The following is a 54599-nucleotide window of genomic DNA, read 5'->3' on the forward strand; positions in this document are numbered from 1 at the left end:
CTGCCAATGGCATGAGCGTTGAAGAAGCGACGATCAGGTTTCCGCAGAATGCCGGAATTTCAAGATTTGGTGAGCCCGAAGAGATCGCCGACCTGCTGGCGTTCCTGGTGTCGCCGCCTGCGAAGTGGATGACCGGATCGGCGTTGCGAATCGACGGGGGAGAGGTGAAATCCGTCTGAGGTTGACTGCACATCCTGCCTGACAAGCCAGGTGCCACCGAAGTGGGGTGGCACCTGGCTTTTTGCGTTCATGGCCCCTTCAAGAGGGCGAGCCCAGGTGTCTGGACCTGCGAATGTCGCCTGGGGTCATGCCCATGCGTTGGGTAAACGCACGCCGAAACGCGGCGACGGATTGATACCCGACGGCTTCGGCAATCGCCTCGGTAGGCAACGTAGTGGAGGTGAGTTCATTGGCTGCCATGGTCATGCGCACGTCAGTCAGGATGGCGTTTGCGGACTTGCCCACTTTGTCCTGGAAATGGCGAATCAGGGTCGCCCGGGACATGTTGCACAGATCCGCCAGCTCCGGCAGCGTCCAGGCGCGGGCCGGGTCGTTGAAGATCGCGGTGAGTGCCGGTGCCAGCCTTGGGTGGCCTGCCATCGCGAGCAGGCCCACCGGGGTATCCGCCGATTCGCTGGCCAGACGCAGGGTCATGGTGAATAGCGCGGTAGACAGGGCATCCAGCATGGCATTGCCGCCCAGGTTTGCGACCAGTGACTCTTGCCGCATCACGGCCAGCAGATGAGTCAGTTGCGCGTGAGTCTGCGTGTCAGCGGGTTGGCTCGCCGTGCGGACGATCAAGCGGCCCGGCAAATAATCCCTGATGAAGCGGTCGTGGGGTGGCCGGATCACGAAGCGGCCACAGAGCATTCCAAGGGCTCACCGCCGCCGGTGTTTTCACTGACCACCAGATTGAGCTCATCACGGTAGCTCGCCTTGGGCGGCGTGATGCCGCTGCCGTCATGCAATACGTGTTCAGAGCCATGGAGCATCAGCAGCACGTCACCGGCCTGTAATCGTTGCGGCGCGCCAAGACCCGGCGTTTCGAGAATGGCCGACCCGCGCATCACCACGTGGTACGGCATCTCTCCCGGTTCCGAGTCTTCATACACGACCTGCCACGGCGCCCCGTATGCGCACCGTAGTTCCAGGCGTCCTTTGACGGTAATCATCTCCAGCAGTCGGCTGAGCCAGTCCTGCTGGCGGGAAGAAGCGGTCATGAGAATGTCCGTAGTTGATACTTATGAGCACTATAGTGAGAGATTTTAGTCTCTACAAGATCATGGGTGTTGGATAAAGTGGAGCCATCTAACCCACCGAGCAGGAGTTTCACCATGAGCCGCATCGCAATCCCCGCTGTTGCAACTGCCACTGGCGCCACCGCTGACGTCTATGCCGAAGTCCGGAAAATCGCCGGCGGTACCGTGCCTAATCTGTTTGCCGCGTTAGGCCATCTGGTGCCGAATGCACTGTCCGCTGTGCTCAACGCCGAGGGCGTGCTGGCCAACGGCAGCCTGAGCAAACAGGACCTGGAAACCATCAAGTTGCTGGTCAGCGAGCAGACCGGCTGTGACTACTGCGTTGCGGCCCATGTGATGTTGGGCAAGATGACCGGCCTGCCATCTCACGTCTTGACCCAGATCCGCCACGGCGCCTCGACAGGGGACAGCAAGCGCGATGCGTTGGTCAGCTTCGTACTGAAGTTGCAGAAAACCAGCGGCACGCTTAGCGATGCCGATGTTGCCGCAATCCGCCAGGCGGGTTACAGCGATGCGCAACTGGCGGAAATCTCGCTGACGATCGCGCTGACCATCTTTACCAATACCTTCAACCGCATCAACGACACCGACATCGACATGCCGCCTGTGAAGTGAATTGCGCCGGGATACGGGCGTCACAGTGCACTAAAAAAAAGAGGCCTCCGGGCCTCTTTTGCATTTTTAGCCGTCTTGGTATTGGAAGCCTTGGCGAGGCTGCCGCGCTCTCACGTTGCCAAGATAGCCATCATCACCGGCGGGTAAGGTTGCTAAAAACGCAGGCTCGGTATCAGCCCTCGCTGCGCTTGCCTTGCGGCACGCCGAGAGCATCGACGACGTCGTCGATGAAGCGTCTGACCTTTGCTGAGGGACGACGGTCGGCGGGGTAGATCAGATTGACGGGGTAGGTAGGTCCTTCGAAGTCCTCGAAAAGTACAACCAGCTCTCCACGTTGCACATAGGGCGTGAGCACGTCTTCTACACAGAGCGTGATGCCGAAATCCGACAATGCTGCATTGACCTTGGCCAGGGTGTTATTGACCCTCAGTCGGCTGGTAATGGGGATTGTGAACGCCTGCATATTTTTGGTGAAGCGCCAGACTTTGTCCGTCATTCGATCGGAAAATAGATAGCCCAGACAGTCATGGTCCACGAGTTGCTCGGGGTGGAGCGGGGTCCCTTTGCGCGATAGATAAGCAGGCGATGCGCAGGCGAACATTCTGAAAGGTTTCAAACCGCGCTGCACCAACGCAGCGCTGTCGGCCAATTGCGGTTTGCCCAGCCGGAAAACGACTTCGTATCCTTCTTCCACGATGTTCACGAACCTGTCTGTGAGTTCAAGTTCGATTTCCGTTTCGGGGTAGCGCGTCAGGTATTGGGTGAGGAACGGGATCAACCGATGGGAGCCGTAATTGTAGGGTGCGCTGATTCTGATCTTCCCGCGCGGCGTGGAGTTTGCCGCCAGTGCCAGCGCTTCAGCATCTTCAACGTCCTTCAGGATTGCCTTGCAGCGCGAATAATATTCTTCACCCAGGGCGGTCAAGCTTTGACGGCGAGTGGTCCGGGTGATCAGCTTGAGACCTAGCTGTGATTCCAGGTTCCCGACCTGTTTGGCAATCAGCTGCGGAGTGACGCCTAGCAGTGCTGCTGCCGCGGAGAAAGAGCTTGCCTCTGCGGCTGCGACGAAGGCGGCCATGCTTTTCAGCTTATCCATATCTACAACCTTTGGTTGTCAATGTTGTTCTATGTCGGGCATTTATCTTGAAAATCTTCCTGCTTAACATCGCTCGGGTCAATCAATGCAAGCGCCTTGCGCTTCACAGAGCGGAGATATGGAAATGGTGAACATATCGCATGAAACCACTGAGGATGCGGAGCGTCGGCTATTACGCGTCATGACCCAGGCGCGCGTCCGATTCTTTACCGGCACGTATGCGTTTTTGGAGTTTCCTTTGTCATCTTTCCCAGGAGCCGTACATCCCGACGCACTGGCACTCGTTCGAGATGACAAGGTGTGGAGTCAGTTGGTCCCCTGCGAAGCCTCCGAGCAGGAGCTTTTTGGCGTCTTCCGTTTCCATTTTCCTCACGGTATCGACAACAGCGGGTTTGTAGGCTGGTTGGCCAGTCGACTGAAACAGCGCTTTGGGACTGGCGTTTTCGTGACTTGCGGCCAGCACCAGGATGAGGGGGGAATCTTTGATTATTGGGGCGTTCCGGCGAGTCTGGCTTCGGATGTCTTTACAGAGATCCAGGCATTGGTTGATGGCTGTACGGCCGAGTAGATGCAGGAGAGCAATACGGTAAACCGTATTCGCTTGCCTATGTGGCTGCCGGCCGATATCCGTCGGTTTTCAAGAATCGGCTTTAGAGCAGGATTCTTGCGCCACCTGGCGGAATTCGCGAAGCGGTCTACGTGCTACGAAACCCGCTACGCGTAATTCGCCCAGATGCGGAGCCGTTTGGGGCCCAGCAAGAGCCCCAAAAAACGCCATATCCTAGACGTGGTCGGCGCGGACACGAGTTTTAGCATCTAGCGCAGCCGCACTGCGGCTGCCCTTGAGAGCAATGGGTACCATCTGGCTGCGGTCCAGTTCTTTTTCCCAGCCCGCGATTACCAGTGCTGCTACAGCGTTGCCAATAATATTGGTGAGCGAACGGCACTCGGCCATGAAACGATCAATCCCCAGAATCAATACCATGGCAGCCACGGGCACGGTTGGCACCACAGCCAGGCTGGCGGCCAATGCCACGAAACCTGCGCCCACTACCGCACCGGCGCCCTTGGACGTGAGCATTGCCACGGCGAGCAGGGTGAGTTGCTGTTCCATCGTCAGATCGATGTTGGTTGCTTGGGCAAGAAACAGCACCGCCAGCGTCATGTAGATGTTGGTGCCGTCCAGGTTGAAGGTGTAGCCCGTGGGCACGACGATACCTACGACACCGCGAGAGGCCCCCAGACTTTCCAACTTCTGGATCAGCTGTGGTAGCGCCGATTCCGATGAGCTGGTGCCCAGCACGATCAACAGTTCGGACTTGAGATACGCCAGCAGTTTGAAGATGCTGAAACCGCTGTGACGGGCAATGCTGCCCAGCACTACGAAGATGAAGAACAGCGCCGTGACATAGAACGTGCCGACCAACTTCAACAGGGGTAGCAACGAGCCCAGGCCGTACTTGCCGATAGTGAAAGCCATGGCTCCAAATGCACCGACAGGGGCTACCCTACTGATGATGCCGACAATGCGAAAGAACACTTCGCTGGTCTGATTTATCAGGCCTGTCAGCGGTCTGGCTTTTTCACCCACCATCACCAGTGCCACGCCGAACAGCACCGAGACGAACAGTACTGGCAAAATCTCGCCTTGGGTGAACGCCTCGAAAAAGGTCGCCGGAATCACGTGCAGCAAAAAGCCGACAATGCCCTCGCCATGTTGCGCCTGGCCCACATAACCGGCGATTGTCGAGCGATCCAGCGTCGCCACATCTACATTGAATCCGCTTCCTGGTTGCAGCAAATGCGCAGCGATCAGGCCGATCACCAGCGCAATGCTCGATACCACTTCAAAATACAACAGCGCTTTGCCTCCGACTCGTCCAACCTGTTTCACGTCATGCATGCTGGCAATACCGGAGACAACAGTACAAAAGATGATCGGCCCGATGATCATCTTGATCAGCTTGATAAAACCGTCCCCCAAAGGCTTCAGGTCCACCCCGACCTGGGGCCAGAGTTTTCCCAATAACACGCCCAGCACCAGGGCTAGCACGACTTGTACGTACAGGGTTCCCAGCAGTTTTCTAATTATCATTGTTGTTATCTCGCGACGTTTTTTGGGCAACACGGTGCCGCCGCGGGCACGAGAGCGCCTGCGAGGTTAATGCCGTGATCGGTGGTGTATGAAGTTCAGGTGAGGGAGGGCGGGACTTTATCAAGCAGCCACTGCGCTACTCCCCCGGCGATTGAACATTCGAAAGACTCCGTTGAGTAAGTCGACTCATCCTGAAATCGGTCGGCGTTGCGGGCAAGAGTCAAAACGTGGAGGAGGCGTTCATGAAGTGTGTGGCAAGCTCAAAAACCACGGCCGATGCCTTCTGCCTGTACACCGGGGGTGCAGAATCAGGTGTCTGATCTGATCGGATACGTTTTAAGTTTGCTGGTCGCGCAGGAGGTTCGCCTCGGATTTGAGAGTAAATAATGGGTGCATTCAGTCAATAATCTTCCATCGCGTGCACTTGTTATATCTAGCTTCCTTCGTTCCGGCTCATAGTAAGAAGATGCATCGGTAAGGTGCTTAGTAGTTTCAATCCAGCCCGTCGAGAAACTTATTCTTTGAGCGTCCGCATATTCCCTTATCCGAAGTGCGCTCACCCAGCACTTCGCGACGACACGGCATCCTGTTCCGCAAAAATCCGCGCCATTTCCGCCGCATTTTCCGTCCCCCACGTACACAGTGGAATGATCGCCTGCGCCAAACCCCGGCCGAGTGGCGTCAAGGTGTAATCGACGCGCGGAGGCACTTCCTGATAGTCCGTTCGCGCCAGCACACGATCGGCTTCCAGGTCTTTCAGCGACTGGATCAGCACTTTGTCGCTCACGCCCGGTATCAGCCGTTTCAACTCGCCATAGCGCTTCGCGCCGTCCCGCAGGAAAAAAAGGACCAACGGTTTCCATTTGCCGGAGATGACGCGCAGCGTGGCGTTGAGCCCACATCCGGTGTCGCAGATTTCAGGTGATGTCGTCATTTTTTAGGTACTTACCAAAATGTGCATACTTGTCGTTAGGTTATCAGCGCCGCATCCTGATTTCCAAGCGAGCCGTTCCTCGGCTTGAGCAGAAACTCATTGAAGGATGCACGACATGACCCGATTGAATGGCAAAACCGCAGTGATCACTGGTGGCGCAACCGGCATTGGCCGCGCCGCCGCAAAACGCTTTATCGAGGAGGGCGCGTTCGTGTTCATCTTCGGTCGTCGGCAAGACGCGCTCGACGCGGCGGTGGCCGAGCTTGGCCCAAACGCCCGCGCGGTGAAAGGCTCGGTGTCTGATCCTGCCGACCTTGACCGGCTTTACGCCGCCGTGAAAGCCGAGCGCGGCACCCTCGATATCGTCTTCGCCAATGCGGGTGCAGGCAGCCCGCTGCCCCTCGGCAGTATCACCGCCGAGCACATTGACGACACCTTCGACACCAATGTGAAAGGGACGATTTTCACGGTCCAGCAAGCGCTGCCGCTGATGGGGGAAGGCGGTTCGATCATCCTGACCGGGTCGAGCGCGGGCACCACCGGCGCCCCGGCCATGAGCGCCTATAGCGCCAGCAAAGCGGCCGTGCGCAACCTTGCGCGGTCCTGGGCCGAAGACCTCAAAGGCACCGGCATCCGGGTCAATGTCTTGTCACCCGGTGCGACGGCCACTGAACTCGCCAAGGCTGCGCTGGGGGAAGAGGGCCAGAAGGTCTACGCGTCGATGACCCCCCTCCAGCGCATGGCTGATCCCGCAGAGATCGGCGCCGCCGCAGCGTTTCTTGCCTCGCCGGACAGCAGCTTCATGACGGCCAGCGAAGTGGCCGTCGACGGCGGCCTCGCCCAACTCTGATCCACTGCGCCCGACGGGATTTCTCATCCGATCGTCGAAGCCGTCGGGCCTTGGAGAATTGGGATATCGCTCTGTTCACGCCATGGCAGCCACAACTGGCCTCATCCCAGCTCGCTCGCCAGGTGTTGCGCTACCCAGTCCGAAAACGCCCGCGTTTTGTTGGGGGTGCCTGAGGTGGCTGGCGTGATCACATAGACGGCCCCCCGGTCATCCAGTTGCCAGTCCGGAATGACCTCCACGAGGCTGCCTTCCCTGAGGTGGGCATCGACGTACCAGCGTGTCGAGTGCAGAACACCCAGTCCCTCCAGTGCGGCCTCTATCAGCAGTTCAGGTTCCTCGGAAGCAAGAAGGCCGCGAACGGATACGACTTCGCGACGCTGTCCTGGCTGAGTGAATGCCCAACGGTAGGGATTGCTGTTGCGGGTGTTGCACAGGCAGGGAATACCGGCGAGGTCTTGAGGCGCCTGAAGGTGGGGATGTCGCATCAGAAAGGCCGGTGATGCGCAAATGACCCGGCGACGCTCTGCCACCTTGCGTGCAACCAGTCGAGAGTCGGCTAATACGCCCAGGCGGATGGCCAAGTCGTAGTGCTCGCCGATCAGGTCAACGAAGCGGTTGCTCGTATCGGCTTCGATCGTGACCAATGGATGTGCACGCAGGAACCCCACGATCAGCGGCGTCATCCAGCGCCTGGCAAAACTGCCAGGCAACGAGATCCGCAGATGCCCGCGTACTTGGCCGTCGACCTGCTCTGCCGCTTCCCGGCCCGCAGACTGGAGCCCGTCGAGCAATGGCCTGATCCGCGCAAGATAGCGTTGACCGGCTTCCGTGAGCGCCACTTTGCGGGTGCTGCGGTCGGCGAGACGCACGCCCAGGCGGGCTTCCATCGCACTCAATCTGCGGGACACCGCGGTGGCATCCCGACCTATTTGTCGACCCGCCGCTGAAAACGATCCGGTGTCGGCCAAGGCAACAAACGCCGAAAGCTCATTCAAATCGGAGAAAAAGGATTCCTGCATTTTTCACATCTATGAACGGTAGGATCTTCGTATTCTGTCTCAAAACGCAGCATTTCATAATGGCCTCCTGTCATTTCTGGAGAGCCTTATGAAAGCCATACAGTTAACTGCCCCGTCACTTGATGCGTTCTTGCCCGTCGAACTGGCCGACCCTGCTCAACCGGGGCGCGGAAGGGTGCTGGTTCGCATCAAGGCCGCGAGCTTGAATTTCGCCGACATCGCGGTCGTTCATGGTCAGTACCCCGGTGCGGTGTATCCCAATATTCCCTTGGCTGATGGCGCCGGTGAGGTGGTGGCGGTAGGCGAGGATGTTTGGCAGGTCAGGGCCGGGGATCGAGTGGCTGTCCACGTCAAACCCCACTGGATTGCAGGCCGCGCCACGGCTGAACTGGCCGGTCCGATGAGGGGCGCCACCGTCCGTGGCTCGCTGGTGGAAGTCGCGGAGCTGGATGCCGCAACCGTGGTGAAAATTCCGGATCACTTGAGTTGGGAAGAAGCGGCTTCGCTGCCCATTGCCGCCATGACAGCCTGGCGTGCGCTCGACACTGCCCACATAGGTCCGGGTTCGACGGTGGCCTTGCTGGGCACCGGCGGCGTGTCCATCTTTGCCCTGCAACTGGCCAAGGCTCGTGGCGCCCGGGTCATCATCACTTCGTCGTCCAACGAGAAGCTGGAACGCGCCCGAATGCTCAAGGCTGATGAAACATTCAATTATCGAGAAAGCCCGGACTGGGACCGTTTTGTCGTGGATCGAACGGCAGGGCAGGGCGTGGATCTGGTGATTGACCCGGTGGGAGGCCAAGGCTTCGAGCGGTCGTTGGCCGCTGTTCGCCATGGGGGGACCGTGGCGGCCATTGGTTTTCTGGACGGCGCTGCGCAGCCGGCCAACCTGATGCCTGTGATTTTCAAGGAAATCCGGGTGCAGGGCAGTAATGGGGGCTCTGTCGCCGACCTAGCCTCGGCGATTGGGGCTATCGCTGCCCACCGCATCAGGCCTGTGGTCGATCAAATCTTCGAACTGGACCAGTTGAAGGCGGCCTATGAGCGGATGGGGGCGGGTGCACACTTTGGCAAAATCGCCGTTCGCACCGGCTGGTAGACGGGGTGGACAATTCGGCGGATGCCACACACCCACCGACTGGCTTACCTTTCAGCGTGCCCACACCTGCAATCCTTAGCTGGACGACAGTCTGAGAAAATGAGGGAGGACTGCCACAAGATACCGGCCTGATCCCTTTCCGGAGAAAGGCCAGCCGTCACTCAGAACACTGACCACCCGATCCGCGCACTCAGCAACTCCAGCGCTGCCATGCCGGCGAGGGAGTTGCCCGCGGCGTTGAGTTCCGGCGACCACACGCAGACTGTAAATTGCCCCGGCACGATGGCCACAATCCCGCCGCCCACGCCACTCTTGCCGGGCAATCCCACGCGGTAGGCGAAATTTCCGGCTTCGTCATACAGCCCGCTCGTGGCCATGATCGAGTTCACTTGTTGAGTCTGGCGCCGGGTCAAAATCTGCTCGCCGCTGTGCTTGCAAAACCCGTCGTTGGCCAGGAAGCAGAACGCTCGGGCCAGATCGAGGCAATTCATTCGCAGCGCGCAGTAGCTGAAATAACTGCGCAGCACGGCCTCGACTTCGTTGTGGAAGTTGCCGAATGACTGCATCAGGTACGCCATGGCCGCGTTGCGTGCGCGGAACTGGTATTCGGAGTCGGCCACACGGGCATCCATCAGCACGTGCGGATTGCCCGATAACCGTCGTACGAAATCGCGCATCGACAACGTCGGCGCGGCGAAGCGCGACTGGTTGATATCGCAAATCACCAACGCTCCCGCATTGATGAACGGATTGCGCGGACGCCCGCGCTCGAATTCCAGCTGCACCAGCGAGTTGAACGGCTGACCCGAGGGCTCATGACCCAGCCGCTCCCAAATGGCTTCACCCGAGTGGCCGATGGCCTGAACCAGGCTGAACACCTTGGAAATGCTCTGCACCGAAAACGGCACCAGCGCGTCGCCCGCACAGTGATAGCTGCCATCGTTGCCATACACGGCAATGCCCAACTGCTGCGCTGGCACATCGGCCAGCGCAGGGATGTAGTCAGCCACTTTGCCCTTGCCGATCAAGGGGCGCACTTCGTCGAGAATCTCGTTCAACAGCGTTTGCATGGAAAGCCCTGTTATCAGTCCCCGATGACAGCACGGGGTCGAGTTCTTGACGAAGGGTGAGGGGGAGAGATCACACATTGAGTGTGAAAGGGTGGGACATTGACTCGGGCTCAGGGCTTCGGATGCCTGAGAAAGTCCGGTCAATCTGCGCTCTGAACATTGGCAACAGGGCGCTGGGAGGATATCAACGACAGCCAGCGATGAGCGCTGACGGAGGCCTGATCACGCACCCGACAAAAAGCGTGACAATTGTTGACTCAGGGCATCGAAAACCATCGTTATGCGCCTCACACGTTTGAGGTCGTAGTGCATCGCCACCCAGACATCCACGCGAAAGTCGACGTGCTCGGGCAGCACCCGAACCAGAGAGTGCTGTCGAGCCAACTGGCTTGAGCACACACCGATACCCAGCCCTGCCTTGAGCGCTGCGAACTGAGCCAAGTGGCTGTCTGTGCGGATAACGGCGTGTTCCCTCGTGCAATGGAAACCTTGCTCCGCCAGAAACGCCCATTCCTTGAGATTGCGATCCGGGCCTATCAATGGGAAGTCAACCAGGTCGGTCGGACTGCTTGGGGTACGATGGGTCAATAGCGCTGGAGTGGCATACAAGCCAATCTGCAGATCGCCGACGTGGCGCGTGATGACTGAGGATTCTGTGGGACGCCTGATCCGTACCGCTACATCGGCCTCCTGCAACGCCAAATCCTCCAGACGATTCGAAATGCTGAGCTCAAGGGCCAATTCGGGCTGGGCGTTGCGAAGGTCTTTGAGCATTAGCGGCAAGACCTCCACTCCTAATAGCTGGTTGCAGGTAATCCTCACCGTTCCGCCAGGCATGTCCGTTTTGGCCGAGGCAGTACGAGCAAACGCTTCCGCTGCCAGGGCCATAGACTCAACGTGCCCCACCAATTCTCTTGCAGTGTCGGTCGGCATGAGGCCTGCCGGCGAGCGAATGAACAGACTGGTCCCCACGCTCTTTTCGAGTGCATCGATGCGCCGCCGTGCTGTGGCCTGTGCGATCCCCAACGTACGAGCCGCCGCAGTGAGACTGCCGGTTCTGAGCACGGCCAGAAATACCCGTTGAGTCTCCCAGTGCAGTGGCGCGACGTTCATACATTTCCTATGAGTAGGCAGGCAGGTTTGATCAATTTTAATCAGAAAAGAACTCGCGCATGCTTGAGATCGATCGATTTTGATACCCAGTGCCTTGATGGCGAGAGAATGAGGTTTTCCTGAATGACGATTTCCGGTAGCTGCCGCTGCGGGCAAGTGACATTTGAAACATCCTGCGAGCCTGTGATGACGAGCGCATGCCACTGCACTGGCTGTCAGAAGATGTCCGCAAGCGCGTTTTCCTTAACGGCGCTTTTCCCATCCGAGCGTTTCGTGATCACTTTGGGTGTGCCGGTGCTTGGAGGCGTGCGGGGTCCTACACAGCATTTCTTCTGTCCGAATTGCCTGAGTTGGTTGTTCACGCGTCCTGCTGAGAGTGATGCATTTGTCGGCGTGCGAAGCAGCCTCCTTGGTCATGCTGAGCGCTATGCGCCATTCATGGAGACCTGGACGCGCAAAAAGTTGCCTTGGGCCAGTACGGGAGCTTCGGTGAGTTTCGAGGAATTTCCAGACCCGAGGGAGTATCCGGCATTGATGGCACGCTTCGTGGGGAAGGGGTGATCTGGCGGCGTGGAGCCCATACCCACTTTGAGAGCCGGCTGGGCCAAGTCAGCTCGCGACCATCAGCGTCGCCGTTCTCAATCGTACGGAAAGTGGGCCACGATGAAGTCTATGAATGCACGCATTTTGGGAGGTTGTGGCCTTGCGGATGAGAACAACAGCGCCATGTCTCTGCTGGGGGCCGCGTAGTCATCAAGAAGCGATACCAGGGTTCCGCGCTGCAGATGTTCTCGCAACACTGCCTTGGGCTGAAGAATGATCCCGCGTCCTGCAATCGCTGCCGCCGTCAGGACGCGCCCGTCATTCACCTGGAAACGGCCGTGCACTTTGATAGCGTGCTCGATGCCATTCTTGTCGAAGACCCAATTCGCATAGGGCAAGCCTGAGGCGTTCACGAAGCTCAGACAGTCATGCTGATGCAAATCGTCAGGCGTTAACGGCAGACCTTTGCGCGCAACATACGAAGGAGCCGCGCACAGGACCTGCTCGTGCCGGGCTATCTGCCGAACGGTGAGGGCGCTATCGGCGATGGGGCCGAGCCGAAGTACGGCGTCAAAGTTTTCTTTCACGAGATCGACAAAGCGATCGGTCAATGCCAATTCGATCTCGACTTCCGGGTGACGCTCCATAAAGTGCATCAGCGCGGGAGCGAGCTCGCACGCACCGAAGCCGACGGGGGCGCTGACACGTAATCGCCCTCGCGGTGAGGCATTCAATTCTTCAGCGACTGCCTCCGCAGCCTTGACCTCCGCGAGCACGACCACGCATCGATCGTAAAAGCGTTGGCCGACATCAGTGAGGTGCTGACGACGTGTTGAACGGCGAATCAATGGCGCTCCGATACGAGTCTCAAGCTCTCGTATGTGCTTACCCACCATTTGCGATGAGAGCCCGAGTGTGATGGCGGCAGCGCTAAATGTGCCAAGTTCACAGACCTTCACGAACACCGCCATGCTGGTAAAACGGTCGCTCATTCGAAACTCCAGGTTTCAGGTATTAGTGTTTTCGACATCTTAATCAAACCAGCGTTGTGACGTAGCGTGTACCCGACAGACCCAGTTAGCGGAGGTATGTATGTCACGTGAACTCAAAATCGGGATCATCGGCGTCAACATGAAAGGGGGATGGGCCCAGGAGGCACATGTTCCAGCCATTAATGCGATTGACGGCATGCGATTGGTCGCCGTGGCCACGACACACCAGCAAACCGCCGACGAGGCTGCACGTGCCTTGTCAGTTTCCAAGGGCTATGCGAATGGCTTGGCGCTGATCAATGATCCCGAGGTCGACATCGTCACGGTTGCCACTCGCGTCCCCGACCACCGCGACCTTTTGCTGGCGGCGATTGCAGCTGGCAAGCATGTCTACAGTGAGTGGCCTCTGGGCCTCAGCGTGTGTGAAGCCCGCGAGATCGCCGACGCTGCTCGCGTGGCTGGTGTCAAACATGCGATTGGCCTGCAACTTCGCGGCAGCCAGGCAGTACAGAAAGCGCAGCATTGGCTGGCGGAAGGCGCTATTGGTCGTGTGTTGAGTCTCAGAGCATTCTCATCCACCGCAGGCTTCGGACCGGACGTGCCGCCGCAATTTGCCTATCTGGAAGACCCTTCAAATTTCGCCAATATGGTGACCATTCAAGGCGCCCATACCCTTGATCTGGTACTGGCGCTGGGTGGGGCGCTGGCGTCCATGTCTGCACTGACCTCCCGCCAATATCCGTTCATTCAACTGGGCGAACCGCCTCAGCGGGTTGAGCGCCGTACATTCGATCATCTGCTGGTGCAAGGTCGATTGGCTTCTGGGGTGCCTTTTTCTGTTGAAGTGTCGGGAGGGCGCCAACATGCCACGCCTTTCTATCTAGAGGTCGTCGGGGAGGGCGGCACGCTGCGCCTTGACGGCGGGGCACCTCGGGGCCTGCAAGCTGGCCGCATCACCGTGTCGCTTGATGGCGAGCGCGAAACCATTGAGGAAGGGCCGTTAGCCGCGCTCTCGGACAGTGCCGTCAACGTGGCGGGTCTGTACAGCGCGTTGCGGGATGACATTCTGGGTGGGACATCCAAAGTTGTTGGCTTCGATCACGCGGTGCAACTCACCCGGTTGGTGGAAGATGTACTCGCCGAGCCGGTCAATCCAAAAGGGTGGTGACGTTGCAAATGTCCCGTTATGTTGATCGTGAAAGGGAGCCGCGATCAGGTTCTCGATCAGGGGCGTGCCGATGGATTGGCCCGATCCTGTCGATCACGTGCACGTCGGCTGTGGCGGCTTCGAGGATCTCAGCGCACGCTGGAGCAGTAGCCGTCCACAGCGGCCATCTGATCAAACCCCGGCAAGAGATTTATTGTGCCCAACGTTGAGGAGTTGCTATGAGTCATCAACTGCAGATCCCGATCCGAGGGCAAAGGCGCTCGGGTGCAGGCGTGTGATCAATCGCGATCATCAACTCCGCTTGTTCCTCGAAATTGCCAACTGCGCTTCGGTGTCGAAAGCAGCGGACGTGCTCGGGATCACTCAATCCGGACTGAGTCGTCAATTGGGCAGTCTCGAAGCGCACGTTGGACAGGCGCTGTTTGATCGTCACGGTAGAGGGGTCACACTGACTGATACCGGGAGGAAACTGTTAGCAGTTGTCTCTGCCGCCTATGAAAACGTGGATAGCACCCTTTCAAGCCTGCGGGAACACCAAGGGATAACCGAAGGACACTTGCGCATCGCGACCATTCACACCTTGAGCTATTACTTCGTCGCGGACGTCATGGCCGAGTTCATGCGCCAACTACCGCTCGTGAATATGAAAATGCTGGGCTGCAGCTCCCCTCATGTGATTGAGATGGTAGAAAACGGCCACTCGGATATCGGGTTCGTTTACGACACTGCCGTGGTGTCCGAAACGCTCGAGATTGCCCACTTGTTCGAAGAGCGAATGGCATTATTCGTTCATGAGTCTTCTCCGCTAGCGGCGCTTACCGAAGTCGACTTAACAGAAGCTTCGCCTCCTCTTATCGTTTTTCCTCCCCAGTATGAGCTCCGGCGCATGTTGCGAAATGAAGGCGTGAATTTCGTTGTGGCCGCAGAAGTGGACACTGTCGATGCGATGTTCAAGCTCACCTCACTGACTCAAGGGCACTGTGTGCTACATGCCAGCATGCCCGACCGATTGCTTGAGTATTACCGGTTGAAGCGAGTGACTATCACGCAACCGTTTTTAAGCAGACGCATCGTTGCAATTACCCGTCGCGGCAAGATGAAGAATAATCTGACCCATCTCATGTTGGCCCTTGCAAGATCCTCCTCACATTAGGCGTCCAGTCATATCCGGTATGTGCTGGTGTTCATAGCTCCCGTACTCGTGCTCGTCAATACTCAGCCTTCGCTTCACATCCAGCTTACAGGCGGCGGTGTGTAGAGCGGTGTCAAATGGTTAAAGGGTTGGCACCTACCGTGCCCGATGCCCTCTGTTTCTCGACACTCACAGAAGGTGAGCTCAAGTGAATAATTCGTTTCAGTTGGACAAGACAAGTTTAATGCAGCAATCCACTGCACTCATGGACAAGCATTTTGACGACAGTGTCTATACAGAAGAGCAAAAACTGGCGCTGACTTGCCGAATCTTATTCGATAACGGGCATGACTCTGGTTTGTCAGGGCAAATCACCTGCAGGGCTTCATCGCCGGGTACCTATCTCACTCAGCGACTGGGGTTAGGGTTTGATGAGGCCAGTCCCGAGAATTTGCTGCTCATTGACGAGGATTTGAATATCTTGCGCGGTCAAGGAATGGCCAATCCCGCCAACCGATTCCACTCCTGGGTGTACAGGGCGCGCCCGGATGTTCAATGCATCATTCACACCCACGCTTTGAATACGGCAACGCTGAGCATGTTGGAAGTGCCGCTGGTGGTTTCACACATGGACAATTGTATTTTGTACGATGACGTTGCTTTCGCTAAGGCTTGGCCAGGTGTTCCGGTCGGCAATGAAGAAGGCGAATTCATGGTCAGGGAGTTGGGTGACAAGCACATGTTGCTGCTTGCACACCACGGTATGCTGGTCACCGGGAAAACCATCGAGGAAGCCTGCGTGCTCGCCATTGCGCTGGAACGCGCCGCGAAGATGCAACTTATAGCTATGGCTTCGGGTGATATCCAGCCTATCGATCCAGAACTGGGGCTCGAAGCGAGGGAGTGGATTCGTCGACCCAAGCGTAACAGTGCCGCCTTTGCTTACTATGCGCGGCGATCACTTCGTCAATACCCAGACTTACTCAACTCATACGTCGTGCCGTCTACGCGTTGAACCGAGAACATAACAGCTCGATTTATGAACTGGCTGGCCTCCGCAAGTTTTTAACTGCCGCACAATAAATCCAATACTGCGCAGTGACGCTCATGTCGCTGCGCACGAAGTTGAATTCACTTTTAAGTGCAGGTGTCATGATGGGAAATATCTCACAGTCCCTTCCGCTGGATGTTGAGCAATCCACCAAGACTGAAGCGACAGAACGCCGACGTGTACTGATTGCCAGTGTCGTGGGTTCCGTATTTGAATGGTATGACTTCATTATTTATGGTATTGCTTCCGCTCTGATATTCAATACATTGTTTTTCCCTAACAGCACACCACTGGTTGGGACCATTGCTGCGTTTGGAACATACGCCGCCGGGTATGCCGCTCGGCCTTTGGGTGGCATTGTGTTTGGCCATTTCGGTGATCGGCTAGGTCGTAAGGCCATGCTCTCATTGACGTTGATGATTATGGGCGTGGGGACATTTTTAGTAGGGTGTTTACCGACGTTCACGCAAATAGGCATCTGGGCGCCAATATTGCTCATTGCGTTACGGTTCCTTCAAGGACTGGGCATTGGGGGAGAATGGGCTGGCTCCGTGCTGATGGCGGTGGAGCATGCTCCGTCCAATCGTCGTGGGCTGTACGGAAGCTTGGTGCAATTGGGATATCCGATAGGTGTCATCGCCGCAACGGCAGCTTTCTCGCTTGTAGGGATGCTTCCTAAAGAAGACTTTCTGAGCTGGGGATGGCGCTTACCTTTCCTGATCAGCATATTTTTTACCGGTGCCGGTTTGTACATTCGTAATCGAGTGTCGGAAAGCGCTATTTTTCAACGTGCCTCACAAGAGCCTCACCCTGAAAAAATCCCGCTTGTCGAAATCTTGACTCAACATCGCCGGTCTTTTCTGATCGCTATTGGGCTCAAAGTTTCCGAGATTTCCTGGGTCAGTGTGCTCACGATCTTCGGGCTCAGTTACGTCACCGTTAACCTCGGGCTTCCTCGAAGCGTTATCCTGAACGGCATGCTATGCGCCGCAGCATTGGAGCTGGTTACCATTCCCCTCTTCGGATTGTTGTCGGATATTTATGGCCGCAAAAAGCTATTTATTGCCGGCTGCGTGTTTACGATCCTGTTTGCATTTCCGCTTTTTCAGCTCCTGGATACCCGAGATCCGATGATCATCGCGGGAACTATCGCGATCGCTGTGAGCTTTGGGCAGGGTATTATGTTTGGCCCCGAAGCTGCGTGGATGTCGGAGTTATTCCAAACTCGCCTACGATACAGCGGGGCATCGCTAGGATTTCAACTGGGCGGCGCGATATCAGGTGGTCTCACACCCATCATCACAGCGCTGCTAATCAGCTGGGCAGGAGGATTGACTTGGTCAGTGTCGGTTTATCTGATCTGTACAGCGTGTATTACTCTCGTAGCGGCTTCCATGGCCCCCGAAACCGCTGGCAAATCATTGAAGGAATGATCTTGTGGATCTGACGCGTCGCGATTTGATGGGGCCTATCGCTGATAAGTCTTTCGGTAGCTCGTCGGACTAACACCCACGACAGCCGAGAAGTGTTGCCGCAGCGAGAGGCTGGTACCAAATCCGCAAGCAGTGGCAATTTTCTCGACACTGTCTTGGGTGGTTTCGAGATGCTGCTGGGCAGCTTTGATTCGCTCGTTGGTAATCCACTTCCCGAACGTCGAGCCGGTCACTCGCTTGAAGTGGCGGGTGAAGCTGCGTCTGCTCATCGCTAGTCTCTGCGCCACGTGATCAATCGACAATGGCTCGCCAAGGTTCGCCCGCAGCCAATCCAGAAGTTGGCTGAGGCGCCGATCGCTTGCCCCTTGCGGCACCGGCTGCGTGATGAATTGCGCCTGGCCACCCTCGCGGTGTGGAGACACGACGAGACGACGCGCGAGGGTATTGGCGGTCTCCCGACCATAAACCCGTCTGACAATATGAATGCAGCAGTCGAGCCCCGCTGCCACGCCTGCCGAGGTCAGGACCTGTTCCTCTTCGACGTAGAGCACTTTGGCATCCACATCGATGTGAGGGAAGTCTTGCGCCAGTTGTGCCGCCCAGGCCCAGTGAGTAGTGGCCCGTTTACCGTTCAACAAACCTGCATGGGCGAGGACGAACGCACCCAGACAAAGCCCGACCACCAACGCGCCTCGGGCATGAGCAGCCTTGAGGGCTTCGAGAATTTGCTCGGGTGGAGCAGCGCTTGCGTCTCTCCAGCTCGGAACAACGACGATGTCCGCTCCGTCCACCTGATCCAGCGCATGATCGCACTGAATGGCAAAGCCAGCATTAGTCATCAACACCCCGGATTCACCCGCGCACACGGTCAGTTCGAACCAAGGCGAGTCTCCCACTCGACGATCTTTGCCAAACACCAGGCAGGGGACTGAAAGGTGGAAGGGGCTGATTCCGTTGAAGGCAATGACTGAGACGTGCAGTGGTTTTGTCACGGATGATGGCCTTATCGAGATTGGCCCGATCTTAATGAAAAAGGGTAATCGGGCCAATGGCTTCGAGACGGCGATACATCCACTCTGAGCGCATGTGCATTTCGCTGGGAAATGCGAACAGTCGAGATCAACCCAAGTGAAACTACCCACTCTGATCATGCTAGGAGCCCTCATGACGACGTTTACGCTTACCGAATCAGCGCAAGCGGCAGAGCCCGTGGCCTCCATCCCTTACACCAGCCAGTCCACGTCCTATCACTGGGAGAGAGTGGGCGGCGTAAAGGTTTTTTATCGCGAGGCGGGCCCGGCGGATGCGCCGGTACTGGTTCTCCTTCACGGATACCCATCCTCCTCGCGGATGTGGGAGTCGCTCATACCGCTGCTCGCTGATCGGTATCACGTGATTGCCCCCGATTACCCAGGATTTGGCAGAAGCGACGCGCCTTCCCCCGCGACCTACGCTTACACATTTGACCACCTGGCCGAAACGATGGGCACCTTACTGAGCCAGTTGCACATCGACAAGTACACGCTGTTCATGCAGGACTACGGCGGCCCGGTGGGCTTTCGGATGATCCTTAATGCTCCTCAGAAACTTCACGGCATCATCATCCAGAATGCCAATGCCTATAACGAAGGGCTGGGCGCCAAATGGGCGAACATTGCCAAATATTGGAAATCACCTTCGGAGCATCCTGAGCAGGTCGACGCGTTCACCGGATACGAGGGCACCAAACAACGCCATCTGGGCACAAGCCCTCATCCAGAGCGTTACAACCCTGACACGTGGGAAGATGAGTTCGCGGCGTTGTCTCGTCCCGGCCAGCGGGAGATCCAGTCAGCCCTGTTGCTGGATTACCAAAACAACGTCGCCTCGTACCCTGAATGGCAGCGCTGGTTGAAAGATAATCAGCCGCCCATGTTGGTCATGTGGGGCAAGTTCGACCCGTCTTTCATCGTCCCTGGCGCCATGCGCTACAAGGATGATGTGCCAGGTGCTGAGGTGCACATTCTGGACGCGGGGCATTTCGCGCTCGATGAACAAACCGAACAAATGGCGAGTTTGACTCGCGCGTTCATGGCGCGCATCGGCTCCAGCCAATGAACAATCAGCGCCGTTCCAACGCCTTGCTTAGACGCTGTACGGCGACTTCTGCTTCTTCGTCACCAAGGCCGGAAAAGCCAAGCAGTAGACGGGGACATTCGACGCGCTCTATGTGCATCGGGGACATGGGGGTGACGACCACACCTTCGTCCAGCGCGATACGCGTCAAGTGACGATCATCCGTCCATGTCCCGGTACTCGTGACGGTCATGTGAACGCCCTGCTTAGGCAACTGCACGATCAAATGCTCGCCCAATTCTTCCTGTATCAGGCGAGCGAGAAGATCCCGGGAGTGCCGGTAGTTTTCGCGTAGCCGCCTCAGGTGCGCCGGGAAATAGCCTTCGTTGAGAAAATCAGCGACCACCCGTTGAGGCAGTGAGGCAGGGAATCGATCCAGGATCGGTCGGACAGCCCGAAAAGCAGGCACGAGATCGAGCGGTACGACCATGAACCCCACCCGCAGACCGGGCATCAATGCTTTGCTGAATGAGCCAACGTGGATCACCCGGTCGTGTCTGTCGAGGCCTTGAAGCGCCGCGATCGGGCGGCCCTCGTAACGGAATTCGCTATCGTAATCATCCTCAATGATCCACGCACCTTTCTCCTGGGCGAACGCCAACAGTTGCATACGGCGCGTCAGCGATAGGGCCGATCCACACGGGTATTGATTGGACGGTGTGACATAGACCAAAGCTGGGGCCGGGCCTTCGTAAGTTTCAAGGGTGCGGGTGATCATCCCGTCCTCGTCCACGGGAATGCCGACAATTCTGGCGCCGTTGAGGACGAGTGCCTGCCGTGCGGGGGGGTAACAGGGATCCTCGATCAGTGCGGTATCCCCAGGCGAGAGCAACGTACGAATGGACAAATCGAGGGCCTGTTGGGTACCTGACAAAATGAACACTTGAGCCGCTGTGCAGCGCACGCCCCGCGACGCAGTGAGGTAGGCCGTCACTGCTTCGCGCAGGCCTTGTTCCCCCTGAGGATCTCGGTAGCCGTCGCGGGCTTGCTCGACGTGTCGGTGCGCCAGTTTTTTCAACAACACCGCTGTGCGCTCATCGTGAGCGACTCGGCCTGTCGTGAACGCCGCCTGAAGAGGGAAGTCGGTAGACAACTGGGTTGCCTGCTCGACGGCCCGCGAAATCTTGCGCGGCCCTACGACCGAGGCGCGCCCCAAGTGACTGGAAACTCCACGCAACCCATCCCGGATGTTTCGAGTGACGTACGTTCCCGAGCCCGAACGACCTACGAGGTAGCCCTCCGCGATGAGCGTCTCGTACACCTCGCTCACTGCGCCTCGTGACAATTGCCATTCGACAGAGGCAGACCGAGTGGAGGGAAGCCGATCACCTTGACGTAACGCGCCCGTGAGAATGCCCTCGCGCAATTGCAGATAGAGCTGCCGAAGTCGAGGTACGGAAGAAGACGTGTCGATGGCCGGCGCCCAACCGGCCGCGGCGCTTTCTCTGCGCATTCTTGTTTTCACAAGGTTTGAAGTGGCTCGCATTGCGGTATCCAAGTGGCTCTGTGTTCGTTCGAAAGTGCTCAATATTATCAGGCCACTTCTTTCATGACAGATCGTTGGCTCACTATGCGGATTACGGCTATCGCTTCACTTTTCGCAGGCACCCTTTTCGCGGCAAGCGGGTACGGCGCAACCTTTTTGCTGTCGGCGTTTTTCAAAAGCATCGGCGGAAACGACCTCCACACAGGCATTGTTTTGGGCGCCGCGATGGCCGGTACGTTTATCGGTGTTCCGTTGGTGGGCTGGTTTTCGACGCGATACGACCCGGCCAGAATGAGTGCGCTGGCTTGCTGTTCGCTCGCGACAGGGTTTGCCATCCTGACGCACGCCGAGACCTTGGACTTCAGCATGTTGCTGGGTGCTGGCGGGCTCATAGGGCTGGGCTGGGGCATGTTCTATGCGGGTACTCCGATGGGGTTGTCTGAGCGCGTCAATGACGACGAGCGTATCCGCTGGTTTTCTCAGTTCGGCGCCTTCCAGATGGCCGGCATCGGCGGTGGTCCTGTCGTGCTGAACCTGATCATCAGTCACTCAGAGTTGTCGGTCAGAGCGGTCCTGACGTTCGTCGGCATTTCGTGTCTCCTCGCCGCGGTGTTGCTCTGGACATTTACACTTTTGTCGCCGGTCGCCCGAGGACCGGCGGCGCTGCGCGCATGGGTTCGTCCCATTGTTGCTATCCGGCGAACAGCCGCCATTCGCCCGATCCTGATGGTCGGTTGCGGTGCTTGCGTGTTTTCCGGGTTGCTGACATTCCAGACGACGTTGGTCACAGGAACCGAAGCCAATGCGGCAACGTTTTATGCGATCAATGCCATCACCGTGGTGGTCGGACGCTTGGTCTTCGGGCCGCTGACGGCCTCGATGGCCCCCATCCCGCTGGCCGCTGGGCTGCTGATTTCGATGACACTCGGGATTGTTGCCATGTTCGGCGTAGCGCTGCATCCTGGTTTTCAATGGGCGAGCGCTGTGCTGATTGGCGTAGGCTACGGCCTGATCTATTCACTGATACAGACGTGGGTGGTAAACGACTCACCCGTTGCTCATCGCCAAGCGGCGCTGACTTGGTTTGTTTTGTCATATTTCGTGGGGATCTTCGGCTTCCCGGTATTTGGCGCGTGGGTTATCACGCATTTCGGACGCGGTGGATTCCTGTGCACGTTGCTTGGGGCGGCGTTGATCGAATTGGCTCTTCTGCTGGTGAGTCGAAAGCGATCCGCTGACGCTTCATCCCAAAGCATTATCAAAATAGAGGAAGGCCGCGCACTATGAGAGCGAGTCCGAAGAGGCGCCCTTATGGCGCGTAACAAAGATGGCGTGCCGCTGTCGATCAAGCCGCGCGAAGCCGAGACCAAGCTGAACTGGACGATCCGTCACTTGCGCGAAGCGGTCGCTGACGGAAGGTTGCAACCGGGGGACAGGCTGCCAAGCCATCGTGATCTGGCGTTGCAATGGCAGGTGAGTAGGGGGCTCGTCACGACCGCCTATGAACAGTTACAGACGGAAGGAGTGTTGATCACTCGCAAGGGCAGTGGAACGTTTGTTGCTGAACTTGGTGAGTCATCCGCCAAAGAGTTGCCCTCGGACGAGGCGCTGGATTTTGAGCGATCTCCTATCGATATGCGTCTGCCGTTCCTGGCCAGGGAAGCCGACGTCAGCCTTTTCCCGATCAGTATTTGGCAGCGCCACGTCGGCACCGCGTTAAAGCAGGATGCGGAGGTCCTATTACTGGATAAAAGCCTCATGGGAATCCCCTCCCTGCGCCTTGAGGTCAGCACTTACCTGGCGTTTTCACGCGGCATCAAGTGTTCGCCTGAAGACATCATGATCACCACTGGCGCTCGGCACGCCATGGACTTGATCGCACGTGCGATGCTTCGACTCACTCGCGAGGTTTGGGTGGAAGATCCCGGCTACGCGCAAGCGAGTTTCATCTTCACCAAGGCCGGGTTGACCTGCATTCCTGTTCCCGTAGACGAACAGGGTTTGATGGTGGATGAGGGGCGGCGCAAAAGCTCAACTGCAAGACTGGTATTTGTCACACCCGCCCATCAGGCCCCTACGGGGGTGTTGATGTCGCAGGAACGGCGAGCTCAGTTGCTGGCCTGGGCCAACCAACAGGATGGCTACATCATCGAGGACGACTATGACGGTTGCTTCACGTTTACGAGCGCCCGTGTCCCTTCCTTGAAGTCCATCGATGCCGATCAACGGGTGTTTCACATGGGCAGTTTCAACAAGCTGCTTTTTCCGTCATTGCGGCTCGGCTACCTCGTCATTCCTCCGGCGTTGCGTCGGGATCTGCAGGAGATCAAGGCGGCAAGCGGCTGGAGCACCGGCGCTCTGGAGCAGTTGGCGCTGGCTACGTTCATCCGGGAAGGATGCCTGTCCCGACACCTTAGACACGCTGAACGTGTTTACGCGCGCCGCTGCAGGTTAGCGATTGAGTCAATAGAGGCAGCCTTTGGTGAACGTATTGAGGTCACCGGAGCCCATGGGGGGGTTCATTTCTGCCTCTGGTTTGCCGAGACGGCCTTGGCCGAGATACGCACTTTGGCTCCCGCGTTAAAGGTTCAGCCCGTGCGACGCCTTGATTCGACGGGGGCGCTTGAGAGTGGTGTTGTCATCGGGTTCGCCTCGTTGAGCGAAGAGGTTATCCGGCGCTCGGGGGCGGTCCTCGGACTCGCGCTCCGCTCGGCAAAAACGCTCTAGTTCAGGGTTAAACCGCTCGGCCCTTCTGCTTGAGCGGATCGGATTCTGTCGTGTCGAGTTCGTTTTCCCATTTGGCGACGACAGCGGTGGCAATGCCATTACTGAGTACGTTGGTCAGTGCCCGCCCCATGTCCAGAAATTGGTCGATGCCAAGAATCAGCAACATCCCGCTGGCTGGCAATCCAAAAAGCGGCAGCGTCGCGGCGACCACTACGAGGGAGGCACGTGGCACGCCCGCAACACCCTTGCTGGTGACCATCATCAACAGCAACAGTGAGAGCTGGCTCGGAAGACTCAGTTGGATGTCATAAGCCTGCGCAACGAATAAGGTCGCAACCGCTTGGTAGATCATCGAACCTGCGAGGTTGAATGAATACCCAAGCGGAAGTACGAAGGCCGAGATTCGCTCGCTCACCCCGAACCTGCGTAGCCGCTCGAACATCGCTGGAAACGCAGCCTCGCTGCTGGCGGTGGAAAACGCAATTGCCATTGGCTCCTGAAGTGACTTCGTCAGCCTGAACACTGACGACCCGAGAATGAGCCTTCCGATCAGAATCAACACCACCCACAAGGCTGCCGAGGCCAAGTAAAACGTGCCAACGAATTTGCTGTAGGTGATCAGGATGCCAACGCCCTGAACAGTCACTACGGAGGCAATGGCCGCAAAGACCCCAAGGGGGGCGAAACGCATCACATAACCCGTCACTTTGAGCATGACCGGAACGAGTTCGCCAATCACCGCGGTCAGCGATTGCGCACCTGTGTGACCGAGCGCTCCCAATGCGGAACCCAGAAAGGTCGAAAACACAACGATCTGCAGGATCTCGTTAGACGCAAGCGCCTGGACGATACTGGTCGGCACGATGTGGCCAATGAAGTCCTTGAGATTGAAGGCGCCTGTGGCCAGGTTCGTCGTTTCTGAAATGCTCGGAAGTGGAAGACCCAGGCCACTACCGGGGGTCAGCAGATTCGAGAAAATCATGCCGATGCCCAGCGACATCAGGGAGGCGAGTACAAACCACCCCATCGCTCGGCACGCGACCCGGCGAACGGCGCCGCCAGAATGCCCCATGGCCGCAATACCTGTGACGATTGTTGCAAACACCAATGGCGCAATGATCATCTTGATCATGTGCAGGAACACATCTGAAATGATCGCAAAATAACTGGCGATGTTCTTCGCCTGATCCATTCCGGGTACGACATAGTTGCAAGCCGTTCCCGTTAGAATGCCAAGCACCAAGGCCAGCATGATGTTGCGAGTGCGCGCTTTGGCACTCGCCGAAGCGGTGCCGTCGTTATTATTTTTCATGGCAAGATTCCGTGACTGACGTTGTGCCGACAGTGAGTACGGCAGAAGTTCTGGAACAACGCGTTCAGCTGAACGCAATTGTGTTCCGACGGTGATAAAGGGAGCATGCGGATGGTTGGCTAAACGAGCGACGCTCTGATTTTGCCGGCGACATAGGCCGCAGTTAGCGTAGGGTCATCGAGTGCCGCTTGCAGTTCGATTTCAGGGATGTCATCGATGCCGCTTAAAATGTTCGAAACTTCACCAGCCACGCGATACGCGTATTTGGCCAGGCACTCCATAGGGTCAATGAATGTGCAGTTAGGAAATGCTTCCCGAAGTTGGTCAACAATGATCGATACTTCGGTGCACCCTGTGATAAAGGTATCGACGCCTTCTTCTTCGATCATGCGATTAATCGCCACTTCCAGCCGAGCGATAGCTAGAGTAATTTGCCCGGATTTAAGCCCGTCCGATTGGCGTCTGTCATGCCGACCTGATGCATCCAGGCTTCCGTAAATGGCCGACTGGACGTAGGCTTCCTGGATGTCTGCTTGAGGGGCAATGTACACAGGGCCATTCCCAGCAGCGAGGACGTCTTTGCCATGAACAGTCGTCGCGAACAAGCCGGTATTGATGGTCGGCGTTGTTGCCAAGAGCCCCACTTTGGTCGCGCCTGACGCGTTAATGTGGGCAACGGTGAGTGCAATGATATCGATGATATAAACAGGCGTTCCCGCTTGATATTCGTGTTTGAAATAATGCGATGTATTTGAAGGAAGGGCGGCGAGGTAGATACCGCAGGACTGCAAAATCTTGCAGGAATCGATGATGCCGACTGCGGGAGATATGCCACCTTCGAAAATAGCCAATGTCCGATCTGTGATTTCGGGATTCTTGACCACAATCATCGGCAAGAAGTCCTGATCTTTACTAGCGCCATGAGCCATGGCTTCCAACCGGATAAGTCGTTGGAGCACTTCGTCGGCCTCAGGGCCTACGTTACCGATTATTCCCAATATAGGTTTGTTTTGCATGAGCCAGTCTCCGTCAGTTCCGCTATCGTCGTCAGTTAAAAAGTACGAGGCTGAAAGCTTTACTCTGGCTCCCAGTTGGTCGTCAGATTAATAAGTGCAGCGGGGACGAGGTAGGGCTGCTATTCGGAAGGCGGAGTGGGCCACTCATTCTTTGAGCGTTATCTGGCGCTGAATGCTGAGTGAATGCTTGCATCCACCCATAAGTCGCACTATTGACTGTTCGACGCGGCAGCCGAAGCGGACAGCGATGGGACTCGCATACGATGCTGGCCTCGGAGCGTTATCCATTTCAGGGGCGGTCTCATTTTACTGATAGCAACGCATCCTGCTCCGCAAAAAAAACCGCGCCATTTCTTCCGCGTTTTCAGTCCCCCACGGACACAGCGGCATGATCGTCAGCGCTGCGCCACCGCGATCAATGCCGTGGAGGGAATGAGCAGGACAGGATCAACGCCAGCCATTTCCCTGACGTGCGCAATCACTGCGGCCTTCTCTGTATCGGTCAGGCTCGTCCAGTCGGGCGACATTCCAAACAGCGTGTCGGGGTTGTCGAGCGATTTCACGTCCAGCTGATAGGGATGGGTCACGCTTTCGATGACAGGGTCCCGAAACCCGGCGGCGATCAATTCGCGGGCGAAATCCAGTGGATCGCTCAGCGCTTTTACGGCCTCGGGCATCGCCATGCCTTGGCGATCCGGGAACAGTGTTCGCCTGACATTTCCCAACAACAGAAACGTCGCAGCCCCTCTTTCTTGCCACGTGGCGACGATGCCATATCCGCCGATGGCGGTGACGCGTTGCATTTCGGCCAGGCCTTTGCGCCAGTCAGGGAACATGATCACACCAAAGATCGAGAACGTCGCGTCGAAGCTGGCATCCGGCAAATCGATGGACTGACCGTCCATGACTCGGGCCTCCACGTTGGCCAGCCCGGCGCTTTTCACACACGCCACCATGGCGGGGGAAAAGTCCGTGGCCAGTACCTGTGCGCCGGTTCGTGCGGCTGCCAAGGCGAGTGCTCCGGTGCCCGTGGCGACATCCAGCACGCGGCTCTCAGGCGTCAGCGAAATTCGTGCGAGCGCCGCCTCTGCGAAATGCGCGGTAAAGGGGTGCGCCGTTTTCTGATAATGCTTTGCAGCAACGTCCCAGTGATCGGGATTCTCAAATTCACGCATCGCGCGGTCCTCGAAATTCATGTAACTTTACAAGTATCATGAGTTGAGGCCTTCTGCCAAGTATCGGAAACGAAGGAGCAAACGATGCGCAACGACAGCCGTCTTTCGCGAATGCTACATATCCTGGTGCACATGGCGCGGCACGACGGGCCCGTCACGTCGGACCGGATTGCCGAGATGCTTGGAACGAACCCGGTGGTGGTTCGCAGAACGATGTCTGGCTTGCGGGACGCGGGTTACGTTCATTCGGAGAAGGGGCATGGGGGAGGGTGGGTGATCACCTGTGATATTGAGCAGGTCACGCTACTGGATATCTATAAGGCAGTCGGAGAGCCCTCGCTGTTCGCCATCGGCAATGAGCGTTCCAACCCCGATTGCATGATCGAACAGGTGGTCAACCTGGCAGTCGACGACGCATTGCGGGAAGCGGAGTCGGTGCTGGTGGAACGGTTTCGCAGCGTTAGCCTGGGTGAACTCAATCGTTTGTTCGATGCGCGTCGTGCTGCTGAAAACGTGTCAAACCCTGGCATCGAATCGACGCCACAGTCCGGAGCAAGACGGGTTTGAAGGTGCTTTTTATCTGCGGCAAAAATCGCCTGCGCATCGCGCCCGCCGAACAATTGTTTGCAGAGTGGTCGGGGCGCGGGACAGCGCCGTGGTTTTCTGTCATTGCCTGGCTCACATCACAGTGTAATTGGCGATTTCAAGACGAGGCTGGTCAGGGATGATCGAACGGTTTCCGATCCAACAGGCAATCAATGAATGCACCGAGGGCGGCTGGGCGGTGTCGCCTGTTCAAGTAGTAGAGGAACAGCCCCGGGCGCGTGATCGACCAGTCCGCAAGGATTTGTACCAACTTTCCCTGGGCCAATAGCTCAGCCACGCCATCCTGCTCAAAATGGTAGGCAATGCCCAGACCCTGTAGCGCAGCACTTACGCCGATATCAGGGTGATTGGTCACGACGGGGCCTTTTACGGCGACTTCGAATTGCTGGTCCCGTTTCTTGAATTCCCAGCGGTAATATCTGCCGTCCGCCTGAAGCCGCCAGTTGATGCACGCGTGTTCGTGTAAATCAGCGGGGGAGTGGGGGATACCTCGACGCGCGAGGTAGTCGGGCGACGCCACCGCAACCATCTTCAAGTCGGGGGTGAGCCGAACAGCGATCATGTCTTTTTCAAGCTGCCCACCCACGCGGATGCCCGCGTCGAATCGGCCCGTCACGATATCGGCCAGCGCATCGTCAACCACGACGTCGAGTACCACACCCGGGTGCGCTTGCTGGAAGCGTGAAAGCCGGGGAGCAATGATGGTCCTCGCTGCGATTCCCAACGTATTGATGCGCAACGTGCCACTCATCTGCCCGGTTGCCTCGCTGACTTCTGCAACGGCCACTGCGATCTCTTGAAACAGGGGGGCTATGCGCCTGTAGAGCTGCTCGCCACTTGCCGATGGCGCGACGCTTCGAGTCGTGCGATTGAGCAGACGTGCGCCGATGCGGTCTTCGAGTTGTCGGATGGTCTGGCTGAGTGCGGAGGGTGACAGACCAAGATGTTCTGCCGCCCTGGCGAAGCTTTGACGCTCCACGATGGCGACAAACGCTTTTAGCTCAGCAAATTCTGATCCGCGCATTATGCATCACCCGCTACATAGACAATGCGGATTGTAGTGGATTCTTGAAAGGGTCGTCAGGATGCATTCTGTGAGCCATCCCAATCAAGGCGTTCACCATGTCAGCACTTTCTCTCCCTGATCCCATCGCCGCGTATTTCGCGGCGGATACGCAAGGCCCCAAGGCTGTTGCCAGCTGTTTCACACCGCAAGGCGTAGTGAAAGATAAAGGCCAGACCCACAGTGGCCGCGACGCCATCAAGGCCTGGAAGGCCGAGGTATCAACTCTTTACACCTGTACCACGGAGCCGTTCTTGATTGAGAGGGAGGACGATATTCATGCTGTCCACAGCCACGTGGCCGGTAACTTTCCAGGCAGCCCGATCGACCTCAAGTTCTCGTTTCGTCTTGAGCGCGGCCTCATCGCAAACCTGGAGATCACACTATGAGCTTCGATCTTCAACTTGATGGCCTGAGGGCGGTGGTCACCGGCGGGACGATGGGCCTTGGCGCAGCAGTCGTGCAGAACCTGGTTGAGGCGGGTGCGCGGGTGATTACAGCAGCCCGCGACGTGGCAACACGACCAGAAGAAGGCGTCACCTACATCCGTGCAGACCTGACGACATCTGTAGGCGTGGCTCACCTCGCAGAGTGCGTACTTCAGGATTGGGGCGGTGTCGATATCGTGATCAATGTGCTCGGCGGTTCGAATACCCCGGCAGGTGGCTTTGCCGCCATCAGTGACGAGCATTGGCTAAATGAACTGAACTTGAATTTGATGTCCGCAGTGCGTCTGGACCGCGCTTTGTTGCCTGACATGCTGGCCCAGGGGTCGGGTGTCATCATCCACGTCAGTTCGATCCAACGGATCATGCCTCTGCCGGAATCCACCACGGCTTACGCCGCTGCCAAGGCAGCACTCACCACGTACAGCAAGTCCCTGGCGAAAGAAGTGATGCCCAAAGGGGTTCGGGTGCTGAGTGTCGCGCCGGGATGGATTGAAACCGAGGCATCCGTGAGGCTGGCGGAACGGCTGGCTGCTCAGGCTGGAACCGACTACGAAGGGGGCAGGCGAATCGTTATGCAATCCATAGGCGGGATTCCGCTCGGGAGGCCAGCCAAGCCTAAAGAGGTTGCCGATCTCATCGCCTTCTTGGCATCCCCGCGGGCCATCTCAATCTCCGGGTCCGAGCACCGTATCGATGGCGGTACCGTACCGACGTTGTGACCGACCATCAAAGCGGAGCACGGCCTGCGCATCAACAACTCTGCAGCAGTGCTCCAGGCGGCCATCGACGGCCAAGGGCTGGCGCTGGGGCGCAGTGTGATGTTGCGCGATGATCTTGAAGCCGGGCGCCTGATCCGGCCTTTTGGCGAAACCAGCCGGCCGTTGGCGTTCGCCTACTACATCGTGCATCGCCCCGAAGTGGCGGAACTGGCAAAAATCAAGGCGTTTCGCGACTGGCTGCTGGCTCAGGCGTCAGGTGCGGGCAATCCGGGTGTCGGTGTCGCTGACTGCTTCTGACGCGCAAGCTCCACGGCGATCGCCTCACGAATCTCCGTCAACACGTACAGCGATGCGCCCAACACCGTCAACGCCAGAACGCCTGAAACAATGAGGCTGCGCAAGGCTGTTTTCGAGCGGGCAGGTTCGTTGAGGGATCTCGCCAGCGTGAATCCGATCAGCATGCCACCGGCCAATCCACCGAGGTGCGCGCCGTTGTCGATGCCATGATGGGTGAAGCCGGAGAACAGGTTGTAGCCGATCAGCACCAGGATAGAGGTACGTTGTTGCACGGCAATCGAGGTGGGCAGTTCGCGGCGATATTTGAGCAGAAACACCAATAGCGCGCCGAACACCCCAAAGATCGCGCCCGAGGCGCCCGCGCTGTTGTTGATGGGGTGCCACAACACGCTGACCAGACTCCCCGTCAGCCCGGCGAACAGATAAAGCGCCAGAAAGCGTGCGCTGCCATACAGACGCTCAGCCAATCGACCCATCAGGTACAGCGACACCATGTTGAACGCGAAGTGAAACAGGCCGAAGTGGACGAAAACCGACGAGAGCAGGCGCCACCATTCGCCGGACAGCGTCTGAGGACCATAATTGGTGCCCCACCCCACCGTCAGGGCGACATTTTCCGCCATCACGCCCACGCCGCCGGCACACATCGCCAGGTACACCAGCAGGTTGATCGCGATCAATGCGTAAGTGACCCAAGTGATTGGAGTCAGTGTTTTGATTCGCTCGGCGTGTTGGTCCAGTGCGGCCTGTTCCTCGGCTCGGGCAGGCGTCATCCGGGTCGGCAAATGCTCGTAGATCGTGCGCGCCAAACCACGCTTGGCGGGAATGACGATCACCTGCTGAATGCCTTCCGGGGTGTGTACATCGAAGAACACTTCAAGGCCTGTGATCCTGGCATCGAAGATCTGGCTGCGGGCGAAGGTCCATTTCGTCTCGACCGGACGCCGGAACAGCCTGCGCTTCGTTTTGCTCAGTTCAACCGCATCAGAGGTGAAGTCGAGTCGACCATTGGCTTGTGTCGATAGCCGGGTGACATCGCGCTTTCCGTGCTTGGGCTGGACAGCAAACCGGACCTTGGTGGTGCTGGTGGAGAAACTGTGTCCACTGTGTGCAGCGTTTGCGGCCTGATCGAGAGGGGCCGTGATTGGCTCTGTTCGTTCCATCGAGAGTGTCCTTGAGTTCACGGGATGGAAGAAGCGTTCCGGTAACGGACGTTTGTCGTTACGGGTGCCTAGGGCTCCTTCCTGGGCGTATCAATGGATCGACCAGCCACACAATTTCTTGATGGTGCCGTGGTGGCCTTTCTCTCGACAAAGGAAGGCTTCATGCTTTGGATCGCCTTGTGAGCTAAGCTCCCAGACGGATTGTCCGGACCCCCGCCATGACAGGCGAAGGTCTTCCCGAAACGTCCGTCGCTGGAAAGCGGCGGCACGTGAGTTGCAAGTGCGATGGGGGCACATTTTTCAAGCGCGTCACATGGCAGCGGCACTCCGCGTGCCTTCGGGTTTTCCCTCTAGAGGTTCAGGATGATAGGGCGTCGTATCTGCGGGTTCATGTCTGTCACAGCCGCCTGGCTGCTGATTCCCTGCGTGGCGTTCAGCGAGGATGCCTGTGATCATCTGACCGCCACCGGCAATGCCGAATACCCGCCTTACCTGTGGCGCGATCCAGCCAACCCCCATCGACTCATTGGCGCCAACGCCGACCTGATCCAGCATTTGGGCACGCAACTGGGCATGCGCATCGACGTCCTGTACGGAGGCCCCTGGTCACGGGCGCAGGAAGAGGTAAGGTCGGGCCGCATTGACATGTTGGCCGGGTATTTCCTCACCACCGAACGGGCTCGGACGTTGAATTTCGTCGACCCACCGTTTCTGTATACGTCCAGCATGATTTGGGTCCGGCGCAACGACGGGTTCCCCTACCGCGAATGGGCGGATCTGATCGGGCGCAACGGTGGAACCCTGGTCAACAACAGTTACGGACAGGCGTTCGACGATTACGCGAAGGCCCACCTGTCCCTTGAAGCAGTGCCGACGGCAAATCAGGCGTTCCAGAAGCTCATCCTCAAACGCAACGACTTCGTGATTTTCGAACAGTTTCCCGGCTGGGCCTTGGCTAAAAAACTGGGGGTCAAGGATGCCGTAGAAGCCCTTGAGCCGCCGATCAGCCGGGAAGGGCTGTACTTGGCGCTGTCACCCAACTCCCAGTGCCTGCCCCAACCCTTACGAAACAGGATCAAGGAGGAAATGCAGAAAATGGTCGCCAGTTCCCTCCCGCAAGACCTCGTCACATCGAATCTGGAACTGTGGAATGCGCAGCAACGTGAAAGCGTGAAGCCGTGAGCGATGGCCTCGACCGGGAGGGTCGAGGCGATCGGTTGTCGGGCGTGTCTCACGCGCTCCAGGCGAAGGGTTCGAGGAACTCGTCCAGCGCCAGTTGAGCGACGCTGGCGGTGTAGTTGGTCATCGTCGAGGCCGCTACCACCAGAATGACTTCGAGCAACAGCGATGCATTGAAGCCTGCCGACATGAAGGCCGTTTTCGCTGCGTCATCGAGATGCCCACGGTTTTCGATCAGCGCCCGCGCGAGGCGCGAGAGTGCGGCGTGTCGGGCGTCCTGTGGCAACCGGCGCTGACGAATGGCTTGCACATCGGTCTCCGACAAACCTTCCTTGAGCGCCAGAAACGAGTGAAATGCTACCGCCCATGCGGACGCGTTGGTCACGGCATTGGTCAGGAGCAGCACCTGGATTTCCGCTTCGGTGAAACTGCCCCCGTGCACTTGCCCGAAGACGCCCACCAATCCATTGATCAATTGGCTGGAGCCGGACATGGCGCCTGCAATGTTGGGCACCCGGCCAAAGGCCTGAGCCAGCCCGTTCAAAGCGGGGCGGGAAAGTTCGGGTGCTGTGTCGAGGGTGTAAACGGGAAAGTGCGTCATGAGCGTGTCCTGTGAGATCGAGCCAGTGGTTTGGAAAACAACATGGCCAGCTTAGGGACGGGGCTCAGGGCCAACAATTACCTGTCAGGTCATGACAACGCGTCTTCATTGGTCATGGTTTTCATGAGCTGCAGATGCAGGGCTTCAGTGGCGTCGTCGGCCGGAAACAGGCATTCGATGCGCAGCTCCTGAGAGGCCACTGTCAACGGGGTTCCAACTGTGCTCACCATCGAAAAGTAGTTGAGCACCGCGTCTCCATGAATGAACCCCAGTGGCACCACGGGCAAGCCGGATTCGCTTCCCGAGAAGCCTTGGGATAGCCACTCGGCACGTACGTCGGGATAGCCGAACAGAGCGTCCAGCAACTGCCGGGTCTGAGGGTCGATCACTTGACCCAGCGACTCGCGGCGGACCGGCTGAATCAGGCTGCGCGCCACATTGTCCCAGTCGGCAATGTGCGGGCGCAGGCCCTGCGGGTCGAAGATCAAGTGCAGCATGTTGCGCGGTCCGGTGCGGGCCTGCATGTCGATGAAGCGGTTGAAAAAGTGCAGCGTCGAAGGGCTGACCTGCAACACGTTCCAGTAGCGGTCCATGATCAGCGCCGGGAAAGGTTCGTGTTGCAGCAGCACGCGACTCGCCGCCGCGCTGACCCGCGCCATCTCCTGAGCACTCCAGCCCGCTTCCGAATACATCGGCGCGTAACCTGACGACAGCAACAGCAGATTGCGTTCACGCAAAGGCACTTCAAGGGATTGCGCCAGGTCCAGCAGCGTCTGCCGACCGGGCACGCTACGCCCGCTTTCGATGAAGCTGATCTGCCGTTGCGAAATACCGGCGTCCAGCGACAGGTCCAACTGGCTCACGCCACGCACCCCCCGCCAATAGCGCAACAGACTGCCCAATTCTTTCGACACGTTTTGAGCGAGGCGGGTGGTGGGCATGGCGTGACCTGTGGCGCAGGTGATGGGGAGCGGACTGTAGCGAAGCGGGGCGGGTGGCCACAATGACATGAGGTGTAATTGTCCGAGCCCAATCTCCCGCGATTCAGGTCGCTGACTTTGAAGCGTATTGACATATTGGTAAATCTCGATATCCTCGCGGCATGGAACTGATCGAAATATTCAAAGCCCTCTCGAACACGACGCGTCTTCAAATCCTGAAAGGTTTGAAGGACCCCGAGAAGAACTTCCCTCCGCAGGATGAAGGGGACGTTCACACGGTGGGCGTTTGTGTCAGCAGCATTCAAGAGGGTATCGGGCTCTCGCAATCGACCGTGTCCGGTTATCTCGCCACGCTGCAACGGGTGGGCCTGGTCGAAGTCCGGCGCATCGGTCAGTGGACGTATTACAAACGGAATGAAGCAACCATCAGCGCGCTGGCCGAGATCATAGGGAAAGACTTGTAGGTTTTTTTTACCCCAATATATCGAGATATCTCGATATCCCTTTTTGTAGAATGAGGAATTACCATGAAAGCGATGGTCCTTAACGCCTTTGGCGGACCCGATTCATTCGAACTCTGCGACGTGCCCACGCCTGTGCCGAACGCGGGACAGGTCCTGGTTCGGGTACACGCGACGTCCATTAATCCGCTGGATTACCAGGTCCGTCGTGGCGACTATGCCGACCTGGTGCCACGGCCCGCCATCACCGGACACGATGTCTCGGGCGTCGTCGAAGCTGTCGGGCCGGGTGTGACCGCCTTCGCGCCAGGAGACGAGGTCTGGTACACCCCACAAATCTTCGACGGGCCGGGGAGCTACGCCGAATACCACGTCGCTGCCGAAAGCATCATCGGCAAGAAACCTGCCTCGCTCAGTCACCTCGAAGCGGCCAGTCTGAGCCTGGTGGGCGGCACGGCGTGGGAAGCGCTGGTCGTGCGTGCCGCGCTCAGAGTGGGAGAAAGCATCCTGATCCATGGCGGTGCGGGAGGCGTCGGCCATGTGGCAATCCAACTGGCCAAAGCGGTGGGGGCGAAGGTGTTCACGACCGTGCGCGAGACCAACGCTGAGTTCGCCCGCAGTGTCGGCGCCGATGTGGTCATCGACTACGAACGGGAAGATTACGTCGACGTCATCCTGCGCGAAACGGAAGGTCGCGGCGTGGATGTCGTGTTCGATACCATCGGCGGCAACACTTTGTCGCGCAGCCCCGATGTGCTGGCGCAGCTCGGCCGCGTGGTCTCGATTGTGGACATCTCTCAACCCCAAAACGTCATTCAGGCCTGGGGCAAAAACGCCAGTTATCACTTCGTGTTCACACGACAGAATCGCGGCAAGCTCGATGAACTGAGCGCGTTGGTCGAGCGGGGGCAATTGCGGCCGCATGTCGGTGCCGTCTATTCGCTCGCCGACATTTCCCTCGCCCATGCCCGGCTGGAGACGCCCAACCACGGCGTTCTCGGAAAAATCGCGATCGCCGTCGAGCCATCGCTTATCCCGTAACCCGCTTGTAAACGTTCACGTCATTGTCGAGGCCCATCATGATTTACGAGATCGCGTTGCTACCTGTTCATAAAGAGCGCACGGAGCTGTTCAAACGTGCATTTGCCGAGGTCGCTCCGTTGCTGACCCGCGCACAGGGTTATGAAGGCCACCTGCTCGCGCCAGGCATCGAAACCCCTGAGCGATTCAACCTGATCGTGCGTTGGCGATCACTTCAGGACCACACACCGGGTTTCGAGGAAAGTGAAGATCACCGGCTGTTCATGCAGGGGCTGGAGGCATATTTCTCGGAAGAGCCGACGGTCTACCACATCGAGGGTGCTCCCTTTTTTACTGACGGATTCGAGGGTTCAAACAGTGCTGCTCGACCGGGAAGCTAGCGCTCCCGAAAGGATATGGCGCCAGCGCTAATGGCTGTGGCCGGAAACAGGGGCGATGAGTGTTCGTAACGATTCTCCTGTCTGCGGCGCAGATCAGCCTGCACACCCAGCCTGTGCATTTGCCGGTGCAGCGCTTGTGCAGCTATCGCCGACTCATAAGCTTAGAGCAAATGAGTATTTCATCGCGGCTGCTTAGACTCGTTATATTCCAGCGATAACATGTCATGACGAGTTGTTGCGATGCTCACCTTCTTCTGTACAGGCTCACGCGTCGGGCGCCTCACCGGGAATCTGGACGTGGCGTCATGAGGGCCGATCTGTCGGTCGATCTGCCGCGTTCCCCGGCATTGATCAAGCCCGAATCATCATCAACCGACAGTCGTACGTCCGGTCAGATCGTCCTGCGCGATCTGGAGATCGCCTTTCCAGTCGGCGGGCAGAGCGTGGTGGCGGTCCAGCAGATAGACCTCACGATAGAGCCCGGCCAGTTTGTCTCCATCGTCGGCCCTTCAGGGTGCGGAAAGTCCACGTTGCTGAATGCCATCGCGGGGTTTGTCACGCCCACTCGCGGCGCTATCACGCTGGACGGTCGGGCAGTGTCAGGGCCCGGACCTGAGCGCGGGGTGGTCTTCCAGCAATATTCGTTGTTCCCCTGGCTCACCGTGCGCGGCAACGTCGAATACGGCCTGCGCATGCGCGGGATGGCGAGTGAAGAGCGCCACCAACGCTCCACTGAGTTGCTTCAACGCTGCGGACTGGCTGACTTCGCGAGCCATTTTCCGGAGCAACTTTCGGGCGGTATGCGTCAGCGCGTCAGCATCGTCCGCGCGTTGGCCAATGAGCCGCAGGTGCTGCTCCTCGACGAGCCATTCGGCGCGCTGGATGCGCAGACCCGCGTGATCATGCAGGAAGTGCTGCTGGAAATGTGGCAGCGCTCGCGCATTTCGGTGCTGTTCATTACCCACGACATCGAGGAATCGGTGTTTCTTTCTGACCGGGTCTACGCCATGAGCGCGCGACCGGGTGCGATCAAGGCTGCACTGGACATCAAGCTCCCGCGCCCTCGTGTCCATGACATGTTGCTGGAGAGCGATGGCCTGGAGCACGTGCGTCAGTTGCGTCGCCTGATCCGCGAGGAAGGCCTCAAATCCATGGGTCTGGACTAATCCGAGCGCACCCTGAAAAAGGGGCATTGCAATGCGATAACCAAGTCGAGCCTCACGAGCGGCAGCCTTGCAGACTTTTATTTTTCTGGAGGGATGGGTGTGATCACTGTGAAAAAAGCGGCACTGGCCTTGATGGTCATGGGTTACGCCTTGGGCAGCCAGTCGGCGTGGGCGTTGGAAAAGGTGCGTCTGGCGCAGAATCTCGCGCCGATTTCGGCGTTGAGCATCATCGCCAAGCAGCAAGGGTTGTTCGAAAAGTACGGCCTGGACGTTGACGTGATCAACACCACCAGTGGGCGACAGGCGCTCGAAGCCGTGCTGGGCGGCAGCGCAGACATCGCCACCACGGCGGAAGCCCCGACCACGGCTGCCGCATTCGCCGGGCAGAAAATCGCCTTTCTGGCGCGGACCGAATACTCCGATCTCAAAACCCTGACCCTGAGCGGATCGGGTATCAACACGCTCGCGGACCTGAAAGGCAAGCGCCTGGGTTACGCCGCTGGCACCGGCAGCGAGGTGTACACCTGGACGCTGCTGCGCAAGGCAGGGCTGAGTAATAAAGACGTGACGCTGGTCAACCTGCGTCCACAGGACATGGTCGCGGCCGCCGCGTCGGGAAGCATCGACGCCTACGATATTTTCGAGCCCTATGTTTCCAACGGCAAACGCGTGCTGGGCGACAAGGTGCGGCAGCTCGACACCCGAGGCGTCTATTCTGAAACGTTCAACATCGTGACTCAACAGAGCTATCTGGCCGCGCACCCTGCGGTGGCGCAGAACTTCCTTCACGCCTTGCTCGACGCGGAAACCTGGATCGCCGCCAACCGCGAAGAGGCCGTCAAGCGCCTGGCCAAAACCGTGGGCATGACCGAGCCTGAACTGAACGACGTCTGGGATGATTTCGTGTTCCACCTGGTGCTCGACCAGCGCGTTATCGACACCCTGACTGCGCACGCTCAATGGCGTCTGGAAACCGGTAACGCAGCGGGCGATGCGAAGCAGATTCCGGACCTGCGCGCGCTGATTTTTGCCGCACCCCTCAAAGCCATCGCCCCGGACCGGGTCACCTTGAGCGCCACGCAATGACGCGCTCGCCCAGCGGGCCTTTGTGGGCCCGCCTGCTTTCCCTGCCGCTGCTGCTGATTGCGTGGCAGTTGATCTGTGAAGCCGAGTGGGTCAACCCGCTGTTGTTTCCCGGTCCGCTAGCCGTGTCCAAGGCATTGCTCGATTACCTCTACAGCGGCAGCGGCTGGGAAGACCTTGGCTGGAGCCTGTTGCGGGTCGTCGTCGGCTACTGCTTTGGGGCAGTGGTCGGGGTGTCGGTGGGTTTACTGACCGGCACCCGCCCGGTGATCAACGGCCTGCTCACGCCGATCTTTCAGGTGCTCAGGCCCATCCCGCCGATCGCGTTCGTGCCGCTCGTGGTGCTGTGGTTCGGACTGGGGGAGGGCGGCAAGTTTTTCCTGGTGTTCTGGGGTGTGTTTTTCACGGTCTGGCTCGCCACGCACATCGGCGTGCAGCGGGTTAATGTGCATCTGCTACAGGCCGCGCAGAGCCTCGGCGCTCCGCGTCGGGCCATGCTGTGGACCGTCCAGTTGCCCGCCACTTTGCCGTCGATTTTCCTGGGGTTGCGCACGGCCATTGGCATCGCGTTTTACACCCTCGTCGCCGCTGAACTGGCGGGCGCTTACGCGGGCCTGGCCTATCGGCTGGAAGTCACCCAGCAAAACATGCAGGTGGCGTACACCATGGCCGGGCTTGTGCTTTTGGGCGTGATCTCTGCCTGCGCCGACCGCTTATTTCAATGGGCCTCAGCCCGCATCGTGCACTGGAACTGATGTCATGCTCGAACACTTGAGTCTGGATTTCACCCGCTTGCGTCACGCTTACGATCATCAGGACGCGTCGCCGGTCGCCGTGGTCCGGGAGATTTATCGCCGCATCGCCGCCCATGGCGACCGGCACATCTGGTTGCAGTTGGCCCCGCTCGACGCCGTGCTGCAGCAAGCCGCGCAGGTGGAACGGCGGCGTGATGCGGGCGAGCGTCTGCCGCTTTATGGCTTGCCCTATGGCGTGAAGGACAACATCCATGTGGCAGGCATGCCCACGACGTCAGGTTGTGCCGACTTCAGCTACACCGCCTCGGAAGACGCGGCAGTCGTCGAACGGCTCAATGCAGCGGGCGCGCTGTTCATCGGCAAGCAGAACATGGACCAGTTCGCCACCGGTCTGGTGGGCGTCCGTAACCTCGACGGCAGTTGCCTCAACGCCTTCGACGCCGATTACATTCCGGGCGGCTCCAGTTCCGGGTCGGCGGTCGCTGTAGCGGTGGGGCATGTCGCGTTCTCCATCGGCTCCGACACCGGTGGCTCGGGCCGGATTCCAGCGGCCTGTAATAACGTCGTCGGACTCAAGCCGACGCCTGGCGTTGTGAGCACCTATGGGTTCGTCTACTGCAACCGCAGCTTCGACGTTGCGCCGGTCTTCGCACTGACCGTGGACGACGCGTATCAGGTGCTTGACGTGCTCGCCGGAGAAGACCGTCGGGACCTGTATTCGCGTCCTGATCCACTGCTGAGCGTGAACGCATTTGGGGCGGGTTTCGAGTTTCTGGTACCCCACGCCGAGCAACTGGAGTTCTTCGGCGATGAGCAATCGGCGCGTCAGTATCAGCGCAGTCTGCAAGTGCTGGCTGAGCTTGGCGGCACCCCACGCGCCATTGATCTTTCGCCGTTTCTGGAAGCCGGTCGCCTGCTGTTCGACAGTCCGTTGGTCGCTGAGCGGCTGGTGAGCTACGGCGAGACGCTCGCACGGGCCCCCGAGTCCATTCACCCGGCCGTGCGCGCTTCCTTGCAGAAGGCCAAGTCCTACGACGCAGAGCAGACGTACAAGACGCTGTACCGCCTGCGCGAATTGCAGCGGGAAACCCATCACACTCTGCAAGGCGCAACAGCACTGGTGTTGCCAACTTACGGTCGATTGCCCACGTGCGCCGAAGTGAGGGACGATCCGCTTGAGGTCAATGCTCGCATGGGTCGTTACACCTATTTTGCCAACCCATTGCGATTGTCCGGGATCAGCGTGCCCGTGGGGCTGCGCGACGATGGCTTGCCGTTTGGGCTGAGCCTGCTGGGTCTGCCGTTGCACGATCTGCGGCTGCGCGATCTGGCGTCGCGTTTGCAGCGTCACGCGGCGGGGCGACTCGGTGCGACGAACTGGAGCCTCCCCGATGCCGTTTAAGCGCACTGACCGGCCTCTTTCACGTGTTGCCACGCCGTCATGAGCCGTGCGTTCGATGCGCTGTCGGCACTTGAATTGCGCGCGCTCATCGTGGCTCGACACATTTCTCCTGTAGAGCTGGTCCAGCGCGCGCTGCAACGCATCGAGGAAACGGAACCCCACATCAACGCCTTCGCCCACGTCGATGCAACCTCGGCGCTCATCGCTGCGCGAGAGGCGGAACGCAAGGTGTTGGCCGGCGAGCCGCTCGGTCTGTTGCACGGGTTGCCGGTGTCGGTGAAAGACCTGCTGGCCGTCGCGCACATGCCTTGGAGGTTCGGCTCGTGGACAGAGGGCGACCGCGTTGCAACCTTTGATTGCCCGGCCGTCGAGCGCATCCGGGCGCAGGGCGGCTGCATTCTTGGTAAAACCACCACCAGCGAGTTCGGCTGCAAAGCGGTGGGCGACTCCCCACGGCACGGGGCGACGCGCAATCCTTGGGACCTTTCGCGCACGGCGGGCGGCTCCAGCGCGGGGGCGGCCGCCAGCGTTGCCTGTGGTGTCAGCGCGCTGGCGTTGGGCACCGATGGCGGCGGCTCGGTGCGGATTCCCGCCGCGATGAATCGGTTGGTCGGTTTCAAACCCAGCCTCGGCAGGGTGCCCTTCTTTCCCGCCGCTGCCACCCCCTCACTGGCGCACATCGGCCCCCTGACGCGCACCGTTCGCGACGCCGCGCTCTTGTTGCAGGCCGTCTCGGGTTTTGATCCCCGTGATCCCCACTCACTGTCCGATCCCGTGCCGGACTTTCTTAAGGCTTGCGAACGCCCATTGGGACGCCTGCGCATCGCCTGGTCGCCCACCTTGGGCTACGCAAAGGTCGATCCCCGCGTGCTGGCCGTGGCAGAGCGTGCAGCCAAGGTCTTTAACGCTCTAGGCTGTGAGGTGGAGGAGGTGTCGTGGACGCTCCCCGATCCCCATCCGCTCTGGGCCGAGGCCTTCTACGGCGGAGTCGCTCAGCGTCTTCGCGACGCCATGACCACTTGTCCCGACCGGCTGGACCCCGCCGTGCTGCCTTTTCTGCAAGCCGCTTCGAGACAGTCGCCCGTTGGAGGAGAGGTCTTGGCGCAACGCCGTGCGGGCGTGGATCAAGCACTGACGAGCCTGTTTGCTCAGTACGATCTGTTGCTGACTCCGACGCTGCCCATCAGCGCTCCGCCGGTGGGACCAAGCATTCCCGAAGGCCATGAAGATCGGGACCCCATCGGTTGGTCCTACTACACGTATCCGTTCAATCTCACTGGCCAACCCGCTGTTTCAATTCCCGCCGGCCAGACCGTCGAGGGGCTGGCGGTGGGGTTGCAACTGATCGCGCCAATGCACCACGAAGCGCTTCTGTTCAGCGCCGCCGCGGCTTTCGAGCAGGCTCAGCCATGGGCGCGGGAACTTCCACTGGCCCATCTGTAGAGGATGAAAGCCCTGTCCAGCTGAGTTAGGCTAGCGCAGCCGTTTTTACCGACACTCACGCGTCTGGCGCCCTGCCCGACGAACATGACCGCTGAGCGTTATCGCCTCTAAGCCAGACCTCTATGACCCTCGACTCGACCGCAAAACTGACCCACGACTCGCCCGTGCCGCTCTACACGCAGCTGAAGGAATACCTTCGCTCGCGCATTCTGGACGGCACTTTTCAGCCGGGCAGTCGCATGGGATCGGAAAGCGAACTGGGTGCCACGTTTGGCGTCAGTCGCATCACGGTGCGGCAGGCGTTGGGCGATCTGCAAATGGAAGGGCTGATCTTCAAAATCCACGGCAAGGGCACCTTCGTCTCCAAGCCCAAGGCGTTTCAGAACGTCACGTCCCTCAAAGGGCTGGCCGAGGCGCTGGCGGATTCGGGCTACGAAGTCGTGAACCGGTTGTGCGGCTTCGACTACGTGCCCGCCGACGCGACAGTGGCCCAGCGACTGCAGTTGAGCGAAGGCGACACGGTGCTGGAGATCCAACGGGTGCGATTGGTCAATCGTGAGCCCGTCTCGCTGGAAATCACTTACCTGCCCGAGACCGTCGGGCGCCGACTGGGATCGGCCGACCTTGCGACTCGGGACATCTTCCTCATTCTGGAAAACGACCTCGACATCTCCCTCGGCCATGCGGACCTGGCCATCGACGCCATTGAAGCCACTGCGCACATGGCCGCTGCGCTGGGTCTCAAGACTAAAGCGCCGATCATGCGCATCGAACGGCTGACCCATACCGCTGAAGGACAGCCGCTGGATTTCGAATACCTTTATTACCGGGGTGACGCGTTCCAGTACCGGTTGCGGATCGATCGGTAACCGTCGCCTGTCGACGATCATCAGATAACGTACGAAACAGACACCTGCCCCGTTTCTCCCAGCTATGCTAGCCAAGCAGTGATTTGGCCAGCACACGTTGGGTGACAGGGAGGTGGTGAGCAGATGCAGGACGAGGCGCTGGAAATCCTGGTGGTCGACGACCAGGAGGAAAATCTGGAAGAAATGCAGGAGCTGCTTGAAGAGCTCGACAGAACCGTTCGGTGCGTCGATTCCGGGGCCAAGGCGCTGACGTGCATGGCATCCGGCAAGATCGGCCTGGTGCTGATGGACGTGCAAATGCCGGGGATGAGTGGCTTCGAAGTCGCCCGCCGAATGCGTGAAGATCCCAGCACCCGCTTCACCCCCATCATTTTCATCTCCGGGATGCGCCAGACCGACGAGGTGCTCGATCAGGGCTATTCGGCCGGGGCGGTCGATTTCATGACCAAACCGGTGCAGCCGACGATGCTGATCCACAAGGCGCGGGTGCTGCTGGAGCACGACCGTTACCGTCGAGGATTGCTGCAAACCGGTCGGCAACTGGAGCGGGAGCGGGCGTTCAATGCCTCGATTCTCGACAACACCGCCGAGGGCATCATGGTGGTGGGCAGCGACGGCCTCATCCAGTTCGCCAATCCGGCGATCACCCACATGCTGGGGTGTCAGGATGACGAACTGCGAGGCACGCCCTTGCTCGACTGGATCGAGACACCCCACGACGAAGACTGGCAGACCTCGGTGTGGCTCGACCATTTCCAGCGCGGCGAAAGGCTTCGGCTGCACGACGCGAATCTGCGCAATCGCGAAGGGCAAAGCATCCCGGTCGCACTCTCCTGTTCGCCTCTGTCTCAAGGGCAGGACGCAATGACCCTGCTGGCGCTGGACATGTCGGCAGTGCGCGAGCTTCACCACCAACTCGAAGTCATGACCATCACCGATGCACTCACGGGATTGCTCAATCGCCGTGGGTTCGTGCAAGCGTTGCAGGCGGCCATTTCCCGCAATCAACGGACCGGCAAGATGAGCGCGTTGCTGTACCTGGACCTCGATGGCTTCAAGCAGATCAACGATCAATTTGGCCACGACCGGGGCGATGACGCGCTGCGTTGGGTCAGCCAGCAACTGCAAGGCTGTCTGCGGCCCTACGACCGGCTGGCGAGAATCGGCGGCGACGAGTTCACGGTCATCATCGAAGGTGTGAATGGCCCCGAGGACGCGGCAGCGGTGGCCGAAAAACTCATCACCCAAGTGTCTGCCGAACAGACCCGCTTCCGCCTGGGGGCCAGTATCGGCATCGCCTGCCTGCCGGAGAGCGGAAGCACCATTGAAGACCTGATGCGCGCGGCGGACTCGGCGATGTACGACGCCAAGCGGCGCGGCAAGGGGCAATTCCGATTCGCCCCCGACGCGTAGATAGCGTCAGCCCGACCGTTCCAGATACGCGCAAAACATGTCGGACATGGCCGTCGCGTACGCCTCGATTTCCACCTCGGTTCTCGGCGTTTGTGAAAACGCCTTGCCCACTTTGCTCATCGTGGCCGTGATCAGTTCCCCGACGCGTTGCCGATGGGCGTCATCCGCGTCTGGCAACACCTCTTGCATGAATCGGACAATCGCCTGCTCACCTTTTTGCCGGGTCTCGCGGGCTTCCGGAGCGTGACGATAGAGCGGGGCGGCGTCATCGAGGGCCACACGCATGTCGGCCTCTTCGCATTCCGAGCGGAGGAATGCGTGGACAAGGTTTCGCAATCGCTGCAAAGGCGGCGTGGCGCTGTCCTCCAGCAGGCGGCTGAGCATGTCGGTGGTTTGCTTCCACTCGTCACTTTGCAAGCGGAACAGAATCGCGGCTTTATTCGGAAAGTACTGATAGAGCGATCCGATGCTCACCCCGGCCTTCTCGGCCACCCGGGCGGTGGTGAAGCGGGTCGCGCCTTCTTTGGCCAAAACCTGAACAGCGGCCTGAAGAATGATCGATACCGACGCTTCGGAGCGGGCCTGTTTGGGCTGTTTGCGCAGGGAAATCGCGGGTTTGCGGGAATCGGTCACGGCGGCTCCGGAATGCGATTATCAAATGTGAGTGATTGATCGCATTCTATTCCGGCGATGTGATTTGCGCATCGTTCACACCGGAGAATCCCATGAATACATTGACCACTCGCCCTGTTGCCCCACTCTTGGAACGTCTGTTCGCGGCGGCTGACGAGCAATCCCCGAGGAACAGCCCGGAGCTGTCCACCCTGTCCCAGGAAGATCTTTCGCGCCTGATGCGCAGCAAAACCGATTATCTGGAGTTCTATGGTCGTCTCAAGGATTTTCCACTGGCCGTGTCCCGCGAAACCGGCGCCTTGCTGTACATGCTGGCGCGCAGTTGCAAAGCCCGCATGGTGGTCGAATTCGGCACCTCGTTCGGCATTTCGACCCTGCACCTGGCGGCAGCCCTGCGTGATAACGGCGGCGGTCTGTTGATCACCAGCGAGTTTGAATCGTCCAAGGTCGCCCAGGCGCGGGACAATCTGGTTGCAGGCGGTTTGCTCGATCTGGTGGAAATCCGCGAAGGCGACGCCCTGAAAACGTTGGGCCAGGACCTGCCGGACTCCATCGACCTGGTGCTGCTCGACGGCGCCAAGGCGCTCTACCCGGAAATCCTGAGCTTGGTGGAAAGCCGCCTGCGTCCCGGCGCGCTGATCATCGCTGACAACGCCGATTACGCCCCGGATTACCTGGCACGGGTGCGCTCGGTGGAGCAGGGGTATCTGTCGATCCCGTTTGCCGATGAGGTCGAGCTGTCAATGCGCCTGGGCTGAGGCGCGGCCGTCGGTAAGTGAACGCTCAACAGGTTACGTGATACATTCGCCGCCGCTTTGCGCCACCTCCTGCCGGGGCCTTCCAGACGAGGGTGTCGAGCCTGAGAAAGTGCGCGGCGAGATCTCACCGATGCATGCGCCATGACGCGTGCACGGGGCTGGAAACTTCATGACCGTGAGGGTTTTCCGCTCCCTTTGTTGCCTGTTGTTCAGGTGTAAACTCGACGTTCGCGCTTACGCGCATTCAGGTCCTGCGAACATGACACAGATTTCCGAACGCCTTCTGGTGCAGGCGCATCTAGACGCCAAACAGCCCAAACCCCTGACCCCGGAAGAGGAAGCCGAGTACCGACGCCTGATCGCCGCCGAGCTCAAGGCCCAGGACGCGGTGCTGGTCGCCCACTATTACTGCGACCCGGTGATTCAGGCGCTGGCCGAAGAGACGGGCGGTTGTGTGTCCGACTCGCTGGAAATGGCCCGCTTCGGCAAGAATCACTCGGCCAAGACCGTGCTGGTGGCCGGTGTGCGATTCATGGGCGAAACGGCGAAAATCCTGACCCCTGAAAAACGCATTCTGATGCCGACCCTCGAAGCGACCTGCTCGCTGGACCTGGGCTGTGGCGTCGATGAGTTCACCGCGTTCTGCGACAAGCACCCCGAGCGCACAGTCGTGGTGTACGCCAACACTTCGGCGGCGGTCAAAGCCCGTGCAGACTGGGTCGTGACCTCAAGCTGCGCGCTGGAAATCGTCGAAAGCCTGATGGACAACGGCGAGACGATCATCTGGGGACCGGACAAGCACCTGGGGCGCTACATCCAGCGAGAAACCGGCGCCGACATGCTGCTGTGGGACGGCGCGTGCATTGTCCATGAAGAATTCAAATCGCGTCAGCTGGAAGACATGAAGGCGCTGTACCCGGATGCGGCCATTCTGGTGCACCCGGAATCGCCGGAATCGGTGATCGACCTGGCCGACGCAGTGGGCTCCACCAGCCAATTGATCAAGGCTGCACAGACCCTGCCGAACAAGACCTTCATCGTGGCCACTGACCGCGGCATTTTCTACAAGATGCAGCAGCTGTGCCCGGACAAAATCTTCATCGAAGCCCCCACCGCCGGTAACGGCGCGGCCTGCCGCAGCTGCGCGCACTGCCCGTGGATGGCCATGAACACCCTGGCGCGCACCCTGCAATGCCTGCGCGAAGGCACCAACGAAATCTTCGTCGACCCGGCGATCATCCCCCAGGCCGTCCGGCCGTTGCAGCGGATGCTGGATTTCACCCAAGCGGCGCGGCTCAAACTCTCAGGCAACGCGTAAGAAGCAGCTACGAGCTGTAAGCTACAAGCTACAAGCTGCAAGAGAAAGCAGCGCAAGATTCGAGTCCCTCGCCGGAAGCAAGACCGCAGCGAATCTGCTTTTTCTTGCGGCTTGAAGCTCGGAACTCGCCGCTGCTCCCCCCTAGTTCATGAGTTCTTTGACGGCCTTTTCTTGGGCGATGATTTCCTGCTGCCGCGCGTCGATCCTTGAGGCCAGCTGGAAGTTGTTGTTCGCCCGACGTTTGGCGAATTCCAGCTGCTGAACGGCTTGTTTGAAGTCACCCATCAACGCGAAATACTCGGCGCGGGCCTGGTGCGAACCGATGGTATTGCCCGAGAGACCACGGGCGTCGGCTACCTGACTCCAGATGTCCGGGTCGTCGGAGCGACTTTTGAGCAGCGTTTCAAGAGCTTTCAGCGCTTCCGGCGCTTTGGACTGTTTGAGCAGCACATCGACCTTGGCCTGATTCAGCGGGTAATCGTCCGGGTACAGGTCCAGCATCCGGTTCACCCGCTGCTGCGCGTCGGGGAACCGGTTGTTGGTGATGTCCAGGTTGATCAAGGCCAGGTTGTAGGTGATGTTGTCCGGCGCCTTCTCGATCAGCGGCTTGAGGCTGTCTCTCGCTTCGTTCAACTGACCGGCTTTGGTTTGCGCCAGCGCGAGGCCGTAGCGGGCGGCGTCGTTTTTCGGGTTTTCGGCCATTTGCGCACGGAAGCGCTTGGCGGCCATGCCCGGTGTTTCTTCATAAACCAGCACGACCCGCGCGCGCATCAACTGGTAAGTGAGGCTGTCCTCCTTGCCCCCCGGTTTGGCCTGTTCGGCACGGTTGCGGGTGTCGGCGATACGGGATTCGGTCACCGGGTGACTCATCAGGAACTCCGGCGGCTTGGCATCGTAGCGGTATTGACGGGCCAGACGCTCGAACATGGTCGGCATGTTGCGCGGGTCGTAACCGGCTTTCTCCAAATTCATGATGCCGATGCGATCAGCCTCGGCCTCATTCTGCCGGGAAAAACGCGCTTGTTCCTGAATCGCCGCAGCCTGTGTCCCGGCAATGGCAGCGATACCCGCGTCACCCGCGCCTGCCACGGCCATGACGATACCGGCGAGCATGGCGGCCATTACCGGCACCTGCATGCGTTGTTGCGCCTGAACACCACGGGCGAAGTGGCGTTGCGACAAGTGAGCCAGCTCGTGCGCGAGCACCGCCGCGTATTCGCCCTCGGTTTCGGCGTGCAGGAACAGACCGCCGTTGACGCCGACGATCCCGCCGGGGGCGGCGAAGGCATTGATTTCGGGAGTGTTGATCAGGATGAATTCAAGCCGGCGATCCTGCACCTGACTGGTTTCAGCGAGGCGGTAGACCGACGTCTCGACGAAATCCTTCAACTGCGGATCGGACAATTGAGGCACTTGCGCGCGAAGCAGCCCCAGCCATGCGCGGCCCAGGTCGTGCTCCTGTTGCGGCGAAACAATGGATGAGCTGGCGTCGCCGAGTGAGGGCAGGTCGTCCGCGAACGCAGGGGTCGCCAGCAGGCATGCGAGCGTCAGCAGTGTGGGGCGCAGAAAATTCATGCACGAAACTCTGAGACAGAAAGGCGTTACTGTAGCTGGCTCAATGGCTTGCTGACCAGAGTGGGGTATTCTTGCAAACTTGTAAGAAGATTCTTCAGCCAGCGCCATTTTCTGTGCGATTTGATGTGTCTACCCGGAGAGAAAAGATGTCTGACGCTGTAGGTCGCCCCGCGACGAGCGATGCCGAGCTGGACGCCAGTGGTCTGAATTGCCCGCTGCCGCTGCTCAAGGCCAAGATGGAACTCAACCGTCTGGCGAGCGGCGCGGTGCTCAAAGTGACCGCTACCGATGCGGGTTCGCAGCGTGACTTCCGCACCTTCGCCAAGCTGTCTGGCCATGCGCTATTGCATGAAGAGGCCGCTGACGGCGTTTATCGGTACTGGTTACGCAAGGCCTGACCGTTTTTACCCCATCGCTTACTCCCCTTTTGCCCCAAAGGTTCATCGATGTTCAAAGTGCTTCGCGACTGGATGCAGCGTTACTTCTCGGATGAAGAGGCCGTTGTGCTGGCGGTGCTGTTGGTTCTGGCGTTCACGGTTGTTCTGACCTTGGGGGGCATGCTGGCACCTGTACTGGCAGGGCTGGTATTGGCGTTTCTGATGCAAGGCATGGTGGTGCAACTCGAACGCCTGCGCATGCCGGAAGGCGGCGCGGTGGGGTTGGTTTTCGCATTATTCATGGGCGCGCTGGCGCTGTTTCTGCTGGTGCTGGTGCCGTTGCTCTGGCATCAGCTGATCACCCTGTTCAACGAGTTGCCGGGCATGCTCGCCAAATGGCAGTCGCTGCTGTTGCTGCTGCCGGAGCGTTATCCGCATCTGGTTTCAGATGAGCAAGTCTTGCAGGCGATCGAAGCGGCCCGTGGCGAAATCGGCAAGTTTGGTCAATGGGCGCTGACGTTCTCGTTGTCCAGCCTGCCGTTGCTGGTCAACATGATGATCTACCTGGTGCTGGTGCCGATTCTGGTGTTCTTCTTCCTAAAGGACCGTCGGATGATTGGCCGCTGGTTCCGAGGGTACCTGCCTCGCGAGCGTACGTTGATTACCCGCGTCGCCGAGGAAATGAACCGGCAGATCGCCAATTACATCCGTGGAAAAGTCATCGAGATCTTCATCTGTGGCGCGGTGACTTACATCGCCTTCGTCACGATGGGCCTCAATTACTCGGCGCTGCTGGCGATGCTGGTGGGGATTTCCGTGGTAGTGCCTTATGTCGGCGCTGTCGTGGTGACAGTGCCCGTTGCGTTCATCGCACTGTTTCAATGGGGCTGGAGCGATCAGTTCATTTACCTGATGGCGGTCTACGGGATCATTCAGACCCTGGACGGCAACGTGCTGGTGCCGCTGCTGTTTTCGCAAACCGTGAGCCTGCACCCGGTCGCGATCATCTGCGCGGTGCTGCTGTTTGGCGGGCTGTGGGGATTCTGGGGGATTTTCTTCGCGATCCCGCTGGCGACCCTGTTCAAGGCCGTTCTGGATGCATGGCCACGCAATGAACCGACGGTGGCGCCGTTGTTGTAAGGCCTTGCAGTTAGTCCTGTAGGAGCGCGCTTGCCCGCGAATGGGTTGTGTCAGCGACGAATGTGTTGCAAAGACACCGCATTCGCGGGCAAGCGCGCTCCTACAGGTTTGGCGCAATGCCTCAGCCTTTATTCAACGCCTGCGCCGCTTCCAGCACCACATCCACATGCCCCGGCACTTTCACGCCACGCCATTCCTTGCGCAGCACGCCGTTCTTGTCGATGAGGAATGTGCTGCGGTCAACGCCCAGGTATTCCTTGCCGTACAGCTTCTTCAACTTGATCACGTCGAACAGCTGGCACAGCGATTCGTCCTTGTCCGAAATCAGTTCGAAGGGGAAATCCTGCTTGGCCTTGAAGTTCTCGTGGGATTTCAGGCTGTCGCGGGACACACCGAAGACAACGGTGTTGGCGGCCTTGAATTCGGCGTATTGATCACGAAAGCCCTGGCCCTCGGTGGTGCAGCCGGGGGTGCTGTCTTTGGGGTAGAAATAAATGACCACTTGCTGACCCTTCAGCGCCGACAGGCTGACGGCCTGATCGCTGGTGGCCTGAACCTGAAAGTCGGCAACGAGGGTGTCCAGTTCTACAGCCATTGGGGTTTCCTTACATCGGTGCTTGCGGGCGCCATGGTTCGATCAGCGCATCGAGGTTGAGGGCATCGGCGAAATCCAGGAACTGATCGCGCAGCCAGCTGATTTGCGTGCCGGCCGGCAGCGTCACGGTGAACGTCGCGTTGAGCATCGTGCCCCCGGTCTGCGGCGCCTGGTAGGTGTCGCAGATCAGGTTTTCCAGCTCGACGTTGTGGTCGATGAAGAACTGGCACAGCTCATTGATGATGTCCGGACGGTACGCCGAGCTGACGTAGGCCACGTAGGGCAGGGCTTCTGGACGGCTCTCCAGGGTCGCGCTGCGTACCACATTGACGGTGAAGTCGTGTTTCTTCGACAGGTTGGGCAGGCCGGTCTCAAGGCGGGCCAGTGCGTCCCAGCTGCCGGAGACCTGCAGGATCAGGGCACTGCATTCGCCGTGGCGAGTGAGGCGCGAGCTGACCACCGAGCAACGGTTTTCATGACTGGCGCGGCACAGGACGTTGGTCAGCTCCATTGGGTTGGCGCCAAGGGCACTGATGACAAGGAATTGTTCGCGAACTGTGGGGATGGACGACATGCAGCATTCCTAAGCGATGAGCGGTCGGTACATTCTTGGCTTGTGCGGCGGGTCCGGCGAACGAAACACTCGCAACATCGACCCGGGCCGTTGCCGTTCGCGGCCGACGTGAGCCAGTCACATCGAGCGGGAGCGGGGCTGGAGCGGGTTTTGTAACGACGAAAGCGATCAGTCGAACGAGCTGCGCAGATGACCAGTACCGATCAAAGACAGAAGGGTAGCGAAAACCGTCGCTCAGGGGAATGCTCGCCTTGTGCAAGGATCATGGCGCCAGTACCATTACCGCTCTCTTTTTCCGGCAGGAGCGGTTTGCATGATTGCGGGCAGTATGGTGGCACTGGTCACACCTATGGATGCACAGGGGCGTCTTGACTGGGACAGCCTGAGCAAACTGGTGGACTTTCACCTGAAAGAGGGCACCAATGCCATTGTGGCCGTCGGCACGACAGGTGAATCCGCGACGCTCGACGTCAACGAGCACATTGAAGTGATCCGTCACGTCGTCAAACAGGTCGCGGGCCGTATCCCGGTCATCGCTGGCACGGGCGCCAATTCCACCCGTGAAGCGGTCGAGCTGACCCAGAACGCCAAGGACGCTGGCGCCGACGCCTGCCTGCTGGTGACGCCGTACTACAACAAGCCGACCCAGGAAGGCCTGTACCAGCACTTCAAGCACATCGCCGAAGCCGTGGACATTCCGCAGATCCTCTATAACGTGCCGGGTCGCACTTCCTGCGACATGAAGGCCGAGACCGTGATCCGTCTGTCCAAGGTCAAGAACATCATCGCCATCAAGGAAGCCACGGGCGACATGCAGCGCGCCAAGGATATCCTGGCCGGTGTCGACAGCGATTTCCTGGTCTACTCGGGCGACGACGCCACCGCAGTCGAGCTGATCCTGCTCGGCGGCAAGGGCAACATCTCCGTGACCGCCAACGTCGCCCCGCGCGACATGGCTGACCTGTGCAAGGCCGCTATCGCCGGTGACGCCACCACCGCCCGCGCGCTCCACGAAAAACTGATGCCGCTGAACAAGACCCTGTTCATCGAATCGAACCCTATCCCTGTGAAATGGGCTCTGCATGAAATGGGTTTGATGCCGGACGGTATCCGTCTGCCGCTCACCTGGCTCAGCGAGTCCTGCCACGAGCCGGTACGTCAGGCCCTGCGCCAGTCCGGCGTATTGGTTTAATGAGGAAGCACTACGCAATGAAGCGACTGGCCGGACTTTCCGCACTAGCCCTGATTATCTCCAGCACCAGCGGTTGCAGCTGGCTGTTTGGCCAGGACGGGTACTTCCGTGATCGCAGCAGCGATTACCTGGAAGCGACCCAGAAACCCCCGATGCAATTGCCGGAAGGCGTCCAGGAAGCCAAACGCCTGGACCCTCTGCTGCCGATCCCGCGTAACGTGGCCGACGACACGCAGAAGGGCGAGTTCAACGTACCGCGTCCGCAGCCGCTGTCCACTGTCCAGGATTCCGGTGATTACACCCTGCAAAAGAGCGGCGACAACCGCTGGATTCTGGCCCAGCGCGCCCCGGCCGAAGTCTGGCCAGTGGCTCACCAGTACTTCGAAGACAACGGTTTCCGCATCGCCGAAGATCGTCCGCAAACCGGTGAATTCAACACCACCTGGCAGCGCATGGACGAACTGTCCGCTGCCGTGGCCAAGCGCATGGGCGGCACGGGCGACAGCGCCAGCACCGAAACCCGCGTGCGCGTTCGCATCGAACCGGGCGTGCAGCGCAACACCAGCGAAGTCTACATCGTCAGCGTTCAGCGCCCGGCCGGCAGCAGTGAAGACCCTGCGTTCCCGTCGCGCAGCACCAACGTGGGCCTGGATTCGGTCCTGACCGACGACATGCTCGCCAGCCTGACCCGCACCGCCGAAAAGGGCGGTTCGGTCTCGTTGCTGGCTGCACGTGACTACGACACCCCAAGCCGTGTCGCCCTGAGCGAAGACGGCAGCGGCAACCCGGTCCTGAACCTGGGCGCCGACCTCGATCGTGCATGGTCCAGCGTGGGCCGTGCCTTGAATCAGGGTGACTGGCGCGTTGAAGACATCAACCGCAGCCTGGGCCTGTACTACATCAACCTGGCAGAAAAGGCCGACAAGCCTGAGAACAAGCCAGGCTTCTTCGGCCGCATGTTCGGCAGCGAAGAGACCAAGGAACAGAAAGAAGCCCGCGCGGACCGTTATCAAGTTCGCCTGAGCAAGGTCGGTGACAACGTCCAAGTGACCGTTGAGAAGAACATCAACACCGTCGCGCCGGTCGAAGTCGCCCGCCGCGTGTTGAGCGTCATTCAAGACAATCTCGGTTAAGTGCGTTTCGCGGTTCTGGGCAGCGGCAGCCGGGGTAACGGCACGCTGGTTGCGAGCAACGACACGTACGTGCTGGTCGATTGCGGTTTCTCCCTGCGGGAAACAGAGCGTCGGCTGGACAGGCTGGGCATCAGCGGCCAACAGTTGAGCGCCATTCTGGTGACCCACGAACATGCCGATCACGTGCATGGCGTGGGTTTGCTGTCTCGGCGCTACGACGTGCCGGTCTACCTCAGCGACGGCACCTTGCGCGGCATGCGCAAGCCGGTTGACGCGGGTATCCGGCTGACGGGCGGGCAGGGCGTGCAGATTGGCGACCTGAGCATCGATGTGGTCTCCGTGGCTCACGATGCGCTGGAGCCGACACAGTTCGTCTTCAACAACGGGCGCAAGCGATTTGGCCTGCTGACCGACCTGGGGTCGTACTGTCCGTCGGTGCTCGACAGCTATCGCGGACTGGATGCCCTTATGATCGAGTCCAACCACTGTCGCGACCTGCTCGCACGCGGGCACTACCCCTACTTCCTGAAACAGCGGGTCGGCGGGGAATACGGGCATTTGAACAACCATCAGGCCGCGGGTCTGGTGAACGAGCTGGGATGGCACGGCCTGCAACACCTCGTGCTGGCCCACCTGAGCAGCAAGAACAACCTGCCGCAGCTGGCCCGGCAATGTTTCGTCGACACCCTCGGGTGCGACCCGGACTGGCTACAATTGGCCGATCAGGATTCAGGGCTCGACTGGCGTGAAATCGCCTGACGTCCCGTACATCACTCTCAATGGGCACCTGGCCCAAGTATTTCGCAAGCGGAGCCCATCATGGAAAAACGTGAAGAACTCTACCGCGGCAAAGCCAAATCGGTTTACAAGACCGACGACGCTGACCGCTTGATCCTGCTGTTTCGCAACGACACCTCGGCGTTCGACGGCAAGCGCATCGAACAGCTCGACCGCAAAGGCATGGTGAACAACA

At 59.1% G+C, this 54599-nt stretch carries 57 protein-coding genes and 1 pseudogene (2 of these 58 cut by a window edge); 36 read left to right on the forward strand and 22 right to left on the reverse strand.

Annotated elements, in window-relative coordinates:
- Window positions 1–179, forward strand: partial view of an SDR family oxidoreductase gene (locus tag AAEO81_RS08095; RefSeq protein ID WP_341962776.1) — the 3' end only. Its footprint begins 592 nt before the window's first position; the window shows 179 of its 771 coding nt (coding positions 593–771); the start codon falls outside the window, past its left edge; the stop codon is at window positions 177–179.
- 79 nt (window positions 180–258) lie between these two features.
- Here the strand turns inward: AAEO81_RS08095 and AAEO81_RS08100 are convergent, their stop codons facing one another.
- Window positions 259–870 (reverse strand): AraC family transcriptional regulator, encoded by a 612-nt coding sequence (locus AAEO81_RS08100; RefSeq protein ID WP_341962777.1) that lies wholly within the window; start codon window positions 868–870, stop codon window positions 259–261.
- Window positions 849–1220, reverse strand: coding sequence for a cupin domain-containing protein (locus AAEO81_RS08105; RefSeq protein ID WP_341962778.1), 372 nt, complete (start codon window positions 1218–1220; stop codon window positions 849–851). Before AAEO81_RS08105 ends, AAEO81_RS08100 begins: the two co-directional genes overlap by 22 nt.
- 114 nt (window positions 1221–1334) lie before the next feature.
- Between AAEO81_RS08105 and AAEO81_RS08110 the strand changes: the two genes are divergently transcribed.
- The gene (locus AAEO81_RS08110; protein ID WP_341962779.1) at window positions 1335–1874 is read left to right on the forward strand and encodes a carboxymuconolactone decarboxylase family protein; all 540 of its coding nucleotides are present in this window, start codon (window positions 1335–1337) and stop codon (window positions 1872–1874) included.
- 172 nt (window positions 1875–2046) lie between these two features.
- Here the strand turns inward: AAEO81_RS08110 and AAEO81_RS08115 are convergent, their stop codons facing one another.
- On the reverse strand, window positions 2047–2970 hold the full coding sequence (locus AAEO81_RS08115; RefSeq protein ID WP_341962780.1) for a LysR family transcriptional regulator: 924 nt from the start codon (window positions 2968–2970) through the stop codon (window positions 2047–2049).
- A 118-nt stretch (window positions 2971–3088) separates the two neighbouring features.
- On the opposite strand from AAEO81_RS08115, the gene AAEO81_RS08120 reads away from it, so the two are divergent.
- Window positions 3089–3538 carry a DUF6196 family protein gene (locus AAEO81_RS08120; protein ID WP_341962781.1) on the forward strand — a complete coding sequence of 150 codons (450 nt, stop codon included), beginning with the start codon at window positions 3089–3091 and terminating at the stop codon, window positions 3536–3538.
- A 213-nt stretch (window positions 3539–3751) separates the two neighbouring features.
- Here the strand turns inward: AAEO81_RS08120 and dctA are convergent, their stop codons facing one another.
- Both dctA and AAEO81_RS08130 read right to left on the reverse strand, forming a co-directional pair.
- Window positions 3752–5065: a C4-dicarboxylate transporter DctA gene (gene dctA / locus AAEO81_RS08125; protein WP_341964495.1), complete on the reverse strand. Its 1314-nt coding sequence runs from the start codon at window positions 5063–5065 to the stop codon at window positions 3752–3754.
- A gap of 556 nt (window positions 5066–5621) precedes the next feature.
- Complete coding sequence (locus AAEO81_RS08130; protein ID WP_341962783.1) at window positions 5622–5999, reverse strand: helix-turn-helix domain-containing protein; 378 nt, start codon at window positions 5997–5999, stop codon at window positions 5622–5624.
- Window positions 6000–6114: 115 nt separating this feature from the next.
- Between AAEO81_RS08130 and AAEO81_RS08135 the strand changes: the two genes are divergently transcribed.
- Window positions 6115–6849, forward strand: a complete 735-nt coding sequence (locus AAEO81_RS08135; RefSeq protein ID WP_341962784.1) for an SDR family oxidoreductase — start codon at window positions 6115–6117, stop codon at window positions 6847–6849.
- A 101-nt stretch (window positions 6850–6950) separates the two neighbouring features.
- Here AAEO81_RS08135 and AAEO81_RS08140 read toward each other — a convergent pair whose 3' ends face one another.
- A complete protein-coding gene (locus AAEO81_RS08140; RefSeq protein WP_341962785.1) occupies window positions 6951–7868 on the reverse strand; it encodes a LysR family transcriptional regulator in 918 nt (305 codons plus the stop codon).
- An 88-nt stretch (window positions 7869–7956) separates the two neighbouring features.
- Between AAEO81_RS08140 and AAEO81_RS08145 the strand changes: the two genes are divergently transcribed.
- Complete coding sequence (locus AAEO81_RS08145; protein ID WP_341962786.1) at window positions 7957–8967, forward strand: NAD(P)-dependent alcohol dehydrogenase; 1011 nt, start codon at window positions 7957–7959, stop codon at window positions 8965–8967.
- Between the two features lie 161 nt (window positions 8968–9128).
- Here AAEO81_RS08145 and glsB read toward each other — a convergent pair whose 3' ends face one another.
- A complete protein-coding gene (gene glsB / locus AAEO81_RS08150; RefSeq protein WP_341962787.1) occupies window positions 9129–10037 on the reverse strand; it encodes a glutaminase B in 909 nt (302 codons plus the stop codon).
- Window positions 10038–10259: 222 nt separating this feature from the next.
- Window positions 10260–11150 (reverse strand): LysR family transcriptional regulator, encoded by an 891-nt coding sequence (locus AAEO81_RS08155; RefSeq protein WP_341962788.1) that lies wholly within the window; start codon window positions 11148–11150, stop codon window positions 10260–10262.
- A gap of 186 nt (window positions 11151–11336) precedes the next feature.
- Here AAEO81_RS08155 and AAEO81_RS08160 point away from each other — a divergent pair, with 186 nt between their 5' ends.
- Entirely contained in the window at window positions 11337–11711 is a 375-nt protein-coding gene (locus AAEO81_RS08160; RefSeq protein WP_341964496.1) for a GFA family protein, read from the forward strand.
- 77 nt (window positions 11712–11788) lie between these two features.
- On the opposite strand, the gene AAEO81_RS08165 is transcribed toward AAEO81_RS08160, so the two are convergent.
- Entirely contained in the window at window positions 11789–12685 is an 897-nt protein-coding gene (locus AAEO81_RS08165; RefSeq protein WP_341962791.1) for a LysR family transcriptional regulator, read from the reverse strand.
- A gap of 100 nt (window positions 12686–12785) precedes the next feature.
- Between AAEO81_RS08165 and AAEO81_RS08170 the strand changes: the two genes are divergently transcribed.
- The 4 genes from AAEO81_RS08170 to AAEO81_RS08185 all read left to right on the forward strand — a co-directional run bounded on the left by AAEO81_RS08170 (window position 12786) and on the right by AAEO81_RS08185 (window position 17469).
- Window positions 12786–13853: a Gfo/Idh/MocA family oxidoreductase gene (locus AAEO81_RS08170; protein ID WP_341962792.1), complete on the forward strand. Its 1068-nt coding sequence runs from the start codon at window positions 12786–12788 to the stop codon at window positions 13851–13853.
- A 274-nt stretch (window positions 13854–14127) separates the two neighbouring features.
- Window positions 14128–15006, forward strand: a complete 879-nt coding sequence (locus AAEO81_RS08175) for a LysR family transcriptional regulator (protein ID WP_341962794.1) — start codon at window positions 14128–14130, stop codon at window positions 15004–15006.
- Between the two features lie 205 nt (window positions 15007–15211).
- Window positions 15212–16000, forward strand: coding sequence for an aldolase (locus tag AAEO81_RS08180; RefSeq protein WP_341964497.1), 789 nt, complete (start codon window positions 15212–15214; stop codon window positions 15998–16000).
- A gap of 92 nt (window positions 16001–16092) precedes the next feature.
- Window positions 16093–17469, forward strand: a complete 1377-nt coding sequence (locus AAEO81_RS08185) for an MFS transporter (protein ID WP_341962796.1) — start codon at window positions 16093–16095, stop codon at window positions 17467–17469.
- 35 nt (window positions 17470–17504) lie between these two features.
- Here AAEO81_RS08185 and AAEO81_RS08190 read toward each other — a convergent pair whose 3' ends face one another.
- The gene (locus AAEO81_RS08190; RefSeq protein ID WP_341964498.1) at window positions 17505–18449 is read right to left on the reverse strand and encodes a helix-turn-helix domain-containing protein; all 945 of its coding nucleotides are present in this window, start codon (window positions 18447–18449) and stop codon (window positions 17505–17507) included.
- Between the two features lie 184 nt (window positions 18450–18633).
- On the opposite strand from AAEO81_RS08190, the gene AAEO81_RS08195 reads away from it, so the two are divergent.
- Window positions 18634–19566: an alpha/beta hydrolase gene (locus AAEO81_RS08195; protein WP_341962798.1), complete on the forward strand. Its 933-nt coding sequence runs from the start codon at window positions 18634–18636 to the stop codon at window positions 19564–19566.
- A gap of 4 nt (window positions 19567–19570) precedes the next feature.
- Here AAEO81_RS08195 and AAEO81_RS08200 read toward each other — a convergent pair whose 3' ends face one another.
- Window positions 19571–21070, reverse strand: a complete 1500-nt coding sequence (locus tag AAEO81_RS08200; protein ID WP_341962800.1) for a PLP-dependent aminotransferase family protein — start codon at window positions 21068–21070, stop codon at window positions 19571–19573.
- Between the two features lie 63 nt (window positions 21071–21133).
- Here AAEO81_RS08200 and AAEO81_RS08205 point away from each other — a divergent pair, with 63 nt between their 5' ends.
- Together AAEO81_RS08205 and AAEO81_RS08210 are read left to right on the forward strand one after the other, a co-directional pair.
- A complete protein-coding gene (locus AAEO81_RS08205) occupies window positions 21134–22357 on the forward strand; it encodes an MFS transporter (protein ID WP_341962802.1) in 1224 nt (407 codons plus the stop codon).
- Between the two features lie 24 nt (window positions 22358–22381).
- Complete coding sequence (locus AAEO81_RS08210; protein ID WP_341962804.1) at window positions 22382–23797, forward strand: PLP-dependent aminotransferase family protein; 1416 nt, start codon at window positions 22382–22384, stop codon at window positions 23795–23797.
- 7 nt (window positions 23798–23804) lie between these two features.
- On the opposite strand, the gene AAEO81_RS08215 is transcribed toward AAEO81_RS08210, so the two are convergent.
- The 3 genes from AAEO81_RS08215 to AAEO81_RS08225 all read right to left on the reverse strand — a co-directional run bounded on the left by AAEO81_RS08215 (window position 23805) and on the right by AAEO81_RS08225 (window position 27300).
- On the reverse strand, window positions 23805–25109 hold the full coding sequence (locus tag AAEO81_RS08215) for a dicarboxylate/amino acid:cation symporter (RefSeq protein WP_341962805.1): 1305 nt from the start codon (window positions 25107–25109) through the stop codon (window positions 23805–23807).
- A 119-nt stretch (window positions 25110–25228) separates the two neighbouring features.
- Window positions 25229–26125, reverse strand: a complete 897-nt coding sequence (locus AAEO81_RS08220) for an aspartate/glutamate racemase family protein (protein WP_341962807.1) — start codon at window positions 26123–26125, stop codon at window positions 25229–25231.
- A gap of 395 nt (window positions 26126–26520) precedes the next feature.
- Window positions 26521–27300: a class I SAM-dependent methyltransferase gene (locus tag AAEO81_RS08225; RefSeq protein ID WP_341962809.1), complete on the reverse strand. Its 780-nt coding sequence runs from the start codon at window positions 27298–27300 to the stop codon at window positions 26521–26523.
- Window positions 27301–27384: 84 nt separating this feature from the next.
- Between AAEO81_RS08225 and AAEO81_RS08230 the strand changes: the two genes are divergently transcribed.
- The gene (locus AAEO81_RS08230) at window positions 27385–27867 is read left to right on the forward strand and encodes an Rrf2 family transcriptional regulator (RefSeq protein WP_341962811.1); all 483 of its coding nucleotides are present in this window, start codon (window positions 27385–27387) and stop codon (window positions 27865–27867) included.
- A 151-nt stretch (window positions 27868–28018) separates the two neighbouring features.
- Here the strand turns inward: AAEO81_RS08230 and AAEO81_RS08235 are convergent, their stop codons facing one another.
- Window positions 28019–28930 carry a LysR family transcriptional regulator gene (locus AAEO81_RS08235; protein WP_341962813.1) on the reverse strand — a complete coding sequence of 304 codons (912 nt, stop codon included), beginning with the start codon at window positions 28928–28930 and terminating at the stop codon, window positions 28019–28021.
- 98 nt (window positions 28931–29028) lie between these two features.
- Here AAEO81_RS08235 and AAEO81_RS08240 point away from each other — a divergent pair, with 98 nt between their 5' ends.
- The 3 genes and pseudogenes from AAEO81_RS08240 to AAEO81_RS08250 form a co-directional block, all read left to right on the forward strand.
- Entirely contained in the window at window positions 29029–29358 is a 330-nt protein-coding gene (locus AAEO81_RS08240; protein ID WP_341962815.1) for a nuclear transport factor 2 family protein, read from the forward strand.
- A complete protein-coding gene (locus AAEO81_RS08245; protein WP_341962816.1) occupies window positions 29355–30137 on the forward strand; it encodes an SDR family oxidoreductase in 783 nt (260 codons plus the stop codon). Before AAEO81_RS08240 ends, AAEO81_RS08245 begins: the two co-directional genes overlap by 4 nt.
- Window positions 30138–30149: 12 nt before the next feature.
- A pseudogene (locus tag AAEO81_RS08250) lies at window positions 30150–30434 on the forward strand (LysR substrate-binding domain-containing protein); the annotation flags it as partial.
- On the opposite strand, the gene AAEO81_RS08255 reads toward AAEO81_RS08250, so the two are convergent.
- Entirely contained in the window at window positions 30383–31597 is a 1215-nt protein-coding gene (locus tag AAEO81_RS08255) for a rhomboid family intramembrane serine protease (RefSeq protein ID WP_341962817.1), read from the reverse strand. The pseudogene AAEO81_RS08250 and the gene AAEO81_RS08255 overlap by 52 nt on opposite strands.
- Window positions 31598–31987: 390 nt before the next feature.
- On the opposite strand from AAEO81_RS08255, the gene AAEO81_RS08260 reads away from it, so the two are divergent.
- Entirely contained in the window at window positions 31988–32779 is a 792-nt protein-coding gene (locus AAEO81_RS08260; protein WP_341962818.1) for a transporter substrate-binding domain-containing protein, read from the forward strand.
- A 49-nt stretch (window positions 32780–32828) separates the two neighbouring features.
- Here the strand turns inward: AAEO81_RS08260 and AAEO81_RS08265 are convergent, their stop codons facing one another.
- Together AAEO81_RS08265 and AAEO81_RS08270 are read right to left on the reverse strand one after the other, a co-directional pair.
- The gene (locus AAEO81_RS08265; RefSeq protein ID WP_341962819.1) at window positions 32829–33377 is read right to left on the reverse strand and encodes a hypothetical protein; all 549 of its coding nucleotides are present in this window, start codon (window positions 33375–33377) and stop codon (window positions 32829–32831) included.
- Window positions 33378–33466: 89 nt separating this feature from the next.
- Window positions 33467–34318 carry a helix-turn-helix transcriptional regulator gene (locus tag AAEO81_RS08270; protein ID WP_341962820.1) on the reverse strand — a complete coding sequence of 284 codons (852 nt, stop codon included), beginning with the start codon at window positions 34316–34318 and terminating at the stop codon, window positions 33467–33469.
- A 161-nt stretch (window positions 34319–34479) separates the two neighbouring features.
- Between AAEO81_RS08270 and AAEO81_RS08275 the strand changes: the two genes are divergently transcribed.
- From AAEO81_RS08275 to AAEO81_RS08320, 10 genes are all read left to right on the forward strand, one after another.
- Window positions 34480–34782 carry a metalloregulator ArsR/SmtB family transcription factor gene (locus AAEO81_RS08275; RefSeq protein WP_166596341.1) on the forward strand — a complete coding sequence of 101 codons (303 nt, stop codon included), beginning with the start codon at window positions 34480–34482 and terminating at the stop codon, window positions 34780–34782.
- A 63-nt stretch (window positions 34783–34845) separates the two neighbouring features.
- Window positions 34846–35820: a zinc-dependent alcohol dehydrogenase family protein gene (locus tag AAEO81_RS08280; RefSeq protein ID WP_341962821.1), complete on the forward strand. Its 975-nt coding sequence runs from the start codon at window positions 34846–34848 to the stop codon at window positions 35818–35820.
- Between the two features lie 38 nt (window positions 35821–35858).
- Window positions 35859–36200: an antibiotic biosynthesis monooxygenase gene (locus tag AAEO81_RS08285; protein WP_341962823.1), complete on the forward strand. Its 342-nt coding sequence runs from the start codon at window positions 35859–35861 to the stop codon at window positions 36198–36200.
- A gap of 305 nt (window positions 36201–36505) precedes the next feature.
- Window positions 36506–37366 carry an ABC transporter ATP-binding protein gene (locus tag AAEO81_RS08290; protein WP_341962824.1) on the forward strand — a complete coding sequence of 287 codons (861 nt, stop codon included), beginning with the start codon at window positions 36506–36508 and terminating at the stop codon, window positions 37364–37366.
- 99 nt (window positions 37367–37465) lie between these two features.
- Window positions 37466–38452: an NrtA/SsuA/CpmA family ABC transporter substrate-binding protein gene (locus AAEO81_RS08295; RefSeq protein ID WP_341962826.1), complete on the forward strand. Its 987-nt coding sequence runs from the start codon at window positions 37466–37468 to the stop codon at window positions 38450–38452.
- The gene (locus AAEO81_RS08300; protein WP_341962828.1) at window positions 38449–39204 is read left to right on the forward strand and encodes an ABC transporter permease; all 756 of its coding nucleotides are present in this window, start codon (window positions 38449–38451) and stop codon (window positions 39202–39204) included. Before AAEO81_RS08295 ends, AAEO81_RS08300 begins: the two co-directional genes overlap by 4 nt.
- 4 nt (window positions 39205–39208) lie before the next feature.
- Complete coding sequence (locus AAEO81_RS08305) at window positions 39209–40606, forward strand: allophanate hydrolase (protein ID WP_341962829.1); 1398 nt, start codon at window positions 39209–39211, stop codon at window positions 40604–40606.
- Window positions 40607–40645: 39 nt separating this feature from the next.
- Window positions 40646–42049: an amidase family protein gene (locus AAEO81_RS08310; RefSeq protein WP_341962830.1), complete on the forward strand. Its 1404-nt coding sequence runs from the start codon at window positions 40646–40648 to the stop codon at window positions 42047–42049.
- A 122-nt stretch (window positions 42050–42171) separates the two neighbouring features.
- Window positions 42172–42918, forward strand: a complete 747-nt coding sequence (locus AAEO81_RS08315; protein ID WP_166596344.1) for a GntR family transcriptional regulator — start codon at window positions 42172–42174, stop codon at window positions 42916–42918.
- Window positions 42919–43041: 123 nt separating this feature from the next.
- A complete protein-coding gene (locus AAEO81_RS08320) occupies window positions 43042–44331 on the forward strand; it encodes a diguanylate cyclase (protein ID WP_341962833.1) in 1290 nt (429 codons plus the stop codon).
- Window positions 44332–44337: 6 nt separating this feature from the next.
- Here AAEO81_RS08320 and AAEO81_RS08325 read toward each other — a convergent pair whose 3' ends face one another.
- Window positions 44338–44964 (reverse strand): TetR family transcriptional regulator, encoded by a 627-nt coding sequence (locus tag AAEO81_RS08325; protein ID WP_341962835.1) that lies wholly within the window; start codon window positions 44962–44964, stop codon window positions 44338–44340.
- 92 nt (window positions 44965–45056) lie between these two features.
- On the opposite strand from AAEO81_RS08325, the gene AAEO81_RS08330 reads away from it, so the two are divergent.
- Both AAEO81_RS08330 and nadA read left to right on the forward strand, forming a co-directional pair.
- Window positions 45057–45722 carry a class I SAM-dependent methyltransferase gene (locus AAEO81_RS08330; protein ID WP_341962837.1) on the forward strand — a complete coding sequence of 222 codons (666 nt, stop codon included), beginning with the start codon at window positions 45057–45059 and terminating at the stop codon, window positions 45720–45722.
- Window positions 45723–45981: 259 nt separating this feature from the next.
- Entirely contained in the window at window positions 45982–47040 is a 1059-nt protein-coding gene (gene nadA / locus AAEO81_RS08335; protein ID WP_341962838.1) for a quinolinate synthase NadA, read from the forward strand.
- Window positions 47041–47181: 141 nt separating this feature from the next.
- On the opposite strand, the gene AAEO81_RS08340 is transcribed toward nadA, so the two are convergent.
- Complete coding sequence (locus AAEO81_RS08340; protein ID WP_341962840.1) at window positions 47182–48615, reverse strand: M48 family metalloprotease; 1434 nt, start codon at window positions 48613–48615, stop codon at window positions 47182–47184.
- Between the two features lie 146 nt (window positions 48616–48761).
- Here AAEO81_RS08340 and AAEO81_RS08345 point away from each other — a divergent pair, with 146 nt between their 5' ends.
- Window positions 48762–49013 (forward strand): sulfurtransferase TusA family protein, encoded by a 252-nt coding sequence (locus AAEO81_RS08345; protein WP_166596350.1) that lies wholly within the window; start codon window positions 48762–48764, stop codon window positions 49011–49013.
- Between the two features lie 48 nt (window positions 49014–49061).
- Window positions 49062–50132 (forward strand): AI-2E family transporter, encoded by a 1071-nt coding sequence (locus tag AAEO81_RS08350; RefSeq protein WP_166596351.1) that lies wholly within the window; start codon window positions 49062–49064, stop codon window positions 50130–50132.
- A gap of 121 nt (window positions 50133–50253) precedes the next feature.
- On the opposite strand, the gene AAEO81_RS08355 is transcribed toward AAEO81_RS08350, so the two are convergent.
- Together AAEO81_RS08355 and AAEO81_RS08360 are read right to left on the reverse strand one after the other, a co-directional pair.
- Window positions 50254–50727, reverse strand: coding sequence for a peroxiredoxin (locus AAEO81_RS08355; RefSeq protein ID WP_341962842.1), 474 nt, complete (start codon window positions 50725–50727; stop codon window positions 50254–50256).
- A 10-nt stretch (window positions 50728–50737) separates the two neighbouring features.
- Window positions 50738–51301 (reverse strand): glycine cleavage system protein R, encoded by a 564-nt coding sequence (locus tag AAEO81_RS08360; protein ID WP_166596353.1) that lies wholly within the window; start codon window positions 51299–51301, stop codon window positions 50738–50740.
- Between the two features lie 313 nt (window positions 51302–51614).
- On the opposite strand from AAEO81_RS08360, the gene dapA reads away from it, so the two are divergent.
- The 4 genes in view from dapA to purC are tightly spaced (at most 60 nt apart) and all read left to right on the forward strand, a layout consistent with a single transcriptional unit that may run on beyond the window.
- Window positions 51615–52493, forward strand: coding sequence for a 4-hydroxy-tetrahydrodipicolinate synthase (gene dapA, locus AAEO81_RS08365; protein ID WP_166596354.1), 879 nt, complete (start codon window positions 51615–51617; stop codon window positions 52491–52493).
- Between the two features lie 17 nt (window positions 52494–52510).
- Window positions 52511–53626 (forward strand): outer membrane protein assembly factor BamC, encoded by a 1116-nt coding sequence (gene bamC, locus AAEO81_RS08370; protein ID WP_341962844.1) that lies wholly within the window; start codon window positions 52511–52513, stop codon window positions 53624–53626.
- Complete coding sequence (locus AAEO81_RS08375; protein ID WP_341962845.1) at window positions 53627–54385, forward strand: MBL fold metallo-hydrolase; 759 nt, start codon at window positions 53627–53629, stop codon at window positions 54383–54385.
- A gap of 60 nt (window positions 54386–54445) precedes the next feature.
- Window positions 54446–54599, forward strand: partial view of a phosphoribosylaminoimidazolesuccinocarboxamide synthase gene (purC, locus tag AAEO81_RS08380; protein WP_166596357.1) — the start only. Its footprint extends 560 nt past the window's final position; the window shows 154 of its 714 coding nt (coding positions 1–154); its start codon is at window positions 54446–54448; its stop codon lies beyond the right edge, outside the window.

The sequence above is a fragment of the Pseudomonas sp. RC10 genome, assembly GCF_038397775.1.
In the GTDB taxonomy this organism is placed as follows: domain Bacteria; phylum Pseudomonadota; class Gammaproteobacteria; order Pseudomonadales; family Pseudomonadaceae; genus Aquipseudomonas; species Aquipseudomonas bambusae.

What these genes read in the sequence shown, in the direction of transcription:
- AAEO81_RS08280 (WP_341962821.1), top strand. Translation starts at nt 34,846, where the DNA reads ATGAAAGCGATGGTCCTTAACGCCTTTGGCGGACCCGATTCATTCGAA.
- AAEO81_RS08240 (WP_341962815.1), top strand. Translation starts at nt 29,029, where the DNA reads ATGTCAGCACTTTCTCTCCCTGATCCCATCGCCGCGTATTTCGCGGCG.
- AAEO81_RS08230 (WP_341962811.1), top strand. Translation starts at nt 27,385, where the DNA reads ATGCGCAACGACAGCCGTCTTTCGCGAATGCTACATATCCTGGTGCAC.
- AAEO81_RS08225 (WP_341962809.1), bottom strand. Translation starts at nt 27,300, where the DNA reads ATGCGTGAATTTGAGAATCCCGATCACTGGGACGTTGCTGCAAAGCAT.
- AAEO81_RS08160 (WP_341964496.1), top strand. Translation starts at nt 11,337, where the DNA reads ATGACGAGCGCATGCCACTGCACTGGCTGTCAGAAGATGTCCGCAAGC.
- AAEO81_RS08115 (WP_341962780.1), bottom strand. Translation starts at nt 2,970, where the DNA reads ATGGATAAGCTGAAAAGCATGGCCGCCTTCGTCGCAGCCGCAGAGGCA.
- AAEO81_RS08330 (WP_341962837.1), top strand. Translation starts at nt 45,057, where the DNA reads ATGAATACATTGACCACTCGCCCTGTTGCCCCACTCTTGGAACGTCTG.
- AAEO81_RS08255 (WP_341962817.1), bottom strand. Translation starts at nt 31,597, where the DNA reads ATGGAACGAACAGAGCCAATCACGGCCCCTCTCGATCAGGCCGCAAAC.
- AAEO81_RS08350 (WP_166596351.1), top strand. Translation starts at nt 49,062, where the DNA reads ATGTTCAAAGTGCTTCGCGACTGGATGCAGCGTTACTTCTCGGATGAA.
- AAEO81_RS08165 (WP_341962791.1), bottom strand. Translation starts at nt 12,685, where the DNA reads ATGAGCGACCGTTTTACCAGCATGGCGGTGTTCGTGAAGGTCTGTGAA.
- AAEO81_RS08315 (WP_166596344.1), top strand. Translation starts at nt 42,172, where the DNA reads ATGACCCTCGACTCGACCGCAAAACTGACCCACGACTCGCCCGTGCCG.
- AAEO81_RS08110 (WP_341962779.1), top strand. Translation starts at nt 1,335, where the DNA reads ATGAGCCGCATCGCAATCCCCGCTGTTGCAACTGCCACTGGCGCCACC.
- AAEO81_RS08205 (WP_341962802.1), top strand. Translation starts at nt 21,134, where the DNA reads ATGACAGATCGTTGGCTCACTATGCGGATTACGGCTATCGCTTCACTT.
- AAEO81_RS08355 (WP_341962842.1), bottom strand. Translation starts at nt 50,727, where the DNA reads ATGGCTGTAGAACTGGACACCCTCGTTGCCGACTTTCAGGTTCAGGCC.
- AAEO81_RS08310 (WP_341962830.1), top strand. Translation starts at nt 40,646, where the DNA reads ATGAGCCGTGCGTTCGATGCGCTGTCGGCACTTGAATTGCGCGCGCTC.
- AAEO81_RS08345 (WP_166596350.1), top strand. Translation starts at nt 48,762, where the DNA reads ATGTCTGACGCTGTAGGTCGCCCCGCGACGAGCGATGCCGAGCTGGAC.
- AAEO81_RS08105 (WP_341962778.1), bottom strand. Translation starts at nt 1,220, where the DNA reads ATGACCGCTTCTTCCCGCCAGCAGGACTGGCTCAGCCGACTGCTGGAG.
- AAEO81_RS08140 (WP_341962785.1), bottom strand. Translation starts at nt 7,868, where the DNA reads ATGCAGGAATCCTTTTTCTCCGATTTGAATGAGCTTTCGGCGTTTGTT.
- AAEO81_RS08300 (WP_341962828.1), top strand. Translation starts at nt 38,449, where the DNA reads ATGACGCGCTCGCCCAGCGGGCCTTTGTGGGCCCGCCTGCTTTCCCTG.
- bamC (WP_341962844.1), top strand. Translation starts at nt 52,511, where the DNA reads ATGAAGCGACTGGCCGGACTTTCCGCACTAGCCCTGATTATCTCCAGC.
- AAEO81_RS08135 (WP_341962784.1), top strand. Translation starts at nt 6,115, where the DNA reads ATGACCCGATTGAATGGCAAAACCGCAGTGATCACTGGTGGCGCAACC.
- dctA (WP_341964495.1), bottom strand. Translation starts at nt 5,065, where the DNA reads ATGATAATTAGAAAACTGCTGGGAACCCTGTACGTACAAGTCGTGCTA.
- AAEO81_RS08245 (WP_341962816.1), top strand. Translation starts at nt 29,355, where the DNA reads ATGAGCTTCGATCTTCAACTTGATGGCCTGAGGGCGGTGGTCACCGGC.
- AAEO81_RS08220 (WP_341962807.1), bottom strand. Translation starts at nt 26,125, where the DNA reads ATGCAAAACAAACCTATATTGGGAATAATCGGTAACGTAGGCCCTGAG.
- AAEO81_RS08290 (WP_341962824.1), top strand. Translation starts at nt 36,506, where the DNA reads ATGAGGGCCGATCTGTCGGTCGATCTGCCGCGTTCCCCGGCATTGATC.
- AAEO81_RS08145 (WP_341962786.1), top strand. Translation starts at nt 7,957, where the DNA reads ATGAAAGCCATACAGTTAACTGCCCCGTCACTTGATGCGTTCTTGCCC.
- AAEO81_RS08360 (WP_166596353.1), bottom strand. Translation starts at nt 51,301, where the DNA reads ATGTCGTCCATCCCCACAGTTCGCGAACAATTCCTTGTCATCAGTGCC.
- AAEO81_RS08260 (WP_341962818.1), top strand. Translation starts at nt 31,988, where the DNA reads ATGTCTGTCACAGCCGCCTGGCTGCTGATTCCCTGCGTGGCGTTCAGC.
- AAEO81_RS08155 (WP_341962788.1), bottom strand. Translation starts at nt 11,150, where the DNA reads ATGAACGTCGCGCCACTGCACTGGGAGACTCAACGGGTATTTCTGGCC.
- AAEO81_RS08170 (WP_341962792.1), top strand. Translation starts at nt 12,786, where the DNA reads ATGTCACGTGAACTCAAAATCGGGATCATCGGCGTCAACATGAAAGGG.
- AAEO81_RS08120 (WP_341962781.1), top strand. Translation starts at nt 3,089, where the DNA reads ATGGAAATGGTGAACATATCGCATGAAACCACTGAGGATGCGGAGCGT.
- AAEO81_RS08285 (WP_341962823.1), top strand. Translation starts at nt 35,859, where the DNA reads ATGATTTACGAGATCGCGTTGCTACCTGTTCATAAAGAGCGCACGGAG.
- AAEO81_RS08195 (WP_341962798.1), top strand. Translation starts at nt 18,634, where the DNA reads ATGACGACGTTTACGCTTACCGAATCAGCGCAAGCGGCAGAGCCCGTG.
- AAEO81_RS08100 (WP_341962777.1), bottom strand. Translation starts at nt 870, where the DNA reads ATGCTCTGTGGCCGCTTCGTGATCCGGCCACCCCACGACCGCTTCATC.
- AAEO81_RS08200 (WP_341962800.1), bottom strand. Translation starts at nt 21,070, where the DNA reads ATGCGAGCCACTTCAAACCTTGTGAAAACAAGAATGCGCAGAGAAAGC.
- AAEO81_RS08305 (WP_341962829.1), top strand. Translation starts at nt 39,209, where the DNA reads ATGCTCGAACACTTGAGTCTGGATTTCACCCGCTTGCGTCACGCTTAC.
- AAEO81_RS08270 (WP_341962820.1), bottom strand. Translation starts at nt 34,318, where the DNA reads ATGCCCACCACCCGCCTCGCTCAAAACGTGTCGAAAGAATTGGGCAGT.
- dapA (WP_166596354.1), top strand. Translation starts at nt 51,615, where the DNA reads ATGATTGCGGGCAGTATGGTGGCACTGGTCACACCTATGGATGCACAG.
- glsB (WP_341962787.1), bottom strand. Translation starts at nt 10,037, where the DNA reads ATGCAAACGCTGTTGAACGAGATTCTCGACGAAGTGCGCCCCTTGATC.
- AAEO81_RS08265 (WP_341962819.1), bottom strand. Translation starts at nt 33,377, where the DNA reads ATGACGCACTTTCCCGTTTACACCCTCGACACAGCACCCGAACTTTCC.
- AAEO81_RS08320 (WP_341962833.1), top strand. Translation starts at nt 43,042, where the DNA reads ATGCAGGACGAGGCGCTGGAAATCCTGGTGGTCGACGACCAGGAGGAA.
- AAEO81_RS08275 (WP_166596341.1), top strand. Translation starts at nt 34,480, where the DNA reads ATGGAACTGATCGAAATATTCAAAGCCCTCTCGAACACGACGCGTCTT.
- AAEO81_RS08215 (WP_341962805.1), bottom strand. Translation starts at nt 25,109, where the DNA reads ATGAAAAATAATAACGACGGCACCGCTTCGGCGAGTGCCAAAGCGCGC.
- AAEO81_RS08210 (WP_341962804.1), top strand. Translation starts at nt 22,382, where the DNA reads ATGGCGCGTAACAAAGATGGCGTGCCGCTGTCGATCAAGCCGCGCGAA.
- AAEO81_RS08340 (WP_341962840.1), bottom strand. Translation starts at nt 48,615, where the DNA reads ATGAATTTTCTGCGCCCCACACTGCTGACGCTCGCATGCCTGCTGGCG.
- AAEO81_RS08185 (WP_341962796.1), top strand. Translation starts at nt 16,093, where the DNA reads ATGTCGCTGCGCACGAAGTTGAATTCACTTTTAAGTGCAGGTGTCATG.
- AAEO81_RS08130 (WP_341962783.1), bottom strand. Translation starts at nt 5,999, where the DNA reads ATGACGACATCACCTGAAATCTGCGACACCGGATGTGGGCTCAACGCC.
- nadA (WP_341962838.1), top strand. Translation starts at nt 45,982, where the DNA reads ATGACACAGATTTCCGAACGCCTTCTGGTGCAGGCGCATCTAGACGCC.
- AAEO81_RS08235 (WP_341962813.1), bottom strand. Translation starts at nt 28,930, where the DNA reads ATGCGCGGATCAGAATTTGCTGAGCTAAAAGCGTTTGTCGCCATCGTG.